Origin of the sequence: Pseudomonas sp. JR33AA, from assembly GCF_021378985.1 — a bacterium.
Classification (GTDB): Bacteria; Pseudomonadota; Gammaproteobacteria; order Pseudomonadales; family Pseudomonadaceae; genus Aquipseudomonas; species Aquipseudomonas alloputida.
Window position 1 is genome coordinate 683,860 of the sequence record NZ_JAJSAW010000001.1, and the last position, 53,733, is coordinate 737,592.

The 53,733-nt window shown below is 58.7% G+C and carries 51 protein-coding genes and 1 pseudogene (1 of these 52 only partly in view); 31 read left to right on the plus strand and 21 right to left on the minus strand.

Annotated elements, in window-relative coordinates:
• The 4 genes from aspA to LVS58_RS03060 all read left to right on the plus strand — a co-directional run.
• A protein-coding gene (aspA, locus tag LVS58_RS03045) for an aspartate ammonia-lyase (protein WP_233689815.1) crosses the window boundary here: on the plus strand, positions 1–476 show its final stretch. 949 nt of this gene lie to the left of the window's left edge; 476 of the gene's 1,425 nt are visible here — the last part of the coding sequence; the start codon falls outside the window, past its left edge; its stop codon occupies positions 474–476.
• A gap of 230 nt (positions 477–706) precedes the next feature.
• Positions 707–1,699, plus strand: coding sequence for an AraC family transcriptional regulator (locus tag LVS58_RS03050; RefSeq protein WP_233689816.1), 993 nt, complete (start codon positions 707–709; stop codon positions 1,697–1,699).
• Positions 1,700–1,893: 194 nt separating this feature from the next.
• Complete coding sequence (locus LVS58_RS03055) at positions 1,894–2,937, plus strand: histone deacetylase family protein (RefSeq protein WP_233689817.1); 1,044 nt, start codon at positions 1,894–1,896, stop codon at positions 2,935–2,937.
• Complete coding sequence (locus LVS58_RS03060; RefSeq protein WP_233689818.1) at positions 2,937–4,040, plus strand: polyamine ABC transporter substrate-binding protein; 1,104 nt, start codon at positions 2,937–2,939, stop codon at positions 4,038–4,040. Before LVS58_RS03055 ends, LVS58_RS03060 begins: the two co-directional genes overlap by 1 nt.
• 30 nt (positions 4,041–4,070) lie before the next feature.
• On the opposite strand, the gene pdxR is transcribed toward LVS58_RS03060, so the two are convergent.
• Positions 4,071–5,600 (minus strand): MocR-like pyridoxine biosynthesis transcription factor PdxR, encoded by a 1,530-nt coding sequence (pdxR, locus tag LVS58_RS03065; protein ID WP_233689819.1) that lies wholly within the window; start codon positions 5,598–5,600, stop codon positions 4,071–4,073.
• A gap of 89 nt (positions 5,601–5,689) precedes the next feature.
• Here pdxR and LVS58_RS03070 point away from each other — a divergent pair, with 89 nt between their 5' ends.
• Genes LVS58_RS03070 through LVS58_RS03080 form a run of 3 tightly spaced genes read left to right on the plus strand, consistent with a single transcriptional unit; the run spans position 5,690 to position 7,456 of the window.
• Entirely contained in the window at positions 5,690–6,319 is a 630-nt protein-coding gene (locus LVS58_RS03070; RefSeq protein ID WP_233689820.1) for an FMN-binding negative transcriptional regulator, read from the plus strand.
• A gap of 11 nt (positions 6,320–6,330) precedes the next feature.
• Entirely contained in the window at positions 6,331–6,777 is a 447-nt protein-coding gene (locus tag LVS58_RS03075) for a GNAT family N-acetyltransferase (RefSeq protein ID WP_233689821.1), read from the plus strand.
• A 7-nt stretch (positions 6,778–6,784) separates the two neighbouring features.
• A complete protein-coding gene (locus LVS58_RS03080) occupies positions 6,785–7,456 on the plus strand; it encodes a GNAT family N-acetyltransferase (protein WP_233689822.1) in 672 nt (223 codons plus the stop codon).
• Positions 7,457–7,596: 140 nt separating this feature from the next.
• On the opposite strand, the gene oadA is transcribed toward LVS58_RS03080, so the two are convergent.
• Together oadA and LVS58_RS03090 are read right to left on the minus strand one after the other, a co-directional pair.
• On the minus strand, positions 7,597–9,405 hold the full coding sequence (gene oadA / locus LVS58_RS03085; RefSeq protein ID WP_233689823.1) for a sodium-extruding oxaloacetate decarboxylase subunit alpha: 1,809 nt from the start codon (positions 9,403–9,405) through the stop codon (positions 7,597–7,599).
• Positions 9,406–9,416: 11 nt separating this feature from the next.
• On the minus strand, positions 9,417–10,832 hold the full coding sequence (locus LVS58_RS03090; RefSeq protein ID WP_003253279.1) for an acetyl-CoA carboxylase biotin carboxylase subunit: 1,416 nt from the start codon (positions 10,830–10,832) through the stop codon (positions 9,417–9,419).
• Between the two features lie 189 nt (positions 10,833–11,021).
• On the opposite strand from LVS58_RS03090, the gene LVS58_RS03095 reads away from it, so the two are divergent.
• Positions 11,022–11,984: a LysR family transcriptional regulator gene (locus tag LVS58_RS03095; protein ID WP_325175970.1), complete on the plus strand. Its 963-nt coding sequence runs from the start codon at positions 11,022–11,024 to the stop codon at positions 11,982–11,984.
• Here LVS58_RS03095 and LVS58_RS03100 read toward each other — a convergent pair.
• Positions 11,926–12,144, minus strand: a complete 219-nt coding sequence (locus LVS58_RS03100; protein WP_233689824.1) for a PA3496 family putative envelope integrity protein — start codon at positions 12,142–12,144, stop codon at positions 11,926–11,928. The genes LVS58_RS03095 and LVS58_RS03100 overlap by 59 nt on opposite strands.
• A gap of 111 nt (positions 12,145–12,255) precedes the next feature.
• Entirely contained in the window at positions 12,256–13,122 is an 867-nt protein-coding gene (hexR, locus tag LVS58_RS03105; protein WP_003253273.1) for a transcriptional regulator HexR, read from the minus strand.
• 103 nt (positions 13,123–13,225) lie between these two features.
• On the opposite strand from hexR, the gene zwf reads away from it, so the two are divergent.
• The 5 genes from zwf (at position 13,226) to LVS58_RS03130 (ending at position 18,888) form a co-directional block, all read left to right on the plus strand.
• Positions 13,226–14,668: a glucose-6-phosphate dehydrogenase gene (gene zwf, locus LVS58_RS03110; protein ID WP_233689825.1), complete on the plus strand. Its 1,443-nt coding sequence runs from the start codon at positions 13,226–13,228 to the stop codon at positions 14,666–14,668.
• A gap of 89 nt (positions 14,669–14,757) precedes the next feature.
• The gene (locus LVS58_RS03115; protein WP_233689826.1) at positions 14,758–15,075 is read left to right on the plus strand and encodes a hypothetical protein; all 318 of its coding nucleotides are present in this window, start codon (positions 14,758–14,760) and stop codon (positions 15,073–15,075) included.
• Between the two features lie 118 nt (positions 15,076–15,193).
• Positions 15,194–17,380, plus strand: a complete 2,187-nt coding sequence (gene uvrD / locus LVS58_RS03120) for a DNA helicase II (protein ID WP_233689827.1) — start codon at positions 15,194–15,196, stop codon at positions 17,378–17,380.
• Between the two features lie 132 nt (positions 17,381–17,512).
• Positions 17,513–18,367 carry a Tim44 domain-containing protein gene (locus LVS58_RS03125; protein WP_233689828.1) on the plus strand — a complete coding sequence of 285 codons (855 nt, stop codon included), beginning with the start codon at positions 17,513–17,515 and terminating at the stop codon, positions 18,365–18,367.
• Positions 18,368–18,480: 113 nt separating this feature from the next.
• Positions 18,481–18,888: an SMI1/KNR4 family protein gene (locus LVS58_RS03130; RefSeq protein ID WP_003253266.1), complete on the plus strand. Its 408-nt coding sequence runs from the start codon at positions 18,481–18,483 to the stop codon at positions 18,886–18,888.
• A gap of 138 nt (positions 18,889–19,026) precedes the next feature.
• Here the strand turns inward: LVS58_RS03130 and LVS58_RS03135 are convergent, their stop codons facing one another.
• A complete protein-coding gene (locus LVS58_RS03135) occupies positions 19,027–20,787 on the minus strand; it encodes a cation:proton antiporter (protein WP_233689829.1) in 1,761 nt (586 codons plus the stop codon).
• Positions 20,788–21,126: 339 nt separating this feature from the next.
• Between LVS58_RS03135 and LVS58_RS03140 the strand changes: the two genes are divergently transcribed.
• Positions 21,127–21,612, plus strand: coding sequence for an acyl-CoA thioesterase (locus LVS58_RS03140; protein WP_003253263.1), 486 nt, complete (start codon positions 21,127–21,129; stop codon positions 21,610–21,612).
• Here LVS58_RS03140 and pdxY read toward each other — a convergent pair.
• Positions 21,609–22,481 carry a pyridoxal kinase PdxY gene (gene pdxY / locus LVS58_RS03145; protein ID WP_233689830.1) on the minus strand — a complete coding sequence of 291 codons (873 nt, stop codon included), beginning with the start codon at positions 22,479–22,481 and terminating at the stop codon, positions 21,609–21,611. The genes LVS58_RS03140 and pdxY overlap by 4 nt on opposite strands.
• 120 nt (positions 22,482–22,601) lie before the next feature.
• On the opposite strand from pdxY, the gene LVS58_RS03150 reads away from it, so the two are divergent.
• Positions 22,602–22,994 (plus strand): DUF3301 domain-containing protein, encoded by a 393-nt coding sequence (locus tag LVS58_RS03150; RefSeq protein ID WP_003253259.1) that lies wholly within the window; start codon positions 22,602–22,604, stop codon positions 22,992–22,994.
• On the opposite strand, the gene LVS58_RS03155 is transcribed toward LVS58_RS03150, so the two are convergent.
• The 3 genes from LVS58_RS03155 to zigA are packed head-to-tail and all read right to left on the minus strand — an operon-like array spanning position 22,995 to position 25,835.
• Positions 22,995–23,966: a CobW family GTP-binding protein gene (locus LVS58_RS03155; RefSeq protein WP_233689831.1), complete on the minus strand. Its 972-nt coding sequence runs from the start codon at positions 23,964–23,966 to the stop codon at positions 22,995–22,997. It lies immediately after the preceding gene.
• A 40-nt stretch (positions 23,967–24,006) separates the two neighbouring features.
• A complete protein-coding gene (locus LVS58_RS03160; RefSeq protein WP_233689832.1) occupies positions 24,007–24,630 on the minus strand; it encodes a DUF1826 domain-containing protein in 624 nt (207 codons plus the stop codon).
• Positions 24,627–25,835, minus strand: a complete 1,209-nt coding sequence (gene zigA, locus LVS58_RS03165; RefSeq protein WP_233689833.1) for a zinc metallochaperone GTPase ZigA — start codon at positions 25,833–25,835, stop codon at positions 24,627–24,629. The genes LVS58_RS03160 and zigA overlap by 4 nt, the downstream gene beginning before the upstream one ends.
• 115 nt (positions 25,836–25,950) lie before the next feature.
• Between zigA and LVS58_RS03170 the strand changes: the two genes are divergently transcribed.
• Positions 25,951–26,349 carry a glutamine synthetase gene (locus LVS58_RS03170; RefSeq protein ID WP_233689834.1) on the plus strand — a complete coding sequence of 133 codons (399 nt, stop codon included), beginning with the start codon at positions 25,951–25,953 and terminating at the stop codon, positions 26,347–26,349.
• A gap of 150 nt (positions 26,350–26,499) precedes the next feature.
• Here LVS58_RS03170 and LVS58_RS03175 read toward each other — a convergent pair whose 3' ends face one another.
• Positions 26,500–27,027 carry a DUF3617 domain-containing protein gene (locus tag LVS58_RS03175; protein WP_010955846.1) on the minus strand — a complete coding sequence of 176 codons (528 nt, stop codon included), beginning with the start codon at positions 27,025–27,027 and terminating at the stop codon, positions 26,500–26,502.
• 132 nt (positions 27,028–27,159) lie between these two features.
• On the opposite strand from LVS58_RS03175, the gene cls reads away from it, so the two are divergent.
• Entirely contained in the window at positions 27,160–28,599 is a 1,440-nt protein-coding gene (gene cls, locus LVS58_RS03180) for a cardiolipin synthase (protein ID WP_233689835.1), read from the plus strand.
• An 85-nt stretch (positions 28,600–28,684) separates the two neighbouring features.
• Here the strand turns inward: cls and cfaB are convergent, their stop codons facing one another.
• Positions 28,685–29,869 (minus strand): C17 cyclopropane fatty acid synthase CfaB, encoded by a 1,185-nt coding sequence (gene cfaB / locus LVS58_RS03185; RefSeq protein WP_233689836.1) that lies wholly within the window; start codon positions 29,867–29,869, stop codon positions 28,685–28,687.
• 207 nt (positions 29,870–30,076) lie between these two features.
• Between cfaB and lpdA the strand changes: the two genes are divergently transcribed.
• Positions 30,077–31,477: a dihydrolipoyl dehydrogenase gene (lpdA, locus tag LVS58_RS03190; RefSeq protein ID WP_233689837.1), complete on the plus strand. Its 1,401-nt coding sequence runs from the start codon at positions 30,077–30,079 to the stop codon at positions 31,475–31,477.
• A 108-nt stretch (positions 31,478–31,585) separates the two neighbouring features.
• On the opposite strand, the gene LVS58_RS03195 is transcribed toward lpdA, so the two are convergent.
• From LVS58_RS03195 to LVS58_RS03210, 4 genes are all read right to left on the minus strand, one after another.
• Positions 31,586–32,593, minus strand: a complete 1,008-nt coding sequence (locus LVS58_RS03195) for a transketolase family protein (RefSeq protein WP_233689838.1) — start codon at positions 32,591–32,593, stop codon at positions 31,586–31,588.
• Positions 32,590–33,438 carry a transketolase gene (locus tag LVS58_RS03200; RefSeq protein WP_233689839.1) on the minus strand — a complete coding sequence of 283 codons (849 nt, stop codon included), beginning with the start codon at positions 33,436–33,438 and terminating at the stop codon, positions 32,590–32,592. The genes LVS58_RS03195 and LVS58_RS03200 overlap by 4 nt, the downstream gene beginning before the upstream one ends.
• A gap of 18 nt (positions 33,439–33,456) precedes the next feature.
• Positions 33,457–34,758 (minus strand): MFS transporter, encoded by a 1,302-nt coding sequence (locus tag LVS58_RS03205; protein ID WP_233689840.1) that lies wholly within the window; start codon positions 34,756–34,758, stop codon positions 33,457–33,459.
• 67 nt (positions 34,759–34,825) lie between these two features.
• Positions 34,826–35,575, minus strand: coding sequence for an SDR family NAD(P)-dependent oxidoreductase (locus LVS58_RS03210; protein WP_233689841.1), 750 nt, complete (start codon positions 35,573–35,575; stop codon positions 34,826–34,828).
• A 194-nt stretch (positions 35,576–35,769) separates the two neighbouring features.
• On the opposite strand from LVS58_RS03210, the gene LVS58_RS03215 reads away from it, so the two are divergent.
• The gene (locus LVS58_RS03215) at positions 35,770–36,687 is read left to right on the plus strand and encodes a LysR substrate-binding domain-containing protein (protein ID WP_029380745.1); all 918 of its coding nucleotides are present in this window, start codon (positions 35,770–35,772) and stop codon (positions 36,685–36,687) included.
• A gap of 152 nt (positions 36,688–36,839) precedes the next feature.
• On the opposite strand, the gene LVS58_RS03220 is transcribed toward LVS58_RS03215, so the two are convergent.
• The 3 genes from LVS58_RS03220 to LVS58_RS03230 are packed head-to-tail and all read right to left on the minus strand — an operon-like array spanning position 36,840 to position 38,992.
• The gene (locus tag LVS58_RS03220) at positions 36,840–37,310 is read right to left on the minus strand and encodes an arsenate reductase ArsC (protein WP_233689842.1); all 471 of its coding nucleotides are present in this window, start codon (positions 37,308–37,310) and stop codon (positions 36,840–36,842) included.
• Between the two features lie 14 nt (positions 37,311–37,324).
• Positions 37,325–38,608, minus strand: a complete 1,284-nt coding sequence (locus LVS58_RS03225; protein ID WP_233689843.1) for an arsenic transporter — start codon at positions 38,606–38,608, stop codon at positions 37,325–37,327.
• A 27-nt stretch (positions 38,609–38,635) separates the two neighbouring features.
• Positions 38,636–38,992: a metalloregulator ArsR/SmtB family transcription factor gene (locus tag LVS58_RS03230; protein WP_233689844.1), complete on the minus strand. Its 357-nt coding sequence runs from the start codon at positions 38,990–38,992 to the stop codon at positions 38,636–38,638.
• Between the two features lie 452 nt (positions 38,993–39,444).
• Between LVS58_RS03230 and LVS58_RS03235 the strand changes: the two are divergent.
• Positions 39,445–39,696: pseudogene (locus tag LVS58_RS03235) on the plus strand (DUF4113 domain-containing protein); the annotation flags it as partial.
• Between the two features lie 184 nt (positions 39,697–39,880).
• On the opposite strand, the gene LVS58_RS03240 reads toward LVS58_RS03235, so the two are convergent.
• Complete coding sequence (locus tag LVS58_RS03240; protein ID WP_233689845.1) at positions 39,881–40,861, minus strand: hypothetical protein; 981 nt, start codon at positions 40,859–40,861, stop codon at positions 39,881–39,883.
• A 143-nt stretch (positions 40,862–41,004) separates the two neighbouring features.
• Positions 41,005–41,223 carry a hypothetical protein gene (locus LVS58_RS03245; RefSeq protein ID WP_233689846.1) on the minus strand — a complete coding sequence of 73 codons (219 nt, stop codon included), beginning with the start codon at positions 41,221–41,223 and terminating at the stop codon, positions 41,005–41,007.
• A gap of 1,211 nt (positions 41,224–42,434) precedes the next feature.
• Between LVS58_RS03245 and LVS58_RS03250 the strand changes: the two genes are divergently transcribed.
• From LVS58_RS03250 to LVS58_RS03300, 11 genes are all read left to right on the plus strand, one after another.
• Entirely contained in the window at positions 42,435–42,587 is a 153-nt protein-coding gene (locus tag LVS58_RS03250; RefSeq protein ID WP_233689847.1) for a hypothetical protein, read from the plus strand.
• A gap of 29 nt (positions 42,588–42,616) precedes the next feature.
• Positions 42,617–43,534: a PstC family ABC transporter permease gene (locus LVS58_RS03255; RefSeq protein ID WP_190869809.1), complete on the plus strand. Its 918-nt coding sequence runs from the start codon at positions 42,617–42,619 to the stop codon at positions 43,532–43,534.
• 37 nt (positions 43,535–43,571) lie between these two features.
• Positions 43,572–44,399: a helix-turn-helix domain-containing protein gene (locus LVS58_RS03260; RefSeq protein WP_088512631.1), complete on the plus strand. Its 828-nt coding sequence runs from the start codon at positions 43,572–43,574 to the stop codon at positions 44,397–44,399.
• A gap of 186 nt (positions 44,400–44,585) precedes the next feature.
• Positions 44,586–46,160 carry an ABC transporter substrate-binding protein gene (locus LVS58_RS03265; RefSeq protein ID WP_233689848.1) on the plus strand — a complete coding sequence of 525 codons (1,575 nt, stop codon included), beginning with the start codon at positions 44,586–44,588 and terminating at the stop codon, positions 46,158–46,160.
• Between the two features lie 172 nt (positions 46,161–46,332).
• A complete protein-coding gene (locus tag LVS58_RS03270; protein WP_267954217.1) occupies positions 46,333–47,349 on the plus strand; it encodes an ABC transporter permease in 1,017 nt (338 codons plus the stop codon).
• Positions 47,346–48,230: an ABC transporter permease gene (locus tag LVS58_RS03275; RefSeq protein WP_088512634.1), complete on the plus strand. Its 885-nt coding sequence runs from the start codon at positions 47,346–47,348 to the stop codon at positions 48,228–48,230. The genes LVS58_RS03270 and LVS58_RS03275 overlap by 4 nt, the downstream gene beginning before the upstream one ends.
• Positions 48,230–49,261 (plus strand): ABC transporter ATP-binding protein, encoded by a 1,032-nt coding sequence (locus tag LVS58_RS03280; RefSeq protein ID WP_233689850.1) that lies wholly within the window; start codon positions 48,230–48,232, stop codon positions 49,259–49,261. Before LVS58_RS03275 ends, LVS58_RS03280 begins: the two co-directional genes overlap by 1 nt.
• Positions 49,262–49,285: 24 nt before the next feature.
• Entirely contained in the window at positions 49,286–50,242 is a 957-nt protein-coding gene (locus LVS58_RS03285; protein ID WP_088512636.1) for an ABC transporter ATP-binding protein, read from the plus strand.
• Between the two features lie 5 nt (positions 50,243–50,247).
• On the plus strand, positions 50,248–51,486 hold the full coding sequence (locus LVS58_RS03290) for a serine hydrolase domain-containing protein (RefSeq protein WP_233689851.1): 1,239 nt from the start codon (positions 50,248–50,250) through the stop codon (positions 51,484–51,486).
• Positions 51,487–51,733: 247 nt separating this feature from the next.
• Positions 51,734–52,915 (plus strand): hypothetical protein, encoded by a 1,182-nt coding sequence (locus tag LVS58_RS03295; RefSeq protein WP_233689852.1) that lies wholly within the window; start codon positions 51,734–51,736, stop codon positions 52,913–52,915.
• A 140-nt stretch (positions 52,916–53,055) separates the two neighbouring features.
• Entirely contained in the window at positions 53,056–53,679 is a 624-nt protein-coding gene (locus LVS58_RS03300; protein WP_207238204.1) for a trimeric intracellular cation channel family protein, read from the plus strand.
• Positions 53,680–53,733 lie beyond the last annotated feature (54 nt).

Below are 53,733 nucleotides of genomic sequence, written 5' to 3' on the forward strand. Positions count from 1 at the left end.
CAGCGCGTCAGCCAGGCAGCTCGATCATGCCAGGCAAGGTCAACCCGGTTATTCCAGAAGCTGTGAACCAAGTGGCCTTCGCCATCATGGGCAACGACCTGGCCCTGACCGTCGCCGCCGAAGGTGGCCAGCTGCAGCTGAACGTGATGGAGCCGCTGATCGCCTACAAGATCTTCGACTCGATCCGCCTGCTGCAACGCGCCATGGACATGCTGCGCGAGCACTGCATCGTCGGCATCACCGCCAACGAACAGCGCTGCCGTGAACTGGTCGAGCACTCGATCGGCCTGGTTACCGCACTGAACCCCTACATCGGCTACGAGAACGCCACCCGTATCGCCCGCGTTGCCCTGGAAAGCGGCCGCGGCGTACTGGAACTGGTGCGCGAAGAGAAGCTGCTGGACGACGCAATGCTCGACGACATCCTGCGTCCGGAAAACATGATCGCTCCACGTCTGGTTCCGCTGAAGGCGTAACCAGGCCGCTGTAAACCGTCTCACCAGGTCGAGGGACTAGACACCTCTCAACCTTTCCAAGGCCCGAGCGCTTGCTTCGGGCCTTTTTTTTTGCCTGAAGGTTTTGGGGCCGCTTTGCAGGCCTTCGCGCACCCCGGCCGCGCCGGCAGGACATGTGGTTTGCCTGCAGCCCCGGATATCGGCACACAACTTGCTCCATAATGCGTCCCAGCCAAACGGGATTACCCAGCATGCTGCACAGCCACCTCACCACCCTCAACGCAGTTTCGCTGATCCTCAACGTCTTCCAGGCAGACGGTTGCGAGGCGTCGGCGCTGCTGGCCGGCAGCGGCATTGGCCCGGCAGACCTGGGGCATGCCGATGCGCGCATCACCACCCAGCAGGAGCTGCAGGTTTGCGCCAATGCTGTGGCCCGGCGGGAGGACATTGGCCTGGAACTGGGCCAGCGCATGCGCGTGTCGTGCTACGGCATGCTCGGTTACGCGCTGCTCTCCAGTGCCACTTTGGGTGACGCCTTGCGCCTGGCGCTGCAGTATCCGGCACTGCTGGGAACAGTCTTCAAGCTGCGCTTGCTCGACGACGGCCAGCGTGTCTGGTTCAGCGCCAGCGAATACCATGACAGCCCGGCGTTGAGCGCTTTCAACGCCGAGTTCTGCCTGGTGTCGCTGAAAGCCATCTGCGACGACCTGCTTGGCCGCCCGTTACCGCTGCTTGGCGCACGCTTCGAACACCCTCGCCCTGGTTACCACGCGCTCTATGCCGGAGCGTTTCAATGCCCGATCGGTTTCGCCGCCGAGGACAATGCCTTCGCTTTCGAACGGCGATGGCTGGATATGCCGCTGCCGCTGGCCGACCCAATCACTCACAAAGCCATGAGCGAGCGCTGCCGGCGCCTGAACCTTGAATTCACTGGTCGCCAGGCATGGCTGGGACGGATTCGCCAGCTGCTGGCGCAGCAACTGGACGCAGCACCCGGGCTGGAAGGGCTTGCGCGGCAGATGAACTGCTCTTCGCGCACCCTGCGCCGGCATTTGCAGGCGCTGGGCAGCAGTTATCAACAGCTGCTGGACGAGCTGAGGTTCGAGCGGGCCAAGCAGTTGCTGGCCGATGAGCAGATGCCGATCTACCGGATTGCGGAGACGTTGGGGTTCAGTGAGACGGCCAGTTTTCGGCATGCCTTCCAGCGCTGGAGTGGCGTGGCGCCCAGCCATTTTCGAGGTTGACCTGTTCTGGCCTCTACGCGGGTAAAACCGCTCCTACAGGGGCGTCACAACCCCTGATGCCTCTGTGGCGTAAGGGCCGGGCCTGCCGGCCAAAGACCTTGGCCATATCGATCCCCTTTTGGCCGTTTGCGTCGTTCTCCCCTGCGGATCAGCCCATGACAATGGACCCACGCCAGTCGCACCGGAGAACAACAATGCTGACGATCTATTCCGATGACCACCGCCTGCACCACGGCCGCTGCGAGCTGATCGATGGCAAGCTGATGCCTTGTTTCGAAATGCCTTCGCGCGCCGACCATGTGCTCGACCAGGTGAAAAAACGCAACCTCGGCGACATCCAGGGCCCCACCGACTTCGGCCGTGCGCCTTTGTTGCGCGTCCACAGCGCCGATTACCTGGATTTCTTCGAAGGCGCCTGGGCCCGCTGGGCTGCACTGGGTCACGAGGGTGACCTGCTGCCCTTCACCTGGCCGGCCCGCACACTCCGCCAGGTCAAGCCGACCGGCCTGCACGGCGAACTGGGTTACTACAGCTTCGATGCTGGCGCCCCCATCACCGCGGGTACCTGGCAGGCGGCCTATAGTGCTGCACAAGTTGCCCTGACCGCCCAGGCAGCGATTGCGCAAGGCGCCCATGCGGCGTTCGCCCTGTGCCGTCCGCCAGGGCACCACGCTGCCGGCGAAGTGATGGGCGGCTACTGCTATCTGAATAACGCCGCCATCGCTGCCCAGGCCTTCCTCGACCAAGGCCGACGCAAGGTCGCCATCCTTGACGTCGACTACCACCACGGCAACGGTACCCAGGACATCTTCTACAACCGCGACGACGTGTTCTTCGCCTCGATCCACGGCGACCCGCAGGACGAATTCCCGTTCTTCCTCGGCTATGCCGATGAAACAGGCGAAGGCGCAGGCCAGGGCTACAACATCAACTACCCCTTGCCGGCCGGTAGCGACTGGGCCGCCTGGAGCGCAGCCCTGGAAGAGGCCTGCACGCGTATCGCCAGCTATGACGCCGACGTGCTGGTCATCTCCCTGGGTGTGGACACCTTCAAGGACGACCCCATCTCGCAGTTCAAGCTGGACAGCCCGGACTACCTGGAAATGGGCAAGCGCATCGGCCAACTCGGCAAGCCAACCCTGTTCGTGATGGAAGGCGGCTACGCTGTGGAAGAAATCGGCATCAACGCGGTCAATGTGCTGGAAGGGTTCCAGCGCGCCCAGACAGGAGCCCGGTAATGGTCCGACTCAAGCGTCTGCTCGCCCCGTTCATCGCAGCCACCCTGTTCGCCGGCGCCCTGCATGCGCAAGCCGAGCAGCGTACCCTGCGTGTATATAATTGGTTCGATTACATCACCCCCCAGACCTTGACCGACTTCCAGAAGGACAGCGGCGTCAAGCTGGTGTACGACATCTTCGACACCAATGAGGCGCTGGAGGCCAAGCTGCTCACCGGCAACTCCGGCTATGACGTGGTGGTGCCGTCCAACGTGTTCCTCGCCAAGCAGATCGAAGCCGGGGTGTTCCAGCCGCTGGACCGCAGCAAGCTGCCGAACTGGCAACACCTGGACCCGGCACTGATGAAGCTGATTGAAGCCAATGACCCGGGCAACAAGTTTGCCGTGCCGTATATGTACGGCACCGTGCTGATCGGCTTCAACCCGGCCAAGGTCAAGGCTGCACTCGGTGACAACGCGCCGGTGGATAGCTGGGACCTGATCTTCAAGGAAGAGAACATCGCCAAGCTCAAGCAGTGCGGCGTGGCCCTGCTCGACTCACCGTCGGAGATTCTGCCGCTGGCCCTGCAGTACCTAGGCTTGCCGCCGAACAGCGACAAACCGGCCGATTACAAGAAGGCCGAGGAGCTGATGCTGAAGATTCGTCCGCATATCACCTACTTCCACTCTTCGAAGTACATGGCAGACATCGCCAATGGCGACATCTGCGTGGCAGTGGGCTACAGCGGCAGCTTTTCGCAGGCAGCCAACCGCGCCCGTGAGGCAAACAACGGCGTGGTGGTGGACATGCGCCTGCCCAAGGAAGGAGCGCCGATCTGGTTCGACATGCTGGCGATTCCAAAGGGCGCAGCGAACCCGGAGGATGCGCATACCTTCATCAACTACCTGCTGCGGCCAGAGGTGATTGCGCCGATCAGCGACTTCGTCGGGTATCCGAACCCGAACAAGGATGCCACCGACAAAGTGAATCCGACGATTCGCAACAACCCCAACCTGTATCCGACGGCAGAGGCGATGGTCAAGCTGTATACCCTCAAACCCTTGACGCGAAATGCCGAACGGGCCAGGACCCGCGCCTGGACGCGGATAAAGTCCGGTACCTGATGGTGAACCGGGGCTGCTTTGCAGCCCCATTCATTTCCTCCAGACTTTGCGTAGTCTCATCAGGGCCTCGGCAATCTCCCCCTCCGCCACCGCCGCAAAGCCCAGTACCAGGCCTGCCCGCTTATCCACAGGCACCTGGCTGTCCGCCAGCCAGAAATTGCTCAGTGGCGTCACTTCCACCCCCACCGCCTCAGCCTTGGCCACCAACTCCTGCTCCCGAGCAACGTTATCCACATCGACCTTCACATGCAGCCCAGCCGCCACTTCCGGCATTGCGCCCAGCCCCGGAATATCCACAGGCCAACCGGCCTTGAGCACATCGCGCCGCTTCAATGCCGCCTTGCGCATACGGCGGATATGCCGCTGGAAATGACCACGGGCCATGAACTCGGCCATCACGCACTGGCTGCTGACCTCCGAATGCCGCACCGCCAACGCCTTGCCCTGGCTGAACGCCTGCACCAGCTTCGACGGAAGCACCAGGTAGCCCAGACGCAACGCCGGGAAGGCGATCTTGCCGAAGGTGCCGACATACAGCACCCGCCCGTGCCGGTCGAGCGCTGCCAGCGGGGCCAGCGGCGCACCGCTGTAGCGATACTCGCCGTCGTAGTCGTCCTCGATGACCCAGCCGTCACTGCGTTCAGCCCAGGCCAGCAAGGCCAGGCGACGTGCAAGGCTCATGGTCACACCGGTCGGGTATTGGTGCGCAGGCGTGACATAGGTCAGTCGGCAATCCGTCAAGTGTTCCAGCCGGCCACAGTCCAGCCCTTCTTGATCCACCGGCACGCCAGACACCCGGCCGCCCGCAAGCGTAAAGGCATGAGCGGCCGCCCGATAGCCTGGGTTTTCCACAGCCACACCGTCGCCCGGCTGCAGCAGCAACTGTGCACAAAGGCTGATGGCCTGCTGCGCACCACTGGTGATCACAATTTGTTCAGCCGTACAGCTCAGCCCACGCGAGCGGCGTAGGTAGGCCGCAATCAGATCGCGCAAAGCCGGCTCGCCAGCGGGGTCCCCATAGCCCAGTTGCGCAGGGGACGGGTTGCGCCAGAAACCCGCCTGTAGCTTGGCCCAGACGTCAAACGGGAACAGGTCGAACGCCGGAATGCCAACACGAAAAGCACGCGGCGCACCGCTTCGGGGCGGTGGCAAATGGTTGTTTTTCAGACGCTGCAAAGGCTCGCTGAAAAGCCTCTCGCTGGATAAATCCTCAGTATTTTCTTCATAAAATGTGGATAAACCTGTTGATAAGCCCAGGGATAACCCTGTGGATACTTGTGTGGACAGTTTCGGCAGCCGGCTAACGTAGGTGCCATCACCGACCCGGCTTTCGATGAAACCCTCGGCATACAGCTGATCGTAGGCGCGCACCACGCTGTTGCGTGAAAGCGCCAACATGGCAGCCAGGTCGCGCGTAGCCGGCAGCCGAGTACCACTGCTCAGGCGCCCATCCAGTACCCGCGCTCGCAACGCCTGATAGAGCTGCTGGCTAAGCCCGCGGCTGCGATCCAGGGCGATCCCGGCAGGGTCGAAAGGCAGAATGAGGGGCGAGTCGCGCATGGTATTGGACCTATGAAAACAGGCATTAATGGATCTTACCCAGGACCAATAGCCTGCCTAGGATGGAACCATTCGACAAGGATCCCGCCATGTACAACAGTAAGCCGCACCAGGAACATGACCTCACCCGCTTGCACCAGCACATGCTAGACACCCGCCTGGCCATTCTGGTCAGCCAGGGCGAACAGGGCCTTCTGGCCACGCACCTGCCGGTACTGGTCGATACCGCCGAGGGCGATTTCGGCACTGTGTATGCCCACCTGGCCCGTGCCAACCGCCAATGGCAAGACCTGCAACACGGCGGCGAAGCGCTGCTGGTATTCCCCGGCGCCGATGCCTATGTCAGCCCCGGCTATTACCCAAGCAAGGCCGAAAACCCAAAGGTGGTGCCGACCTGGAACTACCTGGCGGTGCACGCTTATGGCCCGGCTGAAGTTATCCATGAGGCCGAGCCGCTACTGGCTATCGTAAGCCACCTGACCGACCGCCACGAACAGGGTCGCAGCGAACCCTGGAAAGTCACCGATGCCCCCGCCGACTACATCGAGGGCATGCTCCGCGCCATCGTCGGCATCCGCCTGCCCATCGCACGCCTGCAAGGTGCGCGCAAGCTCAGCCAGAACCGCTCCGGGCACGACATCGATGGCGTGCGCGAAGGCCTGAGCGCCAGCCCCGATCAACGGGACAATCAACTCGCGGCGCACATGCGCCAACTCTGAAGGAATAGCCCATGCCCAAGCTTACCCTGCGCCCTGTCACTGCCCAGGATCATGCAGCCTGGCACGCCCTGTGGCAGGCCTACCTGCACTTCTACGAGACCAAGCTGGACGATGCCGTCAGCCTGAGCACCTGGCAACGTTTGCTAGACCCCAGCGAGCCAACCCATTCGGCACTGGCCTGGGTCGACGGCAAGGCGGTGGGGATGGTCAACTTCATCTACCATCGTTCCAACTGGAGCATCGAGAATTCCTGCTACCTGCAAGACCTGTATGTGGACAGCACGCAACGTGGCCTGGGCATTGGTCGACAGTTGATCGAGCACGTCTACACCACGGCCAAGGCCGACAACTGCATCAAGGTGCACTGGCTGACCCACGAAACCAACGCCACCGCCATCAGCCTGTACCAGCAGGTTGCCGAGCGCTCGGGCTTCATCCAATTCCGCAAAGGCTTGTAGGCCGAACATGACAGACGCATTGAACTGGAAACCCGCCGCAACCCCCAAGGCCGAGCCAATTGAAGGCCGCTTCATCCGCCTGGAGAAACTCGATCCAGGGCGCCATGGCGAAGACCTGTGGGAGGTGCTGCAGGGTCCGACCTCCGATCCGGTGCTGTGGGACTACCTGCCGTACGGCCCGTTCACCGAACGTGCCGCCTTTGACCGCTGGCTGGAAGGCAATGCTGCTGGCCGCGACCCGCTTTTCTACACCGTCATCGACCGGGCCAGCGGCCAGGCCCAAGGCATCCTCAGCCTGATGTCGATCGTGCCTGACCACGGCCGGATCGAGATCGGCCACATTGCCTTCGGCGCCGCCATGCAGCGTACGCCCAAGGGCACCGAGGCGGTGTACCTGCTGGGCAAGCTGGGCTTCGAGCTGGGTAATCGACGGCTGGAGTGGAAGTGCAATAACGCCAATACCCGCTCCAAACGTGCGGCAGAGCGATTCGGCTTCGTCTACGAAGGGGTGTTCCGCAAGCACCTGGTGGTAAAGGACCATAACCGCGATACGGCCTGGTATTCGATTACCGATGATGAGTGGCCGGCGGTGGCAGCCGGGTTTGAGCGGTGGTTGAGTGAAGAGAACCAGCAGCCGGGTGGCCAGGTGAAAAGCCTTGAGGTGTGCCGCAAAGGTTGAGCGGTGTGCTGAATCAGCTCTCCTACAGGGGATGCGCGTTGTGAGGTGCGGGTCTATCCGCGAAGAGGCGAGTGTTGCGGCGCAAAAAAAGGGGAGCATCCGCTCCCCAGAGGTTAACCACTTGTAGATGAGGGCTTAAATCAGCCCTCGATCTCGATCAGGATCTCACCCGGCGTCACACGATCACCCTTGGCCACATGAATGGCCACGACCTTACCGGCGATGGCCGCCTGCACTTCGGTTTCCATCTTCATGGCTTCGGTGATCAGGACCGCCTGGCCGGCCTTGACCATGTCACCTTCCTTGACCAGTACATCAACGATGTTCCCCGGCATGGTGGTGCTTACGTGGCCAGGGTCAGTCGCTTGCTTGCGCTTGCTGCCGCCACCGCCAACGAACTCGTTGAGTGGCTCGAATACCACTTCCTCCGGCATGCCGTCGATCGACAGATAGAAGTGACGCTTGCCTTCAGCCTTCACGCCCACACCGGTGATGTCGACGCGGTAGGTTTCGCCGTGTACGTCGATCACGAACTCGGTCGGCACGCCTTCACCGCCTGGGGCAGCCACGGCACCGGCCTGCGGAATCGGTAGCAGCACTTCAGGCGTCAAGGTGCCAGCTTCACGTTCCTCGAGGAACTTGCGGCCAATGTCTGGGAACATGGCGTAGGTCAGCACGTCTTCTTCGCAACGGGCCAGGGCACCGATGTCGCTACGCAACTTGGCCATTTCCGGCTTCAGCAGGTCAGCCGGGCGCACATCGATCACTTCTTCGCTGCCGATCGCCTGGCGACGCAGTTGCTCGTTGACCACGCCCGGGGCCTTGCCATAGCCACCTTGCAGGTACAGCTTCACCTCATTGGTGATGGTCTTGTAGCGCTCACCCGCCAGCACGTTGAAGAACGCCTGGGTGCCGACGATCTGCGAGGTCGGGGTAACCAGCGGCGGGAAGCCGAGGTCTTCACGCACACGCGGGATTTCGGCCAGCACTTCGTTCATGCGGTTGAGGGCGCCCTGCTCCTTGAGCTGGTTGGCCAGGTTGGAAATCATGCCGCCCGGTACCTGGTTCACCTGCACCCGAGTGTCCACCGCAGTGAACTCGCTTTCGAACTGGTGGTACTTCTTGCGAACGGCGTAGAAATACAAGCCGATCTCCTGCAGAAGCTCCAGGTCCAGGCCGGTGTCGAACTCGCTGCCCTTGAGCGCAGCAACCATCGACTCGGTACCCGGATGGCTGGTGCCCCAGGCGAAGCTGGAGATGGCGGTATCGATGTGGTCAGCGCCATTTTCCACAGCCTTGAGCTGGCACATGGCAGCCAGGCCGGCGGTATCGTGGGAGTGGATGAACACTGGCAGCGACTGTTCAGCCTTCAGCGCCTTGACCAGCTCGCCAGTGGCGAACGGGGTCAACAGGCCGGCCATGTCCTTGATCGCCACCGAGTCGCAACCCATGGCTTCCATCTGCTTGGCCTGGTTCACGAAGGCTTCGATGGTGTGTACCGGGCTGGTGGTGTAAGCGATAGTGCCCTGGGCGTGCTTGCCGGCGGCCTTGACCGCTTCGATGGCCACGCGCAGGTTACGCACGTCGTTCATGGCGTCGAAAATGCGGAACACATCGATGCCGTTGACCGCCGCCTTGGCGACGAAGGCCTTGACCACGTCGTCGCTGTAGTGGCGGTAGCCCAACAGGTTCTGGCCGCGCAGCAGCATTTGCAGGCGGGTGTTGGGCAGCGCTGCGCGCAGCTTGCGCAGGCGCTCCCACGGGTCTTCCTTGAGGAAGCGCACGCAGGCGTCGAAGGTGGCACCACCCCAGACTTCCAGCGACCAGTAGCCAACCTTGTCGAGCTTGTCGCAGATCGGCAGCATGTCTTCGGTACGCATGCGGGTAGCCAGCAGGGACTGGTGAGCGTCGCGCAGGATCGTGTCGGTTACGTGAATTTTCTTGGACATTATGGGGTTCCTCACAGGCCTGCGTGGGCGGCGATGGCGGCGGCGATGGCCAGGGCCAGCTCTTCGGGTTTGCGCTTGATCGAGTAGTTGGTCAGTTCAGGGTGGCTTTCGACGAAGCTGGTATTGAACTGGCCGCTACGGAATTCCGGATTGCGCAGGATTTCCTGGTAATACGCGGCGGTGGTCTTTACCCCTTGCACGCGCATGTCGTCCAAGGCCCGCAGGCCGCGGTCCATGGCTTCTTCCCAGGTCAACGCCCACACCACCAGTTTCAGGCACATGGAGTCGTAGAACGGTGGAATGGTATAGCCGGTGTAGATCGCAGTGTCGGTACGCACGCCCGGGCCGCCGGGGGCGTAATAACGGGTGATCTTGCCGAAGCTGGGCAGGAAGTTGTTTTTCGGATCTTCAGCATTGATACGGAACTGCAAGGCGTAGCCGCGGTGCTGAATGTCTTCCTGCTTGACCGACAGTGGCAGCCCCGAGGCGATGCGGATCTGCTCACGAACGATGTCGATACCGGTAATTTCCTCGGTAATGGTGTGTTCCACCTGCACCCGAGTGTTCATTTCCATGAAGTACACTTCGCCATCGGCGAGCAGGAACTCCACGGTACCGGCGTTCTCGTAATTCACCGCTTTGGCCGCACGCACCGCCAGGTCGCCGATGTAGGCTCGCTGCTCAGGCGTGAGCTGTGGGCTCGGGGCAATTTCGATGAGCTTCTGGTTACGGCGCTGAATAGAGCAGTCGCGCTCGAACAGGTGCACGACGTTACCGAAGCTGTCACCGAGGATTTGCGCCTCGATGTGCTTTGGGTTGACGATGCATTTCTCCAGGAACACTTCGGCCGAACCGAATGCCTTGGTCGCCTCGGAAATCACCCGTGGGAAGTTCTGTTCCAGTTCTTCGCGGCTATTGCAACGGCGAATACCGCGGCCGCCACCACCGGAGGTAGCCTTGAGCATCACCGGATAACCGATGCGATCACCTTCGCTCAGGGCTTCATGAATATCGGCAACGTTGCCTTCGGTGCCCGGGGTTACCGGCACACCGGCGGCGATCATGGTGCGGCGCGCTTCGGTCTTGTCGCCCATACGGCGAATCACGTCGGCGGCCGGGCCAATGAACTTGATCCCGCGCTCGGCGCAAATTTCTGCCAGTTCAGCGTTTTCCGAAAGGAAACCATAGCCCGGGTGCAGGGCATCACAGCCGGTTTCCACAGCCAGGTTCACCAGCTTGCGCGGGTTCAGGTAACCGGCCAGCGGCTCGGCACCGATGCTGTGTGCTTCGTCAGCGCGCTTGACGTGCAAGGCATGCCGGTCGGCGTCGGAAAAGATCGCTACCGAGCGAATGCCCATCTCGGCGCAAGCACGCACGATCCGAACTGCGATTTCACCTCGGTTGGCGATCAGGATTTTTTTTATCACTGGAGTCTTCCCAAAGCCGTAGGAACAGTCGAGCCGGTTCTACCGGTCGGCGCGTGACCAGACGTTGCTGGCCAGTCGCGTATTCACCCTAGCGCTGTAGGTCGATAAACAAAAATCAATATTTGTTAGAGGCTGTATTAGCAAAAGCTTATAGTTGGGTAACAAGGTGTTGCCGAAGAGCTAATAAAAATGCGTAAGTCCTTGATGCGTATGACATTGCGTCAACTTCAGATCTTCAATGAGGTGTGCGATTTGAGGTCGTACAGCCGTGCCGCGGAGGAAATGGCGCTGACGCAACCCGCCGTTAGTCTACAGATCCGCCAGCTTGAAGAGCTGATCGGCCAGCCCTTGTTCGAGTATGTGGGCAAGAAGCTTTACCTGACCGAGGCGGCCGAGGCCTTGCAGCGCGCCAGCCACGATATCTTCGGGCGGCTGGAGAGCCTGGACATGCAGCTGTCGGACATGCAGGGCTCACTGCAGGGGCAGTTGAAACTGGCGATCGAGTCCAGTGCCAAGTACTTCGTGCCACACCTGTTCGCCGCCTTCAAGCAGCGTCACCCGGAAGTCAACCTGACGCTGACGGTAGTCAACCGTGCCCAAGCCATCCGCCGCCTTTCCGATAACCGCGACGACCTGATCATCATGTCGATGGTGCCGCAGGACATGGGCCTGGAGTTTCTGCCGTTCCTCAACAACCCGATCGTTGCGGTTGCGCCGCCACAGCACCCGCTGTGCAAGCTGGAGCAGTTGCGCATGCAGGACCTGGAGCCTCATACCCTGCTGGTCCGCGAGCAAGGTTCGGGAACCCGCAAGGCTTGCGAAGAGTACTTCAAGGATAAGCGTGTGCATTTTGCCCAGACGCTTGAAGTAGCCTCGGCCGATGCCCAGCGCGAATGCGTGATCGCCGGGCTGGGGATCGCCCTGTTGACCCGTCACGCAGTCAACCTGGAGCTGGCTACCGGGATGCTGAAGGAATTACCGGTCGAGGAGCTGCCGCTGTACCGCAGCTGGTGCGTGGTACAGGCCAAGGCCAAGCGGCAGTCGCCGGTGGCCTTGGCATTTCTTGCATTCATCCGCGGCGAACGTGCTTTGATCAGCGCGCTTGTTGAACGTTTTTCGGGGAAGATGCCGCCGACGACTGCCATACCGTGAGTGCTTGCAGCTCCGGGTAGTCCGCCAGGTCGTGGAGCAGTTGACGTTGGTCGCAATAGCTCTCGATCGCGCGCCGGTATTCCATACGGCGCTGATCCTTTTCCTGCTGCTTGCGAGCCTTGGCGTTGGGTTGGTACGTACCGTCGAAGTCACGAGCCATTGCCTGTCTCCCAGATAGTATGCGGGAGTTTCAGACTGGCCTTGCAGGTTTACCGTTTGGCGGTGGAATGGTGACAGAATCGTGAATTTTCACTGCCTGTACAGGTTGAACTCAGTCGTCGGTAGCCTTGATCGACTTGGGCGACAGGCGCAGGCTGCGCAAGCTGCGTTTCACACTCTTCAAGTGGTTGACCAGGCTAGGCCCGCGCGCCATGGCAACGCCCATGGCCAGCACGTCGATCACCACCAGGTGGGCAATACGCGAGGTCAGCGGGGTGTAGATCTCGGTGTCTTCATGCACATCGATCGCCAGGTTGACCGTCGACAACTCGGCCAGCGGCGTCTGGCTGGGGCACAGGGTGATCAGGTTGGCGCCGCTCTCACGCACCAGGTTGGCAGTGATCAGCAGGTCCTTGGAACGGCCCGACTGGGAGATACACACCGCCACATCGCCCGGTTTCAGGGTAACCGCCGACATCGCTTGCATGTGCGGATCGGAATACGCTGCCGCGCTGAGCAGCAGGCGGAAGAACTTGTGCTGGGCATCGGCCGCAACGGCACCGGACGCGCCAAAGCCATAGAACTCTACCCGCTGCGCCTGTGCCATGGCGCTCACCGCTTGTTGCAGCGCCTGCGGATCAAGGTGCTCGCGCACTTCCATCAGAGTGTGCAGGGTGGTGTCGAAGATCTTCAGACTGTAGTCGGCGACCGAATCGTCTTCGTGGATGGCGAACTGACCAAAGCTGGCACCGGCAGCCAGGCTTTGCGCCAGCTTCAGCTTCAGGTCCTGGAAGCCCGAGCAGCCTATGGCCCGGCAGAAACGCACGATGGTCGGTTCACTGATACCCACGCTGTGCGCCAAATCGGCCATGGAGCTGTGCATGACGGCAGCCGGGTCGAGCAGCACGTGGTCGGCCACTTTCAGTTCCGATTTGCGCAGCAGGTGGCGCGATTGGGCGATATGTTGCAACAGATTCACAGGCTGGACTCGGTTATGATCGGCGTGCCGGGTTGTAGCTTTCTTGTAGTTATACTACATGGACGCCAACCCGCCCAGTTAAACGAACGTGGAGAGTGGCGGTTTGACTATTCCTTGCGACATTCTGGTGTTCGGTGGCACCGGCGATCTGGCCCTGCACAAACTCCTCCCGGCGCTCTATCACTTGTATCGCGAGGCGCGTCTGAACAACGCGGTACGCATCATCGCCCTCGCCCGCCGCAACATAAGCCGTAACGAATACCTCAAGCTCGCAGAACGCCATTGCCGAGCGCAGATTGCCCGCAATGACTTCGACGAAGACATATGGCAACGGTTTGCCGCGCGCCTCGACTACTTTCCCATGGATGCATCGCAAAGCGCCGACTTCGGCCGCCTGGCGCGCTACCTGGGCGAACCTGGCGGGCTGACGCGCATTTTCTACCTGGCCACCGCTCCCAACCTGTTCGTACCGATTGCCAATCACCTGCGTAACGCAGGCCTGGCCGACCCCGAAGCGCGCATCGTGCTGGAGAAGCCAATTGGTCACTCGCTAGCCTCGGCCACCGCCATCAACGAAGCGATTGGCGCAGTGTTCGACGAAAACCAGGTATTTCGCATCGACCACTACCTGGGCAAGGAAACCGTGCAGAACCTCATGGCCCTGCGCTTCGCCAACGCCCTGTTGGAGCCGGTGTGGCGCAACAATCAGGTCGACCACGTACAGATCAGCGTTTGCGAAACCCTGGGGGTAGAAAACCGCGGCGCCTACTACGACCGCGCCGGGGCAACTCGCGACATGCTGCAAAACCACCTGTTGCAGCTGCTGTGCCTGGTGGCCATGGAGCCACCTGCGCAGTTCGAGGCTGAAGCGGTGCGCGACGAAAAGGTGAAGATCCTGCGGGCCCTCAAACCCATCACCGGCCAGGACGTGCAGGACAAGACCGTGCGCGGTCAGTACGGTGCCGGGCACATCGGCGGCCAGGAGGTGTCGGCCTATTACTTCGAAAAGGACGTCGACAACGACAGCGATACCGAAACCTTCGTGGCCATCGAAGCGCACATCGACAACTGGCGCTGGGCAGGCGTGCCTTTCTACTTGCGCACCGGCAAGCGCATGGCGCGCCGCTCGTCGCAGATCGTCATCCAGTTCAAGCCGGTACCCCACGAGCTGTTCAGCGGTGGCCAAGTCAACCAGCTGTTGATTCAGCTGCAACCGGATGAGCGCATCAGCCTGCGCATGATGACCAAGAGCCCAGGCAAGGGCATGCGGCTGGAACCGGTCGAGCTGGACCTGAACCTGGCTCAGGTATTCAGCCAGACCCGCCGCTGGGAAGCTTATGAACGCCTGCTGCTGGACATCGTGGAGGGTGATTCGACACTGTTCATGCGCCGCGATGAAGTGGAGGCGGCCTGGCACTGGATTGATCCGTTAATGAAGGGTTGGCAGGAGCACTTTCAGGCACCCCGCCACTATGCCGCCGGCAGCAATGGCCCGGAACAGGCCGGTAGCCTGCTGGCCAGGCATGGCAGGCATTGGTACAGCTGAAGCGCTTCGCTCTGCTTTGCGGGTAGGTGCCGCAAGCAATCTGTCGTTCGGAAGGGGCATACCGCGCTTTCCAGGACAGGAGTTTTACCATGATCATCGAATGCAAAGACTGGCAAGCCCAGCACGACAAAATGCCACCAGGCACCCGCCTGCGGGTGAACGGGACCATCACCGTCAGCCACCCAGGCATAGTACCGGTACTGGTCAAGCGCAGAAAGCAGGACAAGTCCTTTGCACTGGCCCTGGAGCTTGAACTGCAGCATCAGGACGGTAACTTCATGCAGGTTGCCTGCGACAAGGAAGTGACGTTCGAAACGCAAGACGAGCACGGTCTGATCCCGAGGGTGGACATTATCCACGACCGTAAACTGATCGCCTGCATCACCGACATCGTGGAAACCCATTGATGTAGACGCGGCGGCCACTGCAAGCGCATCGCCTGTAGTGGCCGCTTTGTATGTTTGGCAGGGTGAATATTTATACAGTGCCATTTACCCTTCCCCTGCTGCGCCCTAGAATGGCCGGATGCACACAGATGACCTCTCCCTCCTGCTGAACTCCCTCAACGATGCTCAACGCCAGGCCGTCGCGGCCACGCTCGGGCGACAACTGGTGCTCGCTGGCGCCGGCTCCGGTAAAACCCGCGTGCTGGTGCACCGCATCGCCTGGCTGATCCAGGTCGAGCAGGCATCGCCGCACTCGATCCTGTCGGTGACGTTCACCAACAAGGCCGCAGCAGAAATGCGCCATCGGATCGAGCAACTGTTGGGCATCAACCCGGCAGGCATGTGGGTCGGCACCTTCCACGGCCTGGCCCATCGCCTGTTGCGGGCGCACTGGCAGGAAGCGCGGCTGGTGCAGAATTTCCAGATCCTCGACAGCGACGACCAGCAGCGCCTGATCAAGCGGGTCATGCGCGAGCTGGGCCTGGACGAGCAGAAGTGGCCGGCACGCCAGGCCCAGTGGTTCATCAACGGGCAGAAAGACGAAGGCCTGCGCCCGCAGCATATCCAGGCGGGGGGCGACCTGTTCCTGGCGACCATGCGCGAGGTCTATACGGCCTACGAGCAGGCGTGCGAGCGCGCCGGTGTGATCGATTTCTCCGAGCTGCTGTTGCGCGCCCTGGACCTGTGGCGTGACCACCCGGGCCTGCTGGAGCACTATCAGCGACGCTTCCGCCACGTGCTGGTGGACGAGTTCCAGGATACCAACGCCGTGCAGTACGCCTGGTTGCGCCTGCTGGCGCGCGGTGGCGACAGCCTGATGGCGGTAGGCGATGATGACCAGTCGATCTATGGCTGGCGCGGCGCCAAGATCGAGAACATTCACCAGTACACCGCCGACTTCCCCGACGCCGAAATGATCCGCCTGGAGCAGAACTACCGCTCCACCGGCGGCATCCTCAAGGCAGCCAACGCGCTGATCGCCAACAACAGCGGGCGCCTGGGCAAGGAACTGTGGACCGACATGGGCGAAGGCGAACCACTGACCCTGTACGCGGCCTACAACGAGCACGACGAAGCGCGCTATGTCGTGGAAACCATCGAGAGCCTGGTCAAGCAGGGCAATGCACGCAACGAAATCGCCATCCTGTACCGTTCCAACGCCCAGTCGCGCGTGCTGGAAGAAGCCCTGCTGCGCGAGCGCATCCCCTACCGCATCTATGGCGGCCAGCGCTTCTTCGAGCGTGCCGAAATCAAGAATGCCATGGCTTACCTGCGCCTGATCGAAGGGCGTGGCAACGATGCCGCTCTGGAGCGGGTGATCAACGTGCCGCCGCGCGGTATTGGCGAAAAAACCGTCGAAGCCATCCGCGAGCACGCCCGCCACAGCCAGCTGTCCATGTGGGAGGCCATGTGCCAGCTGCTCGCCGCCAAGGCCCTGAAAGGCCGCGCCGCCAGTTCCCTGGGGGCCTTTATCGAGCTGATCGAGGGGCTGGCCGCCAAGGTTGTGGACATGCCGCTGCATACCATGACCCAGACCACCATCGAACAGTCCGGCCTGATCACCTATCACCAGGAAGAAAAAGGTGAAAAGGGCCAGGCACGGGTAGAAAACCTTGAGGAACTGGTCAGTGCGGCACGCAACTTCGAGTCCACCGACGAAGACGCCGACCTTTCCCCGCTCTCGGCTTTCCTTGGCCACGCCTCACTCGAAGCTGGCGATACTCAGGCTGACGAGCATGAAGACAGCATCCAGCTGATGACCCTGCACAGCGCCAAAGGCCTTGAGTTCCCCTATGTGTTCCTGGTGGGCATGGAAGAAGGCTTGTTCCCGCACAAGATGAGCCTGGAAGAACCCGGCCGCCTGGAAGAGGAACGACGCCTGGCCTATGTAGGCATCACCCGCGCCATGCGCCAGCTGGTCATGACCTACGCCGAAACACGTCGCCTTTATGGCAGCGAGACTTATAACAAGGTGTCGCGTTTCGTGCGTGAAATTCCGGCCGGCCTGGTTCAGGAAGTACGCCTGTCCAACAGCGTCAGCCGCCCGTTCGGCGGGGCCAAGACGGCCACCAACAGCAACCTGTTCGCCAATGCCAGCATTCCGCAGACCGCGTTCAACCTTGGCCAGCGTGTGCAACATGCGGTATTCGGCGAAGGCGTGATCCTCAACTTCGAGGGTTCTGGCGCTCAGGCGCGGGTGCAGGTGAATTTTGCCGAAGGTAGCAAATGGCTGATGCTGGGGTATGCCAAGCTCGAGGCTGTGTAACGCCCACAAGGGTCGGGCCTGCCAACTTTGTAACATTCAGGCAAAAGCTCGAAACACTATGTCGCTGGTCATGTGCCCGGGAACCTGTGCACCATGACGCGCGTGCAATCCACAACAGGGGATATCCCAATTATGCAACGTTTTCTTAGCATCGCACTGGCGCTCTGCGTCGGCCTGACGCTGAGCCTGGACGCCAACGCCAAGCGTTTCGGCGGCGGCAAGAGCTCGGGCTCCGCGCCTATCCACCAGACCCGCCAGGCTACGCCAACCACGCCTGCAGCCGCGCCGACCGCACCTGGCCGTGCACCGGCTGCCGCCAGCGGTGCTTCGCGCTGGTTGGGCCCACTGGCCGGCCTCGCCGCCGGTGGCCTGCTGGCTTCCATGTTCATGGGCGACGGTTTCGAAGGCTTCCAGATCATGGACTTCCTGATCGTGGCGCTTATCGCCTTCCTCGTGTTCCGCTTCATCGCCGCGCGCCGCCGCCAGCAGCAGCCACAAATGGCCATGCCGGGTCATGCGCCGATGCAGCGTGAGGCTCACGCTCAGCCTGCGCAGCCGTCGATTTTCGGTGGTTCGGCCGCACCTGCTGCTGCAGCCGCCCCGGTGATCAACGCGCCGGCCTGGTTCAACGAGCAGAGCTTCCTGGCTGCAGCCCGTAACCACTTCCAGTCGCTGCAGCAGCACTGGGATGCCAACGAGATGGACAAGATCAGCGAGTTCGTTACCCCGCAAATGCTTGAGTTCCTCAAGCGTGAGCGCGCTGAACTGGGTGACGGCTTCCAGTCTACCTACATCGATAACCTGGAAGTGCAACTGGACGGTGTTGATGATCGCGCCGACCGCACCGACGCTACCCTGACCTTCCGTGGCGTGTCGAAGAATTCCCGCTTCGACCAGGGCGAAGTGTTCAGCGAAAGCTGGCACATGGTTCGCGCCCAAGGCGAAAACCAGCCTTGGCTGGTAGCCGGTATCCGTCAAAACGGCTAACCGCTGCGTGATAAACAGAGAACCCCGGGCTTGCCCGGGGTTTTTGCTTTTGCCAAAGTGGGCTACTAGGGTATAAGGCGCAGCGTTGTCATCTAGGTGAGAGGAAGTGAACCGTGGAAGAAGTGATCGAACAACTCCGTGAAGCGAATGAGCCGGTACCGGTGCCCCTGGAGCTTCCCGATGAAGACCAGCTGGTAGAAATCGAAGAGCAGCTGTTCATCAATATTCCATTCGTGTTCAAAGAGTTTCTGCTGACCGTAAGTGATGTGGTTTACGGCTCCCTGGAGCCTGTTACCGTCACAGATCCGCAGTCGCACACCTACCTGCCAGATGTGGCCTCCAACGCCTGGGATGCCGGCGTACCGCGTGACCTGATCCCGCTGTGCCAGGACGGCGACAACTACTATTGCGTGGAAGAAGACGGCACTGTGGTGCTGTGGGATGCCGAAGAGGAAATTGTCGGCGAAGACAGCTGGGAATCGGTGTGGCACTGGGCGCGAGATGTCTGGCTGGAGAGCTGATCGCTAGCGCCTTTAGAGATGCCTCGATCCTAGCGCCTCAAGGTAGTTAAAATCGCCAGGCTTTCTAAGCCTGGCGACATCGCTATAGCCTTATCACCTCGGCGAACGGGAATATTGCCCAGGGCACAACCCCTCCCCTTAGTGCGAGTTTTCGCGACTGTTCTCCAGCGTCTCCAGCAACGCGATCTGCATGCGCGTGTGCACGCGGATGAACCAGCGCCACAACAACGCCACCACCACCGCAGCTACCACCGCAATCACCAGCAGCAATTCGCCGGTGGGCAGAATGCTGGCGGACAATGCCGACAGCAGCAGGAAAATCACCAGCAGCGACAGCAGCGGGATCACTTCGGCGATCACACGGCGCACGCGCTGGGTATGTCGCCCGGCCATTTCCGGCTTCACGCCCATCTCTGCCAGCAGCATCGAGAGTGCCTTGAGCTTGCGGTATGCGGCGATCAGGAATGGCAGTGACAGCAACAATGCAGCCCCCCAAATGACGGCCTTCTGCTGGCTGACATCGCTGACCCACTCGTTGAGCCAATTGCCGATACGCCCTGCAAAGTAGCCGCCACTGAAAAAGATGGCGATCACCAGCGCCAGGTTCACCCCAACCTGCAACAGGATGCGCCGGATCATCGACGCCAGCATGGCATTCTCGCCCTGCGGCTGAATATTGCGTAACCACTCGCCATACAACGACAGCACGCGTGCGAGGCGAGCAGGCACTACATTGCCCAGTTTCTGCGACAACGGGTCAGCCGCGCGGATCAGATAGGGTGTCAGCAACGTAGTGATTGCCGATACGGCCACCGCCACCGGATAAAGGAAGTCGCTGGTCACCTGCAGGGTCATGCCCAGCGCGGCAATGATGAAGGAGAACTCGCCGATCTGCGAAAGCCCCATGCCCACACGCAAAGACGTACGCCCATCATTGCCGGCAATGAATGCCCCCATGCCGCAAGACAGCATTTTGCCCAGTACCACCGCCAGGGTGATGACAACGATTGGCCAGGCATAGTCGATCAGTACCTGAGGGTCGATCATCAAGCCGATGGCGACGAAGAAGATGGCACTGAACAGGTCGCGTACAGGCTCAATCAGGCGTTCGATTTTCAGCAACTGGCGTGATTCGGCCATGATCGCGCCAATCAGGAAAGCGCCTAGCACCATGCTGTACTCCAGCTTCACAACCAACAGGCAGAAGCCGAAACACAGGCCCAGAACAGTGATCAGCAACATTTCGTTGCTTTCGAACCTGGCGACATAGGCCAGTAACCGCGGCACCAGCAAAATACCGATGACCAAGGCGACGATCATGAACAGCGACAGCTTGCCGACGGTGGAGAACACTTCACCCGAGCTGACCGTACCGCTGACCGCGATGCCCGACAGCAGGGCGATGATACCGATACCCAGAATGTCCTCGACGATCAGCACGCCGAAGATCAGCTGGGCAAAGCGCTCGTTCTTCATCTTCAGGTCGTTGAGCGCCTTGACGATGATGGTGGTGGAAGAAATGGCCAGGATGGCGCCCAGGAACAGTGAATCCATGGTGCTCCAGCCAAACCAGCGGCCAATCTCGAAGCCGATCCAGATCATCAGGACGATCTCCAGGAACGCTGCGATGAACGCCGTTGCACCGACCTTGAACAGCTTGCGCAGGCTGAACTCGAGCCCCAGGCAGAACATCAGGAAGATCACCCCCAGTTCGGCCAGGGTCTTGATGGTGTCTTCGTCATGAATCAGACCGAACGGCGGAGTGTGCGGGCCAATGATGAAGCCGGCGACAATGTAGCCCAGCACCACGGGCTGCTTGAAACGGTGAAAAAGAATGGTGACCACGCCAGCGACCAGCATGATGACCGCCAAGTCCTGGATGAAGCTGATGGCATGCATGGCGTGATACTCCTTTTCTCGTCCTGTGAATGCCTGGGCAGACCGCTCCTCTGCCGAGGCAAACCTGAGCGAGCAGCAAGTACATACTGTATTGAATCCGGGAACACCCATATTGCATGGGCGTACTCAGGTTAACATCGCACTCCGCCGCAAAAAGCCAGTGCAATATGCAGAAACAGATCGGCTGGAAAAGGGCCGCTGATGGCATGATCAGCGTGACGATGATGCGCCAGCCAACGTCCCGTATCAGCAAGGCACATTCAAAAGAGGGGAACAGCAGTGTCAGCAGATGACGCCCTCCATTCGCCCGATTCAGCGCAACCTCACCGTGAGCACACTATGGAACCTGGAAACGCCCAGCTGAGCATGACCGTCCTGATGACCCCGGACATGGCCAACTTTTCTGGCAACGTACATGGCGGCACCCTGCTCAAGTACCTCGACGAAGTGGCTTATGCATGCGCCAGCCGTTATGCCGGCAGTTATGTGGTAACCCTGTCGGTCGACCAGGTGATCTTCCGTGAACCCGTACACGTGGGTGAACTGGTGACCTTCCTGGCGTCGGTCAACTACACCGGCAACACGTCGATGGAGGTTGGCATCAAAGTCGTGACCGAGAACATTCGCGAACGCTCGGTGCGCCATTCCAACAGCTGCTTCTTCACCATGGTCGCGGTCGACGACAACCGCCGCCCGGTGCCGGTGCCACCACGTCAGCCGCACAGCAGCGAAGAAAAGCGCCGCTTCCTGCAAGGCCAGCAGCGCCGGCAGATCCGCCAGGAATTGGAAAAGCGCTATCAGGACCTGAAAACCGACGCCATTTAAAGCGCCAGTAACTGCGCCTCGAAGCGCACCCGTGGGTGCGCAATGCGGTCCTGGGCCCGTACCAACTGCAATTCGTAGCTGGCGCAGGCCTGGGTTTCCAGCAGCACTTCATGCACTGCCGCAGCCGTGAATTCGAATGCCTGTACCCAGCTGTCGCCGAGCAGCACACGCGCCAGGAACAGGCCTGAGGTCAGGTCACCCACCCCCACCGGCTGACGCGGAAACGCCAGCAGTGGACGGCGCAAGTGCCAACTGTGTTCGGCGGTCACCAGCAACATTTCGAACTGGTCTTCGGCCCGCCCGGGGTAAGCCAGGTGCTTGACCAGTACAACCTGCGGCCCACGCTGCAGCAGGCTGCGCGCCATGTTCACGCAATCCTCCAGCGACTGGGCGCGGCGCCCACAGAAGCTGTCCAGCTCCAGCTGGTTGGGGCACAGGATGTCCGCTGTGGCTGCAGCCTCGTCAAGCAGGAACTCACTGACTTCAGGCGGCACGATGCAGCCCTTTTCCGGGTGGCCCATGACCGGGTCGCACAGGTATAACGCTTTTGGGTTTACCGCCTTGATCCGCTCGACGCCGGCCAGGATCGCTCGCCCTTGTTCGGCACTGCCCAGGTAGCCGGAAAGCACCGCATCGCAGTGGCCCAGCTCGCCGATGTTGGAAATGCCTTCCACCAACGCAGGAATTTGCGCTGGGGCAAGCACTTCACCCGCCCACTGGCCATACTGTGTGTGATTGGAGAACTGCACAGTATTGAGTGGCCAGGCATTGACCCCGATACGCTGCATGGGGAATACCGCGGCGCTGTTGCCGGCGTGGCCGAACACCACGTGGGACTGAATGGCGAGCAGGTGCGGGGTACGTTTCATGCGGGAGGTTTCCAAAGCTATTTCAAGGATTGTGCGCAGCGCAGTATGAACTCGATTGCCACCTGTACGACAGGCCAGGAACGCAGTTAAGCTGGATCTACCTGTTTGGAGCATATGCAAATGTTGACCCTGGAGAACCTCTTCGTCCTGATGCTGGTAGCCACGGCAGGCGCCTGGTTGTGGCACAACCATGGGTTACGTGAAAAGGCCCTGGAACGGGTCAAACAGCATTGCGCCAAACTCGACCTGGAGTTGCTTGACGATGCCGTAGCGCTCAAACGCATCGCCTTTGTCCGGGATGCCAATGGCCGCAAGCGCCTGGCACGCGTCTATGCCTTCGAATTCACCGTCACGGGTGAGCAACGTCACCCCGGCACCGCGACCCAGTTCGGCGCCCACAGCGTGCAGATCGAGCTGGCGCCCTACCCGTTCGAAATCAAGACCCCACCACGCGCCGACAACGTCATAGAGATGCAGCAATGGCGCCAGGAGCACAACCGCTGGCGCAACTGATCAACTGACGCGACATTCATCCAACCCGGCTTGCAATGCGGGTTGCGGTTGCGGCTGATCGAAAATCAGCTCGAGACGGGTGTCCTTGCGCCAGTCGCTGGGCTGCCAAGCAGGCATCTTCCCATCCAGCCCATTGAATGACTGCCAGCCCTCCATGCTGTGGATAACGCCCTTGGCCCGTCGCCATGGCCAAGCGCGCAAGAAAGCCTCTAGCCGCTGTGGATAAAACTGTTGGCCAGGGTGCCACCGCCAGCCAATACTCCAACCGCCCTTCCCCTGCTGGACAAGGCAAATCGGCTGACGGGGGTCCGCCCACAGTGTTGCTGGGGCGATGCCAGGATTGTCGACAATCCTGCTTTTCAAGGATGGGCTGTCAACAATCTGTGGAGATACCGTCGGGAGACCGGACAAAGGCAACTGCCCCTGCACCGTCCACATGATCTTCTTTTCCTTGAACTTATTACTTATCAACAACTTATATATTTCATCCACAACCTCTGCCTTGTTGAAAACCACGCTTTCAGAGGCGTTGAAAGCCTGCTGTTGAGCCTCTGGTAGTGGCTCGTTTCGAGCCATGGCCTGTGCATCCACAACCATCAAGAGTGGCTGAATTGTCAGCACTCCAACCCAAGGAGCTTGTTGCAGCTGAGCCAGCAGTTGCAATGGATGGCCGAGCCCGGAAGGTTCGATAAACAGCCGGTCAGGCCGCGATTTGCGCAACAGTCGTCCAAGGCCCACCTGGAACGGCATGCCGTTGACACAGCACAGGCAGCCACCTGCGACCTCGCCTATGGCGATGCCGTCCTCGTCGCGGCTGAGTAAGGCCGCATCCAGGCCGACAAGGCCGAACTCGTTGATCAATACCGCCCAGCGCTCGTTGGCTGGGCGCTGGGCCAGCAAGTGACGGATCAGCGTGGTCTTGCCAGCACCCAGCGGGCCGGCAATTACGTGGGTGGGAATGTTCTGCAGCATGAGGTGCCTTCAGGCGGCGGTGATGCCTCACTATGCGCCGTCAGGCCAGCCAGTCAAGGCTGAGTAGCACACGCCCCTGCTGCGTCGAGGGTGACCGATGCACCAGGCCTGCCCCTTCATTACCCTGCCATTTTTCGCCTTTAAGTATCGCAACCTCGGCGGCTTGCAGGCGCTGGATGTTATCCACAGATGACTGAGCTGTGTGTAAGTCTCCACGGCAGCTATCCCGCTCTCGCAACCATTCACTACCTGGGCCGACGTAAGTGGTGAGCAAGCGCAACGGTACGTTATCCACATGGAAGCGCGGGCACATCGGAGCGTTCAAAACGCGCAAGCGCAACCCGACCCGACGTGCGCCAACCAGACAGGTATAAGCCGCCACTAACCACGTCACATCAGCTACGAAAGCCTCGTATCCCTGCAAATCTGCTGCTTCGCGCAGCAGATCTGGCAATACCGGCTTCTGCTCGTCCACATCAATCACCCGCTGATCGGCCAAGGGCTCACCAAGGCTGATCAGCAGCGCGGCAAAGTCCTCCAGTTGTGCCGGCAAGCGCCGCCGCCAGACGGCCAGGTTCACGCCATCCTGCAACACTTCGGCCAGCACGTTGGGCGTCTCGCCAAACACCTGAAAGATACCCACAGGCCGGTGAGCCAGATTCACGCTGCCGCCTCCTCAACCCATGGGCCAAATGGGTCAGGTAAACGCAGCCAGCCCATTTGACCCAATTCCATTTCCTGGTCCGTCAACAGGCATGCATCGAGGTCTGTGGATAACTTTCGGAAGTCGATATTCTGCCCAATAAACACCAACTCCTGGCGGCAATCACCGGTCTCAACGGTCCAGTGTTTCAAGATCGCGTTCGTGTTATCCACATCCTGTGGCCACTGCTCGCGTGGCACGAAGCGCCACCAGCGGCCAGCCAAACCATGGCGCATCATGCCGCCCGCTTGCGACCAGCTGCCCGCTTCCTGATATTTGCTGGCCAACCAGAAAAAGCCTTTGGAACGCAGCAGTCTTCCGTTGCTCCAGTGCGTGTGGATAAAGTCATAAAAGCGCTGTGGATGAAGCGGGCGACGGGCCTGCCAAGTCATGGCCGCAATACCGTACTCTTCGGTCTCTGGTACATGTTCACCGCGCAGCTCCTGCAACCAGCCTGGTGCCTGGGCCGCCTGATCGAAGTCGAACAGCCCGGTGTTGAGGATACGTGCCAGCGGCACTTGGCCCATGACCGTGGGTAGGATCTGCGCCCGAGCATTCAGGCTGCGCAGAATGGCGATGAGTTCTTCGCGCTCATGTTGGCTGATCAGGTCGATCTTGCTCACCAGCAGCACATCTGCGAACTCGACCTGTTCGATCAGCAAATCACTGATCGAGCGCTCGTCTTCTTCGCCCAACGTTTCACCACGGCTGGTCAGGCTGTCTGCTGCTTGAAAGTCGCGCAGGAAGTTCAAGCCATCGACCACGGTAACCATGGTGTCCAGTCGCGCCATATCGGACAGACTGCGACCCAGCTCGTCACGGAACGTGAAGGTCTCCGCCACTGGCAGTGGCTCTGAGATACCGGTGGACTCGATCAGCAAATAATCGAAACGCCCTTCTTCGGCTAGGCGTGCAACCTCCTCAAGCAGGTCTTCGCGCAACGTGCAGCAAATGCAGCCGTTGCTCATCTCGACCAGTTTCTCCTCAGCGCGGTTGAGGCTGACATTGCGCTGCACCTCGCTGGCATCGATGTTGATTTCACTCATATCGTTGACGATGACCGCCACCCGCAGGTTGTCGCGGTTGCGCAGCACATGGTTGAGCAGCGTGCTTTTTCCGGCGCCCAAAAAGCCGGATAGCACGGTGACGGGAAGACGAGTGGGCATGACGATCCTCTATCAGACAGACGCATTCGAAACGATGCATTGCATAATGTTATAAAGTAACAATACAATTTCGCCAAGTGGTTCTCGACGGACGAGTGCTCTCAGAGGATGAAAAATGAATCTGCCACGGCTCATGGCATTGCTGTTGCTTGTCATGCCTGCCTCGCTATTGGCCATGCCGCAAAACAGCGCATTGGCCCTTTGTACTCGAAGCGCGACGCTGTTCGCTTGCCAGGACGGCAAAGGCAACTACTACAGCGTGCGCACCGAAGGCAGCACGTTCTACCTTCGCGGCTACGACCTCAGCAGCCGCCGACTATGGGCACAAACCAACAGTCGCTATGGCACGTTGAGTTTTTTTACCGGCCTGGCCAGCAATGGTGAGGCCTGGGTGGGTTACAGCCGCCGAGTAGGCTGGACCACCTTGAACCGCGTATCCAGTTCCAGCGGGGAGCGCTTCTGGCTGCATTGCAGCTTGATCAAGGGCTGCCGTGGCCGTAAAGCTATGCCGTAACCGCGTCGAGGTAAGGACTGAAAATGAAATGTTCCACGTGGAACTATTCGTTTCCCTTCCGACTTCTGGAACTGCCATCTCGGCTGCTCGATCGGCAACAGAGCCTGCATGCCCACGACGCGGTTGCCACCAGCCAGTGGCAATGGGATTTCAGCTGCGCGGCTTGACCGCACCGCAGTCATTGCCTAGCCACACCGCACGCGTGTTCATGCTGCCTTGCTGCTGTACACCCGAAGCGTTGAATGTGCCACTGACCTGGGTGGTGAATTCCCGATCACTGAGAAATGTCGCCTGGCCACTACCCTGTGCCTTCGGGCAGCTGAACTGGAATTTCCACACGTTACCGGTACGGTCGGTAATCTTCTGAGTGCAGCCCGATTTCGGGTCCTGCAGCGGAATGTCATTCGTTGCCACCTGTTCTGGTGTCAGGCACGAACGCACACCCTTGCCTCCTACACTGACCCCTTGTTTGGCCAACACCCCTTCCATCATTGCGCGCTGCTCTGGCGGCAGGTTCTTCAACTGGCCGAGCATGAATTCCATGTCGGGTAGCGGCTTGCCATCGACCTGCATGTTGCTGGTGGTCAGCTCCCATAACCCCGGTTGCAGCATCTGGGCTTGCACCAGCGGACTGCTCATGCCTAGGGCCAACGCCAACAGTGGCAGACGAATCTTCATGGACGAACGCTCCTGGAAAAAAACCGGTCAAACGGGCCGGACTGAGCCTTAGACGCCAAATCCGGCTGCGGGTTGCAGGCAGACCGGGAACGTGTTCTGTTACCTCAAGTGTACTCGGCAAGCAGGATGCATATGGATTACCACAGCCCCTACTTCTTTGGTTACCTACTCGGCCTGATCCATCTGTTGGGTATAGTCGCCGCGCTGCATGCGCTGTTCACCGTGCGGACAGCTCAGGGAGCCATTGCGTGGGCGATGCCCTTATTCTTCATCCCCTACCTCACCTTGATCCCCTACCTGATCTTCGGCGCCCGCTCGTTCTATGCCTACATCAAGGCTCGGCGCCAGGCCAACCAGGAAATGCACGTGGCCATGGCCAACCTCAACTGGCGGCCCTGGGTTGAAGAAGCCCTTGCCGCCCGCGAGTCCGAAAGCTACACAGCCCTGCGCGCAATGCCCAAGCTGGGTCGCATGCCATGCCTGGCAAATAACCAGGTGAAACTGCTGATCAATGGCGAGGCCACCTTCGATGCCATCTTCGCAGCCATCGATAAAGCACGCTCGGCGGTACTGGTGCAGTTCTTCATCATTCATGACGACACCCTCGGCAAGGCACTGCAGCAACTCTTGCTACGCAAAGCCGCTGAAGGCGTGCAGGTGTTCGTGCTGTACGACCGTGTCGGTAGCCATGCCTTGCCGGCCAGCTACAGCCAGATGCTGCGTGACGGCGGTGTGCAGATCCATGCCTTCGCCACCCGTCGCGGCTGGTTCAACCGCTTCCAGGTGAACTTCCGCAACCATCGCAAGATTGTGGTGGTGGATGGCGCGCTCGGCTTCATCGGCGGTCACAATGTGGGAGACGAGTACCTGGGTGAACATCCACAGCTTTCCCCCTGGCGTGACACCCACGTCCAGATCAGTGGGCCGGTACTGGCCTGCCTGCAAGAGTCGTTCGCCGAGGACTGGTATTGGGCTACGCGCCAGCTACCGCCGCTGATCCTGCCCGATACCTACCCGGACAACGGTGTGCTGTGTCAGGCCTTGGCCAGCGGCCCGGCAGACCCACAGGAAACCTGCTCGCTGTTCTTCGTTGAAGCGATTCATTCGGCCACCCGCAGGGTGTGGATCACCAGCCCCTACTTCATCCCCGACGAGGCCGTGTTTGCCGCCTTGCGGCTGGCGGTACTACGAGGCGTCGATGTGCGGGTGCTTATCCCGTCGCGGCCTGACCACCGCATCGTCTACGCCGCCTCCAGCCTGTTTGCCTTCGAAGCGGTGCGTGCGGGGGTACGTATGTTCCGTTACCAACCCGGGTTTCTGCATCAGAAGGTAGTGCTGGTAGATGACGACATCAGTGCGATTGGGAGTGCCAACCTGGACAACCGCTCGTTCCGCCTGAACTTCGAGATTACCCTGCTGACAGTCGATCGCGGCTTCGCAGACCAGGTCGAGCGCATGCTCCACGAAGACTTCGAACAAGCGCGGGAAATTACTGCAGAAGACACCCAAGATACCCATCGGCTACAGCAATTAGCGATGCGCATTGCGCGGCTGATATCGCCGATTCTTTAAGGTGAGCACGACCGTTGCAAGAGCGGCCTTTCGCAATACCAGGCCGCTCCTGCAAAGCCATATCAAGGCTGTGACACCTGCGACTTCAGCGGTACAGGTCTTCCCGCGTCCAGGGCAGGTCATGATGCCCGTCGGCGTATGGCTTCACGGCCAATATCTGGTGCAGGTTGATCCAGCCCTTCTGAAAGGCGTAGGCACACCCGGCCAAGTACAAACGCCAGATCCGCAGAGTCTTCTCAGGCACCAGCGCTGCCGCCTTGTGCAACTGGTTCTCCAGGTTCTCGCTCCAGTGGTGCAAGGTTTTAGCGTAATGCAGGCGCAGGCTTTCCACGTCCACTACCTCCAGCCCGGCTTCACAGATATTGGCGCTGATCATCGACAGGTGCGGCAGCTCGCCGTGGGGGAATACATAGCGATCGATGAACTCTCCCGCCCCGCGCCCGACCGGTCGGCCATCCACGTGCTTGGCAGTGATGCCGTGGTTCATCACCAGCCCCCCTTCCCTCACTGCCCCGAACAGCTTTTGGCAGTACAGGGCCAGGTTGGCATGCCCGACATGCTCGAACATACCCACGCTGACAACCTTGTCGAAGCGACCATCCTGAGGCAGATCGCGGTAATCAAGAATCTGCAGGTCGACCTTGTCGGCAAGCCCTTCCGCTTGCACACGCTCGCGGCCGAGCTTCAATTGTTCCTTGCTCAGGGTAATGCCGAACACCTTGGCGCCATATTCACGGGCAGCGAACCGCGCCAGCCCACCCCAGCCGCAGCCAACATCGAGCAGGTAGTCACCGGCATCCAGACGCAGCTTGCGGCACAGGTGGTCAAACTTGTCCTGCTGCGCCTGGTCGAGCGTATTGTCCGGCTCACGGAAGTAGGCGCACGAGTAGGCCATGTCCTGGTCCAGCCAAAGCTGGTAGAACGCGTTGGACACGTCATAGTGGTAGGAGATGGCTTTGGCGTCTGTGCTCTTGTCATGAGACAAGCGTGGGGGCGGCGTTTCATCTTCGTCCGTCAGCAGCGCTTCGCTGAGCTCGTCGCACACGCGGATAGCCTCACCGATATCGCCTTCCAGCTCTAGCTGGCCTTCGACGAATGCGGTGCCCAACTGGTCCATGCTTGGGTGGGTCAACTGGCTGATCAGCTGCGGTTCCTTGACCAGGATGGTGACCTGAGGACTAGGCCCAAGATCAAACTGGTTGCCGTCCCACAGTTTCAGCCTCAGCGGCAGATGCAAGCTCTGCAATGCAGGTGGAAGTTGAGCAAGCATGAAACACCCTCCTGTTCGTAATGGGCCACGACGCCTACTATTTCGAACGTCACCGCATCAGAGTAGTTCATCTGAGGGATGTTTCCTCTAAGCAAGACCTTGGTCTAGAACCAAGCGTTCTTATCCGCGCATCACATTGTATACAATTTCCGCATCTCACTTTAACCTTGTGGCCCTCTCGCGCTTCTACATCCTGGAGTTGAACCCATGAAATCCTATGACGTGGTGATCATCGGCGGTGGCCCTGGCGGCTACAACGCAGCCATCCGTGCTGGCCAGTTGGGCCTGAGCGTTGCCTGCGTGGAAGGCCGCTCGACCTTGGGCGGTACCTGCCTGAACGTCGGCTGCATGCCATCCAAGGCACTGCTGCATGCTTCGGAGCTTTACGAAGCTGCCAGCGGTGACGAGTTCGCCCACCTCGGTATCGAAGTAAAGCCCACCCTCAACCTCGCCCAAATGATGAAACAGAAGGATGAGAGCGTGACCGGCCTGACCAAGGGCATCGAATACCTGTTTCGCAAGAACAAGGTCGAGTGGATCAAAGGCTGGGGCCGCCTGGATGGCATCGGCAAGGTCGTGGTCAAGGCCGAAGATGGTAGCGAAACCGCGTTGCAGGCCAAGGACATCGTCATTGCCACCGGCTCTGAGCCCACCCCTCTGCCAGGTGTGACCGTCGACAACCAGCGCATCATTGACTCGACCGGCGCGCTGTCGCTGCCGCAAGTGCCCAAGCACCTGGTCGTCATCGGTGCTGGCGTGATCGGTCTTGAGCTGGGCTCGGTCTGGCGCCGCCTGGGTAGCCAGGTCACCGTCATCGAATACCTGGACCGCATCTGCCCAGGCACTGACACGGAAACCGCCAAGGCCCTGCAGAAGGCTCTCGCCAAGCAAGGCATGGTGTTCAAGCTGGGCAGTAAAGTGACTCAGGCTAGCGCAGGTGCCGATGGCGTCAGCCTGACGCTGGAGCCTGCCGCCGGTGGTACCGCAGAAACGCTGCAAGCCGATTACGTGTTGGTGGCTATCGGCCGCCGCCCTTATACCAAAGGGCTGAACCTGGAAAGCGTGGGCCTGGAAGCCGACAAGCGCGGCATGCTCGGCAACGAGCACCACCGTACCTCAGTGCCGGGTATCTGGGTGATTGGCGACGTCACTTCGGGTCCGATGCTGGCGCACAAGGCCGAAGACGAAGCGGTGGCCTGTATCGAACGCATCGCCGGCAAGCCCCACGAGGTCAACTACAACCTCATCCCTGGCGTGATCTATACCCGCCCGGAACTGGCCACCGTGGGCAAGACTGAAGAGCAGCTCAAGGCCGAAGGGCGTGCCTACAAGGTTGGCAAGTTCCCCTTCACCGCCAACAGCCGCGCCAAGATCAACCACGAGACCGAAGGCTTCGCCAAGGTCATCGCCGATGCCGAAACCGATGAAGTACTGGGTGTGCACCTGGTGGGCCCAAGCGTCAGCGAGATGATTGGTGAGTTCTGCGTGGCTATGGAGTTCTCGGCCTCGGCAGAAGATATCGCCCTCACCTGCCACCCGCACCCGACACGCTCCGAGGCCCTGCGCCAGGCGGCGATGAATGTGGACGGCATGGCCATGCAAATCTGACGAGCCCCATTCCCTACGTCAGGCCATGCCCTTACCTTCATTCGCTTTGCAGGCATACAGGGATAGAGCCGCCTTTGATGCCGGCCGGCTCTATCTTCACGTATCAAGTCACAGCCAAGCCTTGATCTGCGCGCTCACTGCCTCGGTAGAGATACCGTAGCGGTCATGCAGCGTCGGCAGGGCGCCGGCATCGAGGAAGGCATCGGGTAAGGCGATCTGGCGGAAGGTCGGCGTTACACCGTTGCGCAGCAGCAGGCCTGCCACCGCTTCGCCCAGACCGCCGATAATCGAATGGTTTTCGGCGGTGACCACCAGACGTCCGGGCTTGCGCGCCTCCGCCAGGATCGTTTGTTCGTCCAGTGGCTTGATAGTGGGTACGTGGAGTACTGCCACATCGACGCCATCCTTCTGCAACTGCGCTGCAGCCTCGAGTGAACGCATGGTCATCAGACCGGTGGAAATGATCAGAACGTCCTTTCCGGTGCGCAAGGTCTTGGCCTTGCCGATCTCGAACTTGTAGCCATATTCGTCCAATACCAGCGGCACGTTACCGCGCAGCAGGCGCATGTACACCGGCCCCTGATGGGCGGCGATGGCGGGCACTGCCTGCTCGATTTCCAGAGCGTCGCAGGGGTCGACGATCATCAGGTTCGGCATGGCACGGAAGATGGCCAGATCATCCGTAGCCTGGTGGCTGGGGCCGTAACCAGTGGTCAAGCCCGGCAACCCGCAGACGATCTTGACGTTGAGGTTCTCCTCGGCGACGGCCATGCAGATAAAATCATAGGCCCTGCGTGAGGCGAATACCGCGTACGTGGTGGCGAACGGCACGCAACCTTCGCGTGCCATGCCAGCGGCTGCACTCATCAGCAATTGCTCGGCCATGCCCATCTGATAGAAACGGTCCGGGTGCGCCTTGGCGAAAATGTGCAGGTCGGTGTACTTGGACAGGTCCGCCGACAGGCCGACGATGTCCGAACGCTGTTCGGCCAGTGCCGCCAACGCATGGCCGAACGGCGCTGAGCGGGTGGCCTGGCCCTCGGCAGCAATCGAAGCGATCATGGCCGAGGTTGTCAGGCGCTTTTTGCCGGTTTCGGTGGTGTTTACGCGGCTCATACGGTTCTCCCGACCTGAAGGTTTTGCAATGCCAGATCCCACTCGTTTTCGTCGACGCGGATGAAGTGGGTTTTTTCACGCGACTCGAGAAAGTCCACACCTTTGCCCATCTTGGTGTCGCAGATGATGACCCGCGGCTGTGCCCCTTGATGGTTGCGTGCGGCGTCGAACGCGGCGACCAGGGCACCGATGTCGTTGCCGTCCACGCGCTGGGTAAACCAGCCAAACGCCTGCCAACGGTCAACGATGGGCTCGAATGCCAGCACTTCGCTGGAGTAGCCGTCGGCTTGCTGGTTGTTGACGTCGATGATTGCGATGAGGTTGTTCAGTTTCCAATGTGAAGCCGACATCGCGGCTTCCCAGGTTGATCCTTCGTTCAATTCGCCGTCCGAGAGCAGGTTGTAGACAAACGAATCCGAGTTCTTGCGTTTCAGGCCCAGGCAGGCGCCGACCGCAATGCCCAAGCCGTGGCCAAGCGACCCCCCGGTTATTTCCATGCCCGGCGTGTAGGCGGCCATACCCGACATCGGCAGGCGGCTGTCGTCCGAACCATAGGTTTCCAGTTCCTCCAGGGGGATCACGCCGGCTTCGATCAACGCTGCATACAGGGCGATGGCGTAGTGACCGATGGACAGGTAAAAGCGGTCGCGTTGCTCCCATTCGGGGTTGTGGGGCTGATAGTGCAGCGCATGGAAGTACGACACGGCCAGCAAGTCAGCGGCGCCGAGGGCCTGGCCGACATAACCCTGGCCCTGAACCTGACCCATGCGCAGGGCATGGCGGCGAATGTTGTACGCGCGTTCGGCGAGCGCCGAGAGCGAAGAGTCGGGTGCGTTGACAGTCATAGTGACTACTCCAGCGAGTTAACGATTGACCGATGCGGCGGGAATGCGCAGGACCAGCGTGGCCCCCGCGAGCAGCACTGCGGTGATCAGGTACATGCCAATGGCACTGGAACCGGTGGAAGTGGTGATCCAGCCGATCAGGTAAGGCGAGCAGAACCCGGCAAGGTTGGCGAAACTGTTGATACCGGCAATACCTGCCGCGGCTGATACGCCGCCAAGCAGAGTCGTGGGCAGCATCCAGAACAGTGAGGAAGCCGAGAGCACGCCAGCTGCTGCAAGGCACAGGCTGAGTACCGACAGCAGCAGGTTGCCACCCAGCAGCGCCGCCAGCGTCAGGCCGATGGCGCCAGCGATCATCGGGGCAATCAGGTGCCAGCGACGCTCGCGATGCTTGTCGCCACTACGGCCCATCAGCAGCATGGCGGCGATGGCGCACATGTAAGGCAGGCTGGTCAGCATGCCGATGTGCAGTGGGTCCGATACCCCGGCATTGCGGATCAGGGTCGGCAGCCAGAAGGTGATCGCGTACTGCCCCATTACTACACAGAAGTAGATGCAGGCCAGCAGCCATAGGCGGCGATCACGGATGAATTCCCGAGGTGAGGCATGAGTGACCTTCTGGGCGTTGTCCTCGGCGAGCTCCTTGGTAACCAGGTCCTTTTCTTCATCGGTCAGCCAGGTGGCCTGATGCACGCCATCTTTGAGATAGCTCAGTACCAACAAGCCGACGATGACAGTCGGAATTGCCTCGATGACGAACATCCACTGCCAGCCCGCCCAGCCATGAAAACCTGCGAACTGATTCATGATCCAGCCTGACAGTGGGCCGCCAATCATCCCCGATAAGGGAATCGCGACGAACCAAAGTACGGTCATCTTTGCGCGACGGTAGGAAGGGAACCAGTAGGTCAGGTACAACAACAGGCCTGGAGCCAGACCCGCTTCAGCGATGCCCAGCAGAAAACGCAGGGCATAGAACTGCCAGGCGGTTTCAACAAAGGCGAATAGAGCGGAAATGATCCCCCAGGAAATCATGATCCGTGCGATCCAGCGACGTGCGCCGACCTTGTGCAGAATCAGATTGCTGGGCACTTCGCAGAGAAAGTAGCCAATGAAGAACATGCCGGCGCCCAGGCCATAAACGGCCTCGCTCAGGGACAGGTCGCTCATCATCTGCAACTTGGCGAAGCCCACGTTTACCCGGTCCAGATAGGCACACAGGTAGCACAGCATCAGGAACGGCATCAGTCGCCAGGCAGTCTTGCGGTATGCGTTGGAGCGCACGGCCGAAACCGCGTCCAATGACAGGGTGGTAATCATGATGGTCTGATCTCTTGTTTTTATCGATTCAGAACAGCGTCAACCACGCGGATTGACGCAATGTGCATCAGTGAATGAGCATGCCGCCGTTTACATCCAGAGTGATTCCGGTCAGGTAGGTCGACAGATCGCTGGCCAGAAACAATGCGGCGTTAGCGACGTCTTTCGCTTCGCCCAGACGACCCAATGGAATACCGTCGATGATTGCGTGGCGACGATCGTCCTGCATCAGACCGCCAGTAATGTCCGTGTGAATCAGGCCCGGAGCGATGGCGTTCACGCGCACGTTGTCCGGCCCCAGCTCTCGCGCCATGGCCTTGGCCAAGCCCAGTACCCCCGCTTTCGCTGCGCTGTAGTGTGGGCCACCGAAAATGCCACCGCCACGCTGTGCCGATACCGAGGACATGCAGACAATGCTGCCCGAACGTTGCTCGCGCATCAGAGGAATGACGGCCTGAGACATCAGCAGAGTGCCGCGCAGGCTGACGTCGAGTACCTTGTCGTAGTCGCTGTGCTTGATGTCCAGGGTCTTGAGGGGTTGGGTGATGCCAGCGTTGTTGACCAGCACGTCGATGCGGCCAAAGTGCTCGATGATCTGGGCAACTGCCTGGTTTACCTGCGCCTGATCGGCGACGTTGGCGGCCAGGCCGAGATGCCCTTCACCAAGAGACGCTGCAGCATCGCGGGCAGCGGCTTCATCCAGATCGAGGATCACCACGCGGGCACCTTGAGCAGCGAATGTGGCCGCAGTGGCCCGGCCGATCCCGCGTGCCGATGCGGCGCCAGTGATGATTGCGACTTTGCCTTGAAGAAGCATGGATGTGACCTCTGATTGTTTTTATAGGGTCGATTCAGGGGAATCGATGGGCGTACTTTGGTCTCGGCACAGACCCTGAGCAATAACGCAAAAATCATTGGGTGCTGAAAAAAATTCAGCACTCGTCACCCTGATTACTAGATGATTGAATGGAGGTCCCAATAAGAATATGCGCTGCGAGCGAAGTGACTGATATGCGATCTGTTGACGATACCGCGCCGGCCCTTCCACCCCTGAGAGCGATTCAGGCCTTTGAGCAAACTGCTCGTTTCGGTAATGTTGCCCGCGCTGCGGAAGTGTTAGACCTCACCCCTTCGGCTGTCAGTCATCAATTGGCCAAGCTCGAAGCAATGATTGGTCGACAACTGTTCTTTCGCGCGGCGCGTGGCGTCAGCCTGACCCCCGTTGGCGAACAGTATCTGAAAGACGTTTCCGGCATTCTGCACAGTCTTTCCGTCGCCACAGAGCGGGCCAGCAGCGACGTCAGCCTCGATTGCCTGCGTTTGCATTCGTCACCGAGTTTCGGCCTGCTGTGGCTGATGCCAAGGCTGGAAGCATTTCGTATGGCGCACCCGGATATCCAGATCAACCTGTCGTGCTCCTATGAATCCCTGCATTTCAGTCGCGACAAGATTGACGTCGACATTCGCCATGGCGAACCCAATTGGCCCAGCTACGAGGTGCGCACCTTGGGCAATGAGGCATTTGCCGTGCTGGCCTCACCGAAACTGCTGGCCCGGCACAGGATCGACGACGCGTCGGACCTACTGCGTCGGGACCTGATTCTCTCCGAAGCCACATTGTTGAAATGGCCGGCCTGGTTCGCTCGACACGGCCTCGCCCGCCCGGAAAAGCCCTACGCCTTGAGCTTCGATCGTTCCTACATGTCCCTGGAGGCCGCCAGTCACGGGCTGGGCTTTGCACTCGAAAGCACGTTATTAGCGCAGAAGTACCTTGCGTCCGGAACACTGGTGGAAGTCGTGCCACACATCTTCAGCGCACCTGTGGCAGCCCATCATCTGGTGTTTCCGAAAGCGCATTCCGGGTTCGAACGGGTCAGGCGTTTCCTGGCGTGGATGGAGAGGGAGCTCGGGCATGGCTTCGTGTTTTAAGCATGCTGATGATCGCGTGCATGTGCTGTGACCCGCGCTCGGAATGGCGGATCGCAAAGGTCGAGCCTCCGGGCGTGGAGCTTCGAGCAAGGCCTAGCTGGTAGATTGGTTATCGCAGCTTGGCGATTTGGAGACTCTAATTTGTCCAAAAACTAAAGCGAGCCGATGCGGGCGAGCTCGGCTTTCAGCTCGTCCCGGCTCAGTTGCTGGACAGGCAGCGCAATGAATGCGCGTACGCGCTCCTTGATCTTCGCCAGCGTGGTCTGGAAGGCTTCTTCGATCTCTGCCTCGCTCCCGGTGGCCGCCGATGGGTCGGCTAGGCCCCAATGGGCCTTGAGTGACGGTCCAAAGAAGATCGGACAAGCCTCACCGGCGGCACGGTCGCACACGGTGATGACAATGTCGGGGGGAGCACTTTCGAACGCATCCGACGCCTTGCTCGAAAGGCCAGCGGTGGAGATATCGGCTTTTTCCAACGTCTTCAGCGCCCGCTCATTGACCTTTCCGCTAGGGAAGCTACCCGAGCTAACAGCCTGCATCCCCTCGGGTGCCAGATGATTGAACAGCGCTTCGGACAAAATGCTGCGGCAACTGTTGTGGGTGCACATGAACAAGACTTTCATCCGATATCTCCGATTCAAAAGCTCAGGCGGACGGCCAACGCGGCCAAGGTGGCGAACAGGATCGGCAGCGTCAGGACAATGCCGGTGCGCAAGTAGTAACCCCAGGTAATGACGATGTTTTTGCGGGCCAGCACGTGCAGCCAAAGTAAGGTGGCCAGGCTGCCGATGGGGGTGATTTTGGGTCCCAGGTCACAGCCGATGACGTTGGCGTATACCATCGCTTCCTTAACCACACCGGTGACCTCGGCGGAGTGGATCGACAGTGCGCCCACCAGAACCGTGGGCATGTTGTTCATGACCGACGATAAGCCTGCTGCGAGTAAACCCGTGCCTATCGAGGCGCCCCAAACGCCGTAGCCGGCGAATACATTCAACACTTGCGCCAGATAGTCGGTAAGGCCGGCGTTACGCAAGCCATAGACCACCAGATACATACCCAGCGAAAACACCACGACCTGCCAAGGCGCTTCCTTGAGTACCTTGCGGGTAGAAATGACGTGTCCACGCGCGGCGATCAGGTAAAGGATCAGCGCGCAGACGGCGGCAATCGCACTGATCGGTACACCCATCGGTTCAATGACGAAGAAACCGACCAGAAGGAGTGCGAGCACCCACCACCCAGCGACGAACGTCGCCTTGTCGCGGATCGCCGCTTCGGGGGCTTTGAGCTGATCGAGGTCGTAGGTGCGCGGAAGGTCCCTGCGGAAGAACCACAGCAGCATCGCCAACGTTGCAGCAACACTGACGAGGTTCACGGGCACCATAACCGAGGCGTACTCGCTGAAGCCGATATTGAAATAGTCGGCAGAGACGATGTTCACCAGGTTGGAAACCACCAGAGGCAGGCTCGCGGTATCGGCGATAAACCCTGCTGCCATGACAAAGGCCAATGTCGCCGCCGGGGAAAAACGTAGCGCCAGCAGCATGGCGATAACGATCGGCGTCAGGATCAACGCCGCGCCATCGTTGGCGAACAACGCCGATACTGCTGCGCCCAGGAGAATGATGAAAGCGAACAGCCTGCGGGTGCTGCCGTTACCCCAGCGGGCTACATGCAACGCTGCCCATTCGAAGAAACCCGCCTCATCCAGCAACAGGCTGATGATGATGACGGCGATGAACGTTGCGGTGGCGTTCCAGACTATATGCCACACCACTGGGATATCAGACAGATTCACTACGCCCGCCAGCAGCGCCACGACCGCCCCCAGCGCAGCGCTCCAGCCCACCCCCAGCCCCTTGGGCTGCCAGATCACCAGAACCATCGTTACCAGAAAAATCAAAAATGCGATCAACATGACTCAACTCAATCAGTGAAGTGAAAATCAAGCACAAGCAGCAGGGCTTTGTGGGCGCTCGCCCATTTCAGCAAGGCGCACAGCATCGGCGCTCAGCCACTCGGCGTTTGCATCGACAACACTCTTGAGCATCATCAGCACCCATTCCGGCAAGGACGGATTGAGGCGGTAGTAAACCCATTGTCCCTGCCGCCGGTCCATGAGGATTCCGGCCTCGCGCAATTGAGCCAAGTGCCGGGAAATTTTTGGCTGGCTGAGGTCAAGGGCGCAGGTGAGCTCACATACACAGAGCTCGCCTTCACGGGCGATCAGCAAGGTCATCCGGGCTCGGGTTTCGTCAGCCAGGCATTTGAAAACGATGGGGGGTGTGAGGGTTTCCCGCATGTGACCTCCTGGGAACGCATGTACGGCTCATATCTGGAGGTTCGAATATATGAATATATGAATATTCGGATATGCGGTAAAGCAGATATTGATTTGCGCAGTCGGCTTGCCCACCTGGACCTTCTGCAGCCCAATCGTAGGTTCTGTTCCTTTCATCGTGGAGAAACGGAGCGTGGATACGGGGCATTGAGGGAAGTGGCCAGGTTCGTCTGATCCGTTCGCTGGTCGTGCTGCCCGGCCAAAAAAAAGGGGGGGTCAGTGACTCTGCTGCTGAGCACTTAAACGCATAGCCGATGCCGACGGGGCTCAGAGCTCCATTTGCTGACGGGCTTGGATGACACGTGAAATGCCATTGACCCATTGACCTGCAGAAAAAACGTTGCAGGGCCTGAGCTGTAGAACCGCATCATACGCCGCTAGGAAAGGCCTCCCAGAGCTCCTGCGACAGGTTTTATCTGTACAGCAAGGCGGAGGTCTTGGTGATGGATCTACGCAGGTGAGTTTTCAAAGATCTGTTCGCGGCTAGGCAAGCGTCGAATTGCGATCGGCTGATGCAGGTAATGGGCACGATCAACGAGCGTTGGGGCCGAGGTACGATGCGCTCTGCCAGTGTGCCAATCGCTCCCGACTGGGGTATGCGCAGGGAGATGATGAGCCAGTCGTACACCACGCGGCTTGATCAGTTTTGGACCGTGAAGTGCTAACGACTAGAACAGCCTTCTTCTGCTGATTCAAGAGCTAAAAAGTTAGAAAAAGATGGCATCGTGCTACGTACGGTGCATCTGCATAAGGTGTTTGCCTGCAGCGTCTTACGCCCTTTCTTGGCCGGTACGCTGCCGATGATCGGATGCAAACCGGCGTTTTTAACCGACAAACCAGCAATGCCAGTCAAAAGTAGGCATCGCTAGCTCTGGCCTCTCTGATTCGTTGTTCTCGTGTCGCTTCTACTTGCTCGAGCGACTGCAGTGAGCATGTCTGCTCCTTGTAGCGATAAACGCCCTCCCCGGGTTCAGCGACCACTACCCCTCCTTTGGCCAACAGCGCCAGTCGTGTGCCAACAGGTAACCCGGTCATCGCGCAGTCCTCAGGCCCGAGGTGAAAGGATGCATACACCAATGACTCGTGCAAAACCCACCGTAACTTGCTGTTGACCACTTCTGAAAACGCCAGAAGAATCACGGCGGTATATACCACCCCCATCACGCACGATCCATGCAGCCACTGGCGCCGTCGCCAGGCTGAGCTGGGTAAGAATAGATTCCAACAAATAGCGGCGGTGCGATTACGCCTCATCTGCTGCCTGAAAGTCGGCGCCGTCATACCGAACACTACTGCACCGATAAACATCACCATCGGCATCAGCAAGCTCGTTGCCAGGTACCAGATGTAGACCAAATAGATGAAAGTCAGGGTTTTCTGTGCACCTGGAAACTGCCCCGGCTCAATACGCGTCTGCCCGAGGATAAAGGCGTCAGCTTGTGCGCTGGCTACTAGACCCGCAGCTACCGTCAACAATGCGGCCAGTACCGTCAGCCAGCCCTTGTGCCGTGCATAGCTCTCTACCAAACGCAGCAAGCGCACAGCCAGCACTGTTGACCCCAGGCTAAGCAACGCAAACAGCCATTTCGCCAGCGATTTATCGACTGTGCTGCCCAGCCAATGAAACATCATCATGACTAGCAAGACAAACACACACATCGTGACCAGCGCGCCCAGATACTCGTCAACGCCCCAGTCTCTCACGCTGAAATTCAGCTTCCAGCGAAAGTGCCGGTTCTGAGTTCGGACAAACAGCGGCCGGTGAATACTACGATCCAAACAATAGACGCCCGCTGCGAACAGCACATAGAGCGCAACATATACCCACATCAGCCTCGGCTCCCTCTCCTGTAAGCGCATCGTGCCATAGCACATGAATGGGGTATATCAAATCAAAGCTAACTCGCCGTCTGGGCACGGTGGTAGAGGGCGCGAGAGTTTGTAGTGTGCGAAAGGCATGCCCAAAGGGCTACCTACGCCGGCAAGTCTCGGGGATTGTCGTTCACGAAGTCGAACTTCAGAAGCTGGCATTTCAGCTTGAAGAAAAAATAGTGAACTCGCGGATTTCGGTGGCGGGGAGTATCAAGCCAGCGAACCCAAAGGCGGGGTGTGTTTTGTACTGCGGGGTGGTTGCGCGAGACGTATTGGCCGACGTGCCCGAATTCGTCCAGATACGCGACGTAATGCGTCATATCTACCGGATTCCTTACCCCAAAAACACGAAAACCCGCTGCTTTCGCTAGGCGGGTCTTGGAAGGTAGGCGCGAGAGTCGCCCCTCATGCGTTGAGAGAAAATATATGGATAGATGATACGTATGTTAATTAAATTTGATTAACCGCCGTGATCTGGCGTGACCTTTCCTGATGCAGCGTGACCTCATTCCAGGCAGCGTGCCTCTACGTAGCCTCATGAAGGCCTTGACCTGCAGCTCGGCTCCCATCAGGCAGTGGCGTTCAGTGGTCTCGGAGCTCGTTACAGCGACCTGAGTCGCACGCGGTTTCCTAGACACCTCCAAGCCTCATAAGAGGCCCAAATAGGAGGTGCCGTGTCGCTAGCTTGCCGAAGATTCCCATGTTGCTCGCACGCCAGTTGAGGTGCGGGTTACGTCTGACGTACGAGGCGAGGGATTCATCATGGGATTTGGATAGACATGGATGAGGGTCGACACAGGCTTGCGGTGAGCGCAATAGCTGAAAGATGGGCGCAATGAAGAAGGGAGCCGGTTAGGGCTCCCTCCGTGCGCGACAGTTTTTATTGTGGTGCGACAGTTTTTAATTCTCAGAATCCAATCTGTGGATTTAGAGAATTAAAACTGTCGCATTGGGTCCACGATTCTCGGGCCTTGCAGCCCATCTCAGAGAAAGCGCAAAACTGTCGCAACACTCAAAAATATTGGTTTACTCAAATGCGTTAGAGAATTAAAGCTGTCGCAGCCAGCAACGGTGCGGGCTGGGACGCTCTAACGTGGCATTGGGATTTGGGATAGGAGCTTCTTGGAGCCTCGGGGCGAAGGCCGTCGTCACCGAAATCAAACCGCCAGCACAGCAGCGCTGCTATCGAACCGTTCGATGGTGGCCAGCGGTGATATCTCGGTCATGCCCCAGCCACGATGGTTTTGACGCCCTCTACGTCACTCCAACGCTTCGTGGAGCTGATCACGGCGAACAATAGGCGGTTATTGCTGATCGGCGTTGCATCGATAGCGAAGCGCCTGCCCAACGTTGGCTCCTGTAGGAGCAGGCGGCGGCCTATGCAGGTGCATTTCCCTAGGTCAATCAATGAAGGGGCTCGGACGGCAGTCCAGAGGGCTATGTCTCCATCGGCTCGGCGGAATACGAAGCTGGGCACGGCGCGGCCATTCGCCTGATCCCCATGGGTGACCTGGTTCCTTCGACCGCTTCCATGGCCTCAGGGCAGTATGCGACCAGCCGTGACCTGAATCTGGTCTACAAGACGCCGTTGAATGAGCAGGTCCAGGACTTCGTGGGCTATGCGCAATCGAAGCAGGCCGATGACTTCGTCACGCGGATGTACTTCATCCCGGTCGCGAAATAACGACCGGCGTTGCTGCCCAGGGCCGATTCATGACACTACCTATCGTTGAGTCCATCTCACCGCCGCCATCGGCGCTGCGCGGATGGGTGTTCTGGTCGGCGATGACCATGCTGGCCTTGCTCGGGGCGGCGATCGTGTTCCTGATCGTTGCGTTTCTCCTGGGTGAGGCGCTCCCCTTGATCAGCAAGGGTGGCTTGACCCGGTTCTTCACTGACGAAGGCTGGTGGCCGAGGGATGCCAGTTTCAATATGACGCCGATGGTCGTGGCCAGCCTCTACCTGACGATCGGGGCGCTGCTGGTGGCTACGCCGTTGAGCCTGGCGATATCGCTGGTCACCACGTTCAAGGCACCCACCGGACTGGCGCGGTTGATGCGCAATCTGGTGGAACTCAGTGCGGCGGTGCCGACGGTGGTCTACGGCCTCTGGGGCGTGAGTGCCATCGTTCCGATCATCAACCTGTGGAGCCCTCCGGGAGCCAGCCTGCTGGCTGGTGTTCTGGTGGTAGCCCTGATGATCATCCCGACCATTACCGTCCTGACCCAGTCAGCCCTCCAGGGGGTCCCGGTCGCCTATGTGCAGGGCGCTGCGGAACTAGGTGTTTCCGAGAATCAAACCCTGCTGCGCATTGTCGTGCTTGCAGCGAGGCAAGGCATTTTCTCCGCCATGGTGCTCGGTGCAGCCAGGGCCATTGGGGAAACCATGGTGGTCCTGATGGTCTGCGGCAGTATTGTGCAGGTCCCCACTTCGTTGTTCGAACCCGTTGGCATGTATGCGGGAAGCGGTGTGGCGCTTCATGAGGAGGCTTTCAATACCGGCCAAGAGAGTCCACGGCCCGCGGGGGGGACGCGCTTGAAGCTCGCATCGATCACGGGATGGCAAAGCGGAGCCTCTGCACCAAGTGTCTTACATTCGTTTTTTGAACCCGTGACCCCAAGCGGGGAATAGTATAGCGTGTTGTCAATGTGGCGTGAGGGTATTCTTAGTGGCCAGTTCCAACTCATCTCAGTCGATGCAGGACTTCAGTCAAAATTTGCGACTTCTCTGCGGATATTATAAGTCGGTGGCAAAGGTGTGTCGCTCACTAGATATAAATCGTCAGCAGTTTAATAAGTATTTGGGGGCGCAAGCGACTCCCTCACCTTTTACGCTGCGTAAAATCTGCAATTTTTTTGGCGTGGATGAGGAAGAAATATTTTCCGAGCATGAATCCTTTCGTGCTCTTCTCACCACACAAAATACAGTGCGAGATTCAGACGGTGCAGTACCAGTAGATTTTTTTCCCAGCTCTGCGCACGAGTTGTCGAAGTATCAGGGTTACTACTTTGTTTATTTGATGTCTCCCGCCGCGCCGGGAGAGGTGATCAAATCGATTACCCGCTTGACTCGCTCGGGCGAAAAGATCCTTAGCAAAACCTTCGAGAGGATGAGGTTGGGCGATGACCAAGCGAAGACTTTTGGTATTAATAAGTACCGTGGGTTCTGCTTTGCCTCCTCCGATCTGATCTACCTCGTCGAGCGCGAGTATCTGTCATCCCGGGGCTATATATGGTCGGCAATCTATCCCTCCTACCGAAGTCGTTTTCGTTTTCTCAACGGCTTGGTCATCGGCGTTTCGGGTGACAATTTCCGGCGTCCTTTTGGTGCCCATGTAGTATTTGAGTACCTAGGCGAGTCGATCGACCTGCGTAGCGCTCTCAGCAGCTGCAGCTGTTTTCCGATTGATGCTCCTCAGATTCCCGTCGAGGTGAGAGCGCGGCTACTGGTTCATCCATCAGAAGGTGAATTCAACCTTATCCCTCCCCTGTTCTAAACCTCCAAAGGTGACGCTAGCTGACGCTCATGGGCGTCACCTAGCGTTTTTTTTTTCGTGTTCGCGAAATTGAGATGGCCTTCAGGCAGATCGATAATTCATACACCATCCAGAAGTCAGTTTCGTTAATGGCCAACCACACGTGCATTCCACTTGAAGGAATGCTGGCTTTACAAACGATTCGCTGTGCCCACCATAAAAATAAGAGGAAAATTTATGAAAGTAAGAAGAGCATTAATGGCGGGCTTGATGGCGCTGTCTGTGACTGCGTCATTAACCAGTGGTTCGGTGTGTGCGGCAAACAATACCTTGGTTGTCGCTGATCGAGCCTCATTCAAGGATTGGGATCCAGCTTCGGCTTTTTCGGAAGAAGTACGAGTGCTGGGGAATATCTACGAGACACTAGTTTTATATAACGCGCCAGGCAGTGCAGAGGAGTTTTCCCCCGGTCTCGCGACGTCGTGGGAGAGCAGCGACAGTGGCAAAACCTGGACCTTCAAACTGCGGCACGGTGTGAAGTTCCATGACGGTTCGGCCTTTAACGCGGCAGCGGTCAAAGTCTCCATTGATTACGTCAAGCAGCTGAACCAGGGCGCTGCATTTGTATGGAAAAATCTGGATGCCGTCGAGGTCCTCGCTGACGATACGGTAGCGCTCAAGTTTAAAAGTCCCACGCCGGCCAATCTGATCGCGGCAGGTCAGTATGCCGCTTATATCATTGCCCCGGCGGCAGTGGAAAAAGGGCATAGTTGGATGATGGCTCCCAACGCCATCGGTACCGGCCCCTACAAACTTGGGCAGGTCGAACAAGGCCAGCAAGTAGTGCTTGAGCGATTCGATGGATACTGGGGTGGGTGGAAAGAAGGGCAGTTTGATCGGGTCATTGTGAAGGTTGTATCCGAAGCCTCCACCCGTACTCAGATGATCAAAAATGGCGAGGCTGGGGTCGCCTGGGATATTCCTCTTGATCAGCTCAAGGTGTTGGGAGAAGACCCCTCAATCAAGGTGAGCACCGCGCCTTCTTGGAAAAATTTCCAGTTTTTGATCAATACCCAGAAGTATCCTACGAATAACCTGAAGTTTCGTCAGGCATTGCAGTATCTCTGGGACTATGAAAGTGTCACCAAAGACATTTTGCATGGCTACGGCAGTGTTCCCAAGGGGCCTTTGCCCACCAGTATTTGGGGGCATGCCAGCGTGCCTATGGCCACTTACGATCCGGACAAAGCCCGACAATTGTTGGAGGCCTCCGGTGTGCCTAAGCAGGACTGGAAGGTCTCGATGCAGTATATCAGTGGTGTCTATTCAAACGCAGCCGAACTGTTTCAGGCTACTGCGTCTCAGGTAGGCGTTGAGGTTGAGTTACGCCCCGGCGAGTGGGGCGTCCTTTGGGATCGGGCAAAGAAGCTGGAAACCGCTCCCAACATGCAATCTATGGCATGGTGGCCGACATATTCGACACCTAGCGATTGGCTTGTAAGTGAATTCCATACAGAGAAAACGACGCTGTTCAATCTTTCTCACTACAGTAATAAAAAATTTGACCAGTTGATAGAAGAGGCGGGAGATCTAGAGGGCAGTGATCGGGCCAAATCAACTGAAAAGTATGTGCAGGCACAGCAGTTATTAGCCCAGGACGCTCCTGCGATCTGGTACGCCGACGTTCAGCAGATACGTGTCTCCCGCAAAGACATAAAGGGTATGGAAAAAAGCCTGAATCCAGCTTACGAAGCAGTTCTCTACTACAACCTGAGTCATTGAGCGTTGACTCGTACTTGTTGAAGTGGAGCGTGTCGTAGCTGATATGCCAAGTAAATATATGGCCAGATATTTAATCTGTCTGGTCAGATCACCAAGGGTCAATCCGCTTTTGGGTGTTTACGTAAGGTGTAAGCGGTTCGGGTCTAGCTTTTAGCCACAAAGGGTGTTCCAAATGGTGAATTATATAACCCAGCGATTGATAGTGATGTTCTTCATTCTTCTAGGAGTGTTGACTATCACCTTCGTTCTGAGTCGAGCTCTTCCGGGTTCCCCGGTGGAAATGATGCTAGGGAACCACCCCACGGTGGAGCAGATTGCCGTCGCACGTGAAAAACTCGGGTTGGATAAACCTCTGCCAGTCCAGTACTTAAATTACATCGGCGATCTTCTCCGAGGTGATTTTGGCACTAGTCTGCGCACCGGACGGCCGGTCATGGAGGAAGTGGTCAGGCGGGTTGGAGCGACCTTTGAACTGACATTCCTCGCGATGTTCTGGGTTGTAGTGCTAGGTGTGCCGATCGGTGTTATCTCAGCTGCGAGGCAAAACCGGGTGGTCGACAATGCCGCACGAGCGGGGTCCATCGCCGGGACGGCATTTCCAGTGTTCATCCTGGCCATGGGCTTGCAGTTGCTGTTCTACGGGAAGCTTAACTGGCTACCCCTGCAAGGTCGTATCGATGCCTCCATTCTTCTCGATAGCCCGTTTGAGCGAGTGACGGGCTTTTACCTGATTGACACGCTGCTGGCCGGTAATTTCGTAGCACTGTGGAGTGCCATTAAGCATCTGACGCTACCCGTGCTCACCTTGGTCATAGTGACCTTGGCCACTGTCACCCGGATTACCCGCAACATGATGGTTGAGGTGCTATCTGAGGAGTACATCCGTACGGCGGTTTCTTACGGTGTACCCAAGTGGCGTATCCATTACGCCTATGCACTCAAGGCGACAATGATTCCGCTCCTGACGGTGGTGGGCCTGACCTTCGGTTACCTACTCGGTGGTGCGGTAGTTGTTGAGTTTATTTTCGATTGGCCAGGCCTAGGCGGCTTCGTGGTGTTTTCGATTGCCCAGAATGATTTCCCCGCTGTTATCGGAGCCACTCTGGTGCTGGCCACGACATATCTGTCGATCAACCTAATCGTTGATCTCTTGTATCACCTTGTTGATCCGAGGCTGCGAGTCCAATGAGTACCCAAGACATATCACAGTCCATGCCTTCACGAGCCCCATCATGGCGTATCAAGGCCTTGGCTTTTGCCAGCGAAAACAAACTATTCGTATTCGGTGCGCTGTTGTTACTGCTGATCATACTGGCAGCAGTCTTCGCGTCCTGGCTTGCCCCTTATGAGCCGAACAAGATTGTCTTTTCTCAGAAATTGCTGGCGCCCAGCTGGGCACACTGGATGGGCACCGACGAGTTTGGGCGTGACATTCTTTCACGGGTGCTTTATGGCGCACGCACCTCACTGGTTATCGGGGTGAGCGTAACTTTGATCGCGATGCTAATCGGAATTCCTATTGGGCTTGTTTCCGGTTACTTCGGTGGGCGAGTTGATACGCTGCTGATGCGTTTATCAGATGTGTTTCTGGCCTTTCCGCCGTTGTTGCTACCGATCGCTATCACCGCTGCTCTGGGATCGGGATTGGCCAATGCCATGTTAGCGCTCGCTGTGTCTTGGTTTCCCTGGTACGCGAGGATCATGCGCGGTGCAGTAGTACGGGTTCGTTCAGAAACCTATATCCAGGCAGCCCGTTCTATGGGCGTCAGTCACGGACGTATCTTGCTGCGACATGTACTGCCAAATGCCACCACCCCTGTAATCGTGCAGGGCTCCATGGATTTTGGTTACACCATTCTCGCCGCTGCCTCGTTGAGCTTTATCGGGCTGGGGGCCAAGCCGCCCATGATCGAATGGGGGCTGATGGCCGCGGCGTCGCGCTCGCAGTTGCTCGAGAACCCCTGGACTGTGTTGTTCCCCGGAGTGGCGATTTTTGTCCTGGTGCTGGCCGTCAATCTGGTGGGTGACGGGCTGCGCGATGTGCTCGACCCAAAGAAGGGGACACGCTGATGATCGATGAATCCTTGCAATATTCTGCCGTCGAGAGTCTCGCCGTTTCGAGTACAGACGCAGCGCAAGCTCTAGTGCTAGAAGTGGAAGGGCTGACGGTGTCTTTCCCTGGTTTGTTCAAGACCGTAAAGGCCGTACGTGGCATCGACCTCAAGTTAAAGCGCGGCGAAATCCTGGGCTTGGTGGGGGAGTCGGGCTCGGGTAAGTCAATGACCGCTATGTCCTGCCTTGGATTGGTGCCTGAGACCGCTCGGCTGGGAGGCACTATCAGGGTCGCCGGACAGCAGGTTAACGGCGCATCAGCCTCGCAGCTGGCGGCGTTGCGTGGCGGTGGCGCGGCGATGGTCTTCCAGAATCCGATGAAGGCGCTCAACCCGTTCTTCACGGTCGGGCGGCAGATGTTCGATGTCATCGGCTGCCATCGGCAACTGAATAAGGCACAAATCCGCGCCGAGGCGCTGAGCTCCCTGGAAGCGGTCAGCATGCCAGACCCTCCTCTGGTGTTGGCTAAGTATCCGCACCAGTTGTCTGGCGGCCAGTTACAGCGAGTCGTGATTGCCATGGCGCTGGCCTGTCGACCGAAACTGCTGATCGCCGATGAGCCGACCACGGCGCTAGACGTCACAGTGCAGGCGCAGATCATAGCCCTCCTGCGCAAACTGGCACGCGAGCAGGATCTAGCGATTCTGTTTATCACCCACAACCTTGGGGTAGTCGCTTCGCTCTGCGACCGGGTGGCGGTTATGTATGCCGGCGAAGTGGTGGAGAGCGGCCCGGTGGGCCAAGTGTTCAAGCGACCTGCACACCCCTACACCATGAAGTTGATGGGTACCGTGCCCACGTTGGGGCAGGGGCCTCAGCCGCTGGGTTTCATCCCGGGGCAAGTGCCGAACATGGCGGCTCCCCCAACGGGCTGCGCATTCCGCCCACGTTGTGAGCGTGCCACGGGACGCTGCGTTCACGCTGCGCCAAGGGTAGAAATTGGCGAGGGACATTGGGCCGCTTGCCACAACACGTTAGTCAAGGTGTGAGGCTTTTTTGAAAGGTAAACGGCTATGAATAACAACAAACAGCCCGCACTGCTGAGTGTTAACCAGTTGCACAAGACCTACGCCAGCCGCGACGGCCTCGTGACTGCCATTGACCACATCAGCCTGGAGGTTCAGGTAGGTGAAACGGTCGCGCTGGTGGGAGAGTCCGGTTGTGGCAAAAGCACGGTTGCCGCGACCTTGCTCGGTCTGTTAGCAGCCGATAGTGGGCAAATTTTAGTCGAAGGTCGGCCGTTGCCCACTGATGCCAAGGCGAGGGGCCGGAGCTTGAGTATGGTGTTCCAGAATCCCTACGCCTCGCTGAACCCGAAAATGAAAATCAAGGCGATTGTTGCCGAGCCACTGAAGGTCGCCTTTGGTTTGCACGGGAGCGCCTTGCACGAGCGTATTCTTCAATTGCTTGGAAATGTGGGGATGGGCGAGGAGCACATGGATCGCTATCCCCATGAGTTTTCCGGTGGACAGTTGCAGCGTATCGCTATCGCTCGGGCCCTGGCGTTGGAGTCGAAACTGCTAATTCTCGATGAACCTACGGCTGCGCTCGACGTGTCGGTTCAAGCCCAAGTGCTGCAATTGCTCAAGACGCTGCAGGCCGCTAATGGGCTGAGCTATCTGTTTATCAGCCACGACCTGGCGACAGTCGAGTATCTGGCGCAGCGGGTGCTTGTGATGTATCTGGGGCGCATCGTCGAGGCAGGGCCTGTGGAGCAAGTGTTCGGCCAACCGCGTCATCCCTATACCCGCGCGCTGCTCAACTCAGTGCCCTCCATCGACCCGGACCGTCGGGACCAGTTGCAGATCCTTAGCGGCGAGATCCCCAGCCCCTTGAACCGACCTGCTGGGTGCCACTTCGCGCCCCGTTGTCCGCGAGCCAGTGAGCGTTGTCGCCGAGAGGTGCCAGCCGAGACTCGGGAATACGGCCATCGTTTTTCTTGCCATCACCCACTGAACGACGAGATCTGAACCCCATGTACGACAAAAAGGACATGACTGCCCCCGGCATTAGTTATCAGGACTTAATGCTGATGCAGGGCTATCCGCCCTCCCGCGAAAAGCAAGTCGGCCAGCATAACTGGGACAGTCCGCCCTATAACCGCTGGTCGTTCCAGCACATGAGTCAGCTGTTTCCGGTAGCAGCTATTCATCGCGGTCCCGGGCCGGTCAGCGAACTTGAGCGCAATGAACGCTCACTGGACGCCGTACTTTTCCAGCGGGTCGACGGCGGGCAAACCGACCTGGCGACCTTCTTGAACGATAGCTACACCGATGGCTTTTTGGTGCTTCATCAAGGCAAGGTGGTTACTGAGCAATATTTTAACGGTATGCAGCCGTACACGTTGCATCTGCTGCAGTCGGTATCCAAGACTATTATCGGCAGTCTGGTCGGCAGGTTGATCGGCCAAGGCAGAATCGATCCCCAAGCGCGGGTCAGCACCTATGTGCCCGAGCTTTCGGAAAGCGGATACGGCGACGCCCGTGTACAGGATCTGCTGGATATGCGCACGGGCGTAAGATTTAGGGAGGATTACACCGATCCGGATGCTGAATTCATCCAGTTGGATGTCGCCTCGGGTTGGCGTGAACGGGGTGAGCTGAAGTCCCCCGACAGTATTTACGGTTTGTTGAAGTCGCTGGGTAAAGACCGTGAACATGGGAAGTTCTTTGAGTATCGCTCAGTGGATACCGACATGTTGGCCTGGGTCTGTGAGCGGGCTTGCGGCGAGCGGCTCCCCGTTTTACTAAGCCGGGAGATCTGGTCCAAACTGGGGGCAGAACAAGACGCGAATATCACCCTCGATTGCGTTGGAACCGCATTAGCCGATGGCGGGATGAGTGCCACGTTGCGTGATCTGGCGCGCTTTGCTCAGATGTATCTGCAGGGCGGATATTTCAACGGCCAGCAGATTGTTCCGGAGGAATTCGTACGCGCATGCGGCAGCGGTTCCACACCGGCGTTTGAAGTCCTCTATGGTTTCTATGTCAAGCACTTTCCTAACGCAGCCTACAGCAATCAGTGCTGGGTGCTAGATAGCGAACAAGGTAATTATTCGGCGCGTGGAGTGTTTGGGCAGAGTATTTATTGGCATCCGGCTTCTGAAGTAGTCATTGTAAAACTCTCTAGTTGGCCGGACTTTATCAATGCGGAATGGACGTTGAATACCTTCCGTGCTTGTGACGCAGTGGTTGAAGAACTGCAACGCAGTTGACCCGGGAATGTGAATGACTGCGGTTTTTTAGGTGCCTCCTAACTTGGTGGAGAGGTGCTAGGTTCAGCTTCGGACAACTTCACCCAGACCCAACAGACCGTGTTCCATTTAGCCTATTGGCCCTCAGTTTGACGCTGTTCGCAGCTTTCGTTCTGGTGGGCCCTACCCCATTCATCTAGACCGCGATTTTGTCGTGGCCGAGATGACTGTTGCCAACAATAAGATCTAGAAAAGAGACGGAGCGACTATGAACTTTAAGACTAACCGGCCCTTGCGCACATTGGCCTCTCTTGCGCTGTTGTGTGCACTTTCCACTCCCGCGATGGCGATACAGGTTACCGACAATCTCGATCTCGGTGGCGCCGTCCGGGCGCGTTGGGACTATGATCCAGATCGCGATATCCAGAAGTTTAACTTCGACACCGCGATCCTCTCCGCCAAGTACAAATCCGACACCTGGATTGGCGAGGCCAAATACCGGTTCTACGGTCGAGCTTACCCTTACCAGTACACCAAGAACGTCGGGGACATCCAGTTCGCCGAACTTGCGTGGATCGGCTACAAGTTCAACCCCGACCAGCAGGTCCAGGTGGGCCTGAACCAGCTACCGTTCGGGTTGCAACCGTACTTCGGTAGTACGTTCTACCAAACTCTGGGGGCCGTCATGGGACTCGAAGACGTGGAACAAGTCGGCGCCAAGTACATCCACCAAAGCGGCGACTGGAATATTCAGGCCGGTTACTACCTGCGCCCGGCGTGGCAGGGCAAAGGCACCAGCAACGGTGAAACCTACTCCACCGTGGTCTCCGAAGCGGACAGCTATGTCACCGACGGCAGCAACAACCAGGAACGCAACACAGTGGTCCTGCGGGTGGCCAAAGCGCTGGACCTGGGGCCGTGGAAGTCCGAAGTCGGGATCTCAGGCCTGACCTCGTCCCTGGAGAACCGCGACACGAACAATGATGGTCGGCGCAATGCCATGGCGGTGCACTACATCGGCAAAAACGGCCCGTGGGAAGTGCAACTGCAAGCCGCGCGACAGCAGATGTCTCCGCGCAACCCCGGTACCGATGAACTGGTGACTTTCGGAGGTTACGACGGCACCTTCAATGTCGCCAGTCGCGGTAACTTGTACGTCGCGGATGTGAGCTACGATGTAAGCGGTAAGTATCTGTTCGATCTGATCAGCGGTGTGAAGCTGTACGCTAACTACAGCGCTTTCGACAAAACCGCTGATGATTTCAAGACCTCGCAACGGATGATTGTCGGCACATCGTTTTCCCTCAGTAAACTGTGGATCGCCACGGAATGGCTGCACGGAAAGAATGATCCGGTCATCGGTGGCAGCAGCCTCACCCAGAGTTTGGGCGCTGGAGGAAGTAATCAGTGGGAAAACCAGTTGTACATGAATATCGGTTATTATTTCTGACCCAGATTCATTTGCTGCCGCTCTAACAATCGCGTCATAAGCGGGCTCGCTTCTATTGGTTTAGCGCATAACCTTTAGGAACGAGCCCGCTCGCGATTAGCCGAAGCAGTACCTTCATGAGCCCGGATAGGAGTTTCATCTTGTACGATCTTACCGCTGTGGTGAATGTCATGGGGCTCTGCGCGGTGGCAGTCTTTGCCGTTTCTGGTGCACTGAGTGCGGCGCGCCTCAAGATGGATATATTGGGGTTTATACTGATTGGAACAGTCACAGGGCTCGGGGGCGGCACGCTGCGTGATGTGCTGATAGGGAATCTACCTGTTTTCTGGATCAGGGAACCTACTTGGATTGTAATCTGCCTTGTTTCCTCTGCCGCGACCTATTACATCGCCCCCAGACTTACGTCGCTTGCGGGAGCTCTTCTTTGGATGGATGCAATTGGCATAGCATTATTCGCGGCAGTTGGTACTGAAGTGGCTCTACTTGCTGAAGCTTCACCCCTGATCGCAATTTGTATGGGAGTGGTGACAGCCACATTTGGCGGGATTACGCGTGATGTGTTATGTGGTAGCAATCTGACTCTCATGAATGAAGAGCTGTACATCACCACGACCTTGGGAGGTTCTATTGCCTACTACGCTCTAAGCACTCTGGGCTATTCGAATAGCTACGATTTGCTTGGCGGTTTTATTGTCGCGTTTACACTGCGCGCATTGGCGATCAGATTTAACATCAAACTGCCTAACCGCTATCGAGCGAGCTAATCTGGTGCTTATTCTGTGTCTAATCCAATTACCCGTAGCGCGTGCACCTGCGAC

What these genes read in the sequence shown, in the direction of transcription:
- LVS58_RS03170 (WP_233689834.1), top strand. Translation starts at nt 25,951, where the DNA reads ATGAATCTGCCACGGCTCATGGCATTGCTGTTGCTTGTCATGCCTGCC.
- pdxY (WP_233689830.1), bottom strand. Translation starts at nt 22,481, where the DNA reads ATGAAACGTACCCCGCACCTGCTCGCCATTCAGTCCCACGTGGTGTTC.
- LVS58_RS03290 (WP_233689851.1), top strand. Translation starts at nt 50,248, where the DNA reads ATGTACGACAAAAAGGACATGACTGCCCCCGGCATTAGTTATCAGGAC.
- LVS58_RS03080 (WP_233689822.1), top strand. Translation starts at nt 6,785, where the DNA reads ATGACAGACGCATTGAACTGGAAACCCGCCGCAACCCCCAAGGCCGAG.
- LVS58_RS03075 (WP_233689821.1), top strand. Translation starts at nt 6,331, where the DNA reads ATGCCCAAGCTTACCCTGCGCCCTGTCACTGCCCAGGATCATGCAGCC.
- LVS58_RS03210 (WP_233689841.1), bottom strand. Translation starts at nt 35,575, where the DNA reads ATGCTTCTTCAAGGCAAAGTCGCAATCATCACTGGCGCCGCATCGGCA.
- LVS58_RS03220 (WP_233689842.1), bottom strand. Translation starts at nt 37,310, where the DNA reads ATGAAAGTCTTGTTCATGTGCACCCACAACAGTTGCCGCAGCATTTTG.
- uvrD (WP_233689827.1), top strand. Translation starts at nt 15,194, where the DNA reads ATGCACACAGATGACCTCTCCCTCCTGCTGAACTCCCTCAACGATGCT.
- LVS58_RS03200 (WP_233689839.1), bottom strand. Translation starts at nt 33,438, where the DNA reads ATGACTGTCAACGCACCCGACTCTTCGCTCTCGGCGCTCGCCGAACGC.
- LVS58_RS03280 (WP_233689850.1), top strand. Translation starts at nt 48,230, where the DNA reads ATGATCGATGAATCCTTGCAATATTCTGCCGTCGAGAGTCTCGCCGTT.
- LVS58_RS03285 (WP_088512636.1), top strand. Translation starts at nt 49,286, where the DNA reads ATGAATAACAACAAACAGCCCGCACTGCTGAGTGTTAACCAGTTGCAC.
- LVS58_RS03070 (WP_233689820.1), top strand. Translation starts at nt 5,690, where the DNA reads ATGTACAACAGTAAGCCGCACCAGGAACATGACCTCACCCGCTTGCAC.
- LVS58_RS03275 (WP_088512634.1), top strand. Translation starts at nt 47,346, where the DNA reads ATGAGTACCCAAGACATATCACAGTCCATGCCTTCACGAGCCCCATCA.
- cls (WP_233689835.1), top strand. Translation starts at nt 27,160, where the DNA reads ATGGATTACCACAGCCCCTACTTCTTTGGTTACCTACTCGGCCTGATC.
- LVS58_RS03250 (WP_233689847.1), top strand. Translation starts at nt 42,435, where the DNA reads ATGGCCTCAGGGCAGTATGCGACCAGCCGTGACCTGAATCTGGTCTAC.
- LVS58_RS03225 (WP_233689843.1), bottom strand. Translation starts at nt 38,608, where the DNA reads ATGTTGATCGCATTTTTGATTTTTCTGGTAACGATGGTTCTGGTGATC.
- LVS58_RS03245 (WP_233689846.1), bottom strand. Translation starts at nt 41,223, where the DNA reads ATGACGCATTACGTCGCGTATCTGGACGAATTCGGGCACGTCGGCCAA.
- LVS58_RS03125 (WP_233689828.1), top strand. Translation starts at nt 17,513, where the DNA reads ATGCAACGTTTTCTTAGCATCGCACTGGCGCTCTGCGTCGGCCTGACG.
- LVS58_RS03115 (WP_233689826.1), top strand. Translation starts at nt 14,758, where the DNA reads ATGATCATCGAATGCAAAGACTGGCAAGCCCAGCACGACAAAATGCCA.
- lpdA (WP_233689837.1), top strand. Translation starts at nt 30,077, where the DNA reads ATGAAATCCTATGACGTGGTGATCATCGGCGGTGGCCCTGGCGGCTAC.
- pdxR (WP_233689819.1), bottom strand. Translation starts at nt 5,600, where the DNA reads ATGCGCGACTCGCCCCTCATTCTGCCTTTCGACCCTGCCGGGATCGCC.
- LVS58_RS03295 (WP_233689852.1), top strand. Translation starts at nt 51,734, where the DNA reads ATGAACTTTAAGACTAACCGGCCCTTGCGCACATTGGCCTCTCTTGCG.
- LVS58_RS03255 (WP_190869809.1), top strand. Translation starts at nt 42,617, where the DNA reads ATGACACTACCTATCGTTGAGTCCATCTCACCGCCGCCATCGGCGCTG.
- LVS58_RS03270 (WP_267954217.1), top strand. Translation starts at nt 46,333, where the DNA reads ATGGTGAATTATATAACCCAGCGATTGATAGTGATGTTCTTCATTCTT.
- LVS58_RS03150 (WP_003253259.1), top strand. Translation starts at nt 22,602, where the DNA reads ATGTTGACCCTGGAGAACCTCTTCGTCCTGATGCTGGTAGCCACGGCA.
- LVS58_RS03230 (WP_233689844.1), bottom strand. Translation starts at nt 38,992, where the DNA reads ATGCGGGAAACCCTCACACCCCCCATCGTTTTCAAATGCCTGGCTGAC.
- LVS58_RS03155 (WP_233689831.1), bottom strand. Translation starts at nt 23,966, where the DNA reads ATGCTGCAGAACATTCCCACCCACGTAATTGCCGGCCCGCTGGGTGCT.
- LVS58_RS03215 (WP_029380745.1), top strand. Translation starts at nt 35,770, where the DNA reads ATGCGATCTGTTGACGATACCGCGCCGGCCCTTCCACCCCTGAGAGCG.
- oadA (WP_233689823.1), bottom strand. Translation starts at nt 9,405, where the DNA reads ATGTCCAAGAAAATTCACGTAACCGACACGATCCTGCGCGACGCTCAC.
- LVS58_RS03205 (WP_233689840.1), bottom strand. Translation starts at nt 34,758, where the DNA reads ATGATTACCACCCTGTCATTGGACGCGGTTTCGGCCGTGCGCTCCAAC.
- zigA (WP_233689833.1), bottom strand. Translation starts at nt 25,835, where the DNA reads ATGCCCACTCGTCTTCCCGTCACCGTGCTATCCGGCTTTTTGGGCGCC.
- LVS58_RS03060 (WP_233689818.1), top strand. Translation starts at nt 2,937, where the DNA reads ATGGTCCGACTCAAGCGTCTGCTCGCCCCGTTCATCGCAGCCACCCTG.
- LVS58_RS03100 (WP_233689824.1), bottom strand. Translation starts at nt 12,144, where the DNA reads ATGGCTCGTGACTTCGACGGTACGTACCAACCCAACGCCAAGGCTCGC.
- cfaB (WP_233689836.1), bottom strand. Translation starts at nt 29,869, where the DNA reads ATGCTTGCTCAACTTCCACCTGCATTGCAGAGCTTGCATCTGCCGCTG.
- LVS58_RS03095 (WP_325175970.1), top strand. Translation starts at nt 11,022, where the DNA reads ATGCGTAAGTCCTTGATGCGTATGACATTGCGTCAACTTCAGATCTTC.
- LVS58_RS03240 (WP_233689845.1), bottom strand. Translation starts at nt 40,861, where the DNA reads ATGTGGGTATATGTTGCGCTCTATGTGCTGTTCGCAGCGGGCGTCTAT.
- LVS58_RS03055 (WP_233689817.1), top strand. Translation starts at nt 1,894, where the DNA reads ATGCTGACGATCTATTCCGATGACCACCGCCTGCACCACGGCCGCTGC.
- LVS58_RS03175 (WP_010955846.1), bottom strand. Translation starts at nt 27,027, where the DNA reads ATGAAGATTCGTCTGCCACTGTTGGCGTTGGCCCTAGGCATGAGCAGT.
- LVS58_RS03050 (WP_233689816.1), top strand. Translation starts at nt 707, where the DNA reads ATGCTGCACAGCCACCTCACCACCCTCAACGCAGTTTCGCTGATCCTC.
- LVS58_RS03195 (WP_233689838.1), bottom strand. Translation starts at nt 32,593, where the DNA reads ATGAGCCGCGTAAACACCACCGAAACCGGCAAAAAGCGCCTGACAACC.
- LVS58_RS03140 (WP_003253263.1), top strand. Translation starts at nt 21,127, where the DNA reads ATGGAACCTGGAAACGCCCAGCTGAGCATGACCGTCCTGATGACCCCG.
- LVS58_RS03135 (WP_233689829.1), bottom strand. Translation starts at nt 20,787, where the DNA reads ATGCATGCCATCAGCTTCATCCAGGACTTGGCGGTCATCATGCTGGTC.